Consider the following 56600-nt stretch of genomic DNA (forward strand, 5'->3'; position numbering starts at 1 on the left):
CTCCACCTCCACGCCGGGCCCCACGACCCGCACCTCGACGGCGCTGCCGCGGCGTCGCATCTCGGCTGCGGCCCGCACCACGGTGCCCAGGTCCTGGGCACGACCGATCGTCCCGGCGTACGCGACGCGCAGCGGGCGGTCCTCGAGAGGGTGGGTGCCGCCGTCGGGTCCTGTTCCCGGGCTGTCTGCCGGCTCCGGCGTGTACGAGGTACCGTTGCGCACCACGGCGATGTCGGGCACGCCGCGGCCCTGGAGGACCTCCGCGAAGGTCTCCGTGGTGGTCACCACCGAGTCGGCGCGCGACTGGAGGCGGCTCACGGCCCGGTGCACGAACGTCCGGACGAGGCCCAGGAGCCGTGCCCTGTTCGACCGGCCGGCACGGAGGAGGCCGGCGGGCTCGATGAGGTCCGGCCAGGCGTCACGCATCTCCACGACGAACTTGGCCCGCAGCGCCCGCGCCAGCACCCAGGCGGCGAACATCGAGGGGATGCCCGGCACCGTGCCGACGACGACGTCCGGCCGCAGGCTCGGGTGGCGGAAGGTACGCAGGCCCAGGTGGACCGCGCTCCAGGCCGCGACCGCCTGGTCGAGCGCTCGGGAGCGCAGCCGCGGGGAGTGCTCGCGGAACCGGGTCCGCACGACCAGCTCGCCGTGAGCACCTCGGCTGCGGCGGCCCGGCCGGTACTCCGCACGATCCTCGACGAGACGGCCCTCCGGATAGTGCGGGGGAGGGGCGAGCACCGCGACGTCCACGCCGGCCGCGACGAGCCGGGGGGTCAACGCGTCCCACCGGCGCTGCGGGGCGCCGCGTTCCGGGGAGTAGTGGTGGGTGACCAGCAGCAGCCGTCGTCGTGCCCCCGTCGTGCGCATGTGACTCGCTCCCCCGAGTGGTTCGTGCCCGCCGGCCTACGAGGTTCCGGCGGACGCGCTCCCATCGATGTTAGGGGCAACTGGACAGGAGTTCGCGGTGAGTCGTTTGCTTCGGGACGCGGATTCGTCCGCACGGTCCTAGGCTTTCGACCGTGACTCAACCCCCTCCGCCCGACGGGCCGGTGCCCGGGATGCCCGCCGGGCCCCCGCCCCGCCGTCGTCCCCGAGGCGGGCGACGCATGAGCAGCACCGCGCGGGCGCTCGTCGTCGTGGTGGTGCTCGTGGCGGTCCTGGCGGGTGCGGCCTTCGGAGGGATCTGGTGGTTCCAGCAGCGGCTGGACGCGAACGTCGAGAAGCTCGGTGACCCGTTCGCCGAGCTCACGGACCGCCCCGAGCCGGCCCCGTCCCCGACGGCGGGGGAGGAGCTGACCGACGTCAACTTCCTGGTGCTCGGGTCGGACTCGCGCGGGTCGGCCGACGGCGTCGCCAGTCTGACGGAGAGCGGCCAGCGGCCCGACGCCATCATGCTCGTCCACCTGCCGGCCGACCGGTCGTCCGCCGTGGTGGTGTCGATCCCGCGCGACTCGTGGGTGGAGGTCCCGGGGCACGGGCACGCCAAGATCAACGCTGCCTACGCGTTCGGCGGGCCCAGCCTGATGATCCAGACGGTCGAGGACCTGACCGACGTCCGCATCGACCACTTCGTGGTGACCGGCTTCGAGCAGTTCGTCGGGCTGACGGACGCTCTGGACGGCGTGCAGATCACCGTGCCGGAGGACATCGGCGACGGTGACGACGTGTTCTTCGAGGCCGGCAAGCACATGATGAGCGGCGAGGAGGCGTTGTCGTACACCCGGCAGCGCTACGGGCTGTCCAACGGCGACTTCGGGCGGGTGCAGCGCCAGCAGAACTGGATGCGCGCCATCCTGGGCAAGATCAACAACAACCGGCGCGACCCGGTGATGATGAGCCGATTCTTCGACGAGGTGAGCCGGTCCGTGGCCACCGACGACGCGCTGTCGATCACCCGGATGCGGGAGATCTTCGACGAGGCGCGGGAGATCTCCACGAACGACGTGGCGTTCATGACCGCGCCGTACGAGGGAACCGGCCGGTCTTCTGACGGTCAGTCGATCGTGGTGCTGGACGAGGACCCGTTCGACCGCCTCATGACCGCCGTCTCGGACGGTGAGGCGCAGGAGTTCCTCGAGGAGCACGGCGAGGATCTCGAGCTGCTCCCCGCCACCGTCAAGTAGCGGGCCCCCGCTGGGTGTTGTGGGCGCGATTTCTGGCCCGTTGTGTCCCTTTTAGTGGGGTTGAGAGCCCAGAAATCGCGCCCACAACACCCCGGGCGGGCTGTCTGACCGTGGCGGAACTCACAGGCCGTGTCGCTGGGTAATGACCTAGAGTAAGAACAGTGATGCACGATCCCGCCCAGCTCAGCAGCGACCTCCGTGTCGCCCTCACCCGCGCCGCCCGCCGCCTGCGTACCCAGCGCGGCGAGGCCGACCTGCCCGAAGGCCAGTTCGGCGTCCTCGCGGTCCTGAACCGGCACGGCGAGATGAGCCCCGGCGCCCTCGCCGAGCACGAGCGCGTCCGCCCGCCCGCCATGACCCGGGCCGTGACGGCGCTCGCCGCGCTCGGCCTCGTCGACAAGATCGACCACCCCACGGACAAGCGCCAGGTCGTCGTGCGCCTCACCGACGCCGGACGCCACGAGATCGCCGAGACCCGCCGTCGTCGGGACGCCTGGCTCACCTGCCGCCTGGAGGAGCTCGACGCCGACGAGCGCGCCACCCTCGCGGCCGCCACCGAGATCCTCGTGAAGGTGGCGGCTGGATGAGCACCACCTTCTCCTCCCTGCGCTACCCCAACTACCGCCTCTGGTTCGGTGCCGCCCTCGTCGCGAACGTCGGCACCTGGATGCAGCGCGTCGCCCAGGACTGGCTGGTCCTCACCGACCTCACCGACGACTCCGGCGTCGCGCTCGGCATCACCACCGCCCTGCAGTTCCTGCCCCTGCTGCTGATCGGGCCGTGGGCGGGTCTGCTCGCCGACCGGCTGCCCCGCCGTCAGCTGCTGATGGCCACCCAGGGCGCGATGGGCCTGCTCGCCCTCGGCCTGGGCGCCCTCGTCCTGTCCGGGAACGCCCAGCTCTGGCAGGTGTACGCGTTCGCGCTCGGCCTCGGCATCGTCACCGCCTTCGACAACCCCGTGCGGCAGACCTTCGTCGCCGAGCTGGTGCCGCCCGAGCGACTCGCCAACGCCGTCGGGCTCAACTCCGCCTCCTTCAACGCCGCGCGCCTCGTGGGGCCGGGCGTCGCCGGGCTGCTCATCGCCGCCGTCGGGTCCGGATGGGTGTTCGTCATCAACGGCCTCACCTTCGCCGCGACGATCGTCGCCATCGCCCTCATGAAGGCCGAGGCGTCCTGGGCGCGCGAGCGTGCCCCGCGCGGCAAGGGCCAGATCCGCGAGGGTCTGCGGTACGTGCGGGGGCGCACCGACATCGTCGTGATCATGGTGGTGATGGCCGTCGTGTCCACGTTCGGGCTCAACTTCCAGCTCACCTCGGCGATGATGGCGCGCGTCGAGTTCGAGCGGGGTGCCGGCGAGTTCGGGCTGCTCGGCTCCGTGCTCGCGATCGGGTCGCTGACGGGGGCGCTGCTGGCGGCCCGGCGCGACCGCCCGCGCGTGCGGCTCGTGATCGGCGCTGCCTTCGCGTTCGCGATCGCGACGGCGGTGATGGCCCTCATGCCCACGTTCCCGTCGTTCGTGGTGGCCTGCATCCCCGTCGGGCTGGCGTCGCTGACCATGATGACCGCCGCCAACTCCACCATCCAGACCTCGACGGATCCGGCGATGCGCGGCCGCGTCATGTCGCTCTACATGATGGTGTTCCTGGGCGCGACGCCGATCGGGTCGCCGATCGTCGGGTGGGTCGGGGAGGCCTTCGGCCCGCGCTGGTCGATCCTCATCGGGTCGATCGCCACGCTCGTCGTCGCGCTCGGGGCGACGATCTGGGCCGTGCGCAACTGGCGGCTCAAGGTGCGGTACCGGCTGCTCCGCCGGCCCCACCTCGAGGTCGTCTACCTCGACCAGGCGCCCGCCGTCGAGCGCGACCACGCCCGCGCCGCCTGAGCAGACGGCGCGGGCGTGGTCGCGTCGCGGGCGGTGCGCCCGACGGCCGCGGCGGTTCAGCCCTGCGGGAGGGCGATGCGCTCGGCGAGCCGCTGCCGCTCGCGCATCTCTTCCTCCGTCGGCCACATGAGCACCACGAAGATCAGCGCGACGGTGGTGAGGAAGACCCCGCCGATCAAGGGCGCCAGCAGCTCGGTCGCCGACGTGCCCAGCGGCGCCTCGCCCATCGGGCCGGACATCTCCATCGCGGCCATGCCCGTGTAGTGCATGCCCGCCACCGCGGCCGCCATCACCAGCGCGGCGGCCGTCGACAGCAGCCAGCCCCGGACGTTGACGCACAGCCACAGTGCCGCGGTACCGGCGACGACGGCGATGACCAGCGACGCCGCCACGAGGACGCCGTTGTAGCTGACCTCGCCGCTCATCTGCATCGCGGCCATACCCATGTAGTGCATGCTGGCGACGCCGAGTCCCACCACGAGCCCGCCGCCGAGCAGGTAGACGATCCGGTCGCCGAAGAACCCGACGATGAACAGGCCGATCGCCACGACGACCATCGCCAGCAGGGCGGACGCGATGGTCTGGGGGATGTCGTACTTGATCGGCATGCCGTGCACGGTGAACCCGAGCATCGCGATGAAGTGCATGACCCACACCCCGGTACCGCCGATCGCGACCGCGCCGATGGCGAGCCAGACGCTCTTGGCGGCCACTCCCGTCGCCGCGCGTGCCCGCGACGTCGCGGAGAGTCCCGTCAGGCAGCCGATGAACGAGGCGATGTAGCCCGCCAGTGGCGTCAGCATCCCGTATGTGAAGTGGTCCATCCCCGGCATCCTCTCTGACGCGTCACGCATGTCGTGTATGCGAGATATGTCGGGAAGGCTAGCAGGAGAGCGGGTGAAATTCTCGCTCAGTAGATCACGCGAGGCGGTCGACGAGATAATCTACGCAGTTGACCAGTGCCTCGACGTCGGACGGTTCCACCGCGGGGAACATCCCGACCCGGATCTGGTTGCGGCCCAGCTTGCGGTACGGGAAGACGTCGAGCACCCCGTTGTCCCGCAGGTGTCCGACGACGGCGCTCGCGTCGACCGCGGCGTCCAGGTCGATCGTCCCCACCACGGTGGACCGCTCCGCCGGATCTTCGACGAACGGGGTCGCCCAGTCGCGGGACCCCGCCCAGCCGTAGAGGATCTCGGCGGAGCGGGCGCAGCGCGCCGTCGACCACGCGAGCCCGCCCTGGCCGAGGATCCACTCGACCTGGTCGGCGAGCATCACGAGCGTGCCGACCGCCGGGGTGTTCAGCGTCTGGTCCTGCCGCGAGTTCGCCAGTGCCGTCGTCAGCGACAGGAACTCGGGCACCCAGCGGCCGCCGCCGGACGGCTCGACCTCGGCGGCCCGCTCGATCGCGGCCGGGCTGCACAGCGCGAGCCACAGGCCGCCGTCGGCCCCGAAGGCCTTCTGCGGGCCGAAGTAGTACACGTCCGTCTCACGGACATCCACGGGCAGGGCGCCCGCGCCCGACGTCGCGTCCGTCAGGAGGAGCTGGTCGCTCCCCGCCGGCCGGCGAACCGGCGCCATCGCACCCGTCGACGTCTCGTTGTGGGGAGAGGCATAGACGTCCACGGCGTCCGACGGCGCGAGGTACGCCACGCTCCCCGGTGCGGCCTCGACGACCTCCGGGTCGGTCAGGAACGGTGCACGGCGCGTCGAAGCCGCGAACTTGGCGCCGAACTCGCCGAACGTCGCGTGTTGGGCCCGCTCACGGACGAGAGACGCCGTCGCCACCTCCCAGAACGCCGTCGACCCCCCGTTGCCCAGCACGACCTCGTAGCCGTCGGGAAGGTCGAAGAGGTCCGCGAGGCCCGCGCGCACCCGGCGGACCAGGTCCTTCACGGCAGGCTGCCGGTGCGAGGTGCCGAGCACGGGCCGGGCCGGGTCCCCGGCCGCACCCAGAGCCATGACCTGAGCCGTGCGAACCTTCGACGGACCGGAGCCGAACCGGCCGTCCGACGGCAGCAGCGACGAGGGGATCTGCAGGGTCATGAGGGCTCCGTGGCTCGTGGTGTGTCCGTTCGCACGTGCGAGGACGTTCGAACGGTGACGTGTGCGAATAGACTAGGCCCGGGCCTCAAGACGGGAGTGGACGTGACCGACCTGATCGACACCACCGAGATGTACCTCAAGACGATCTACGAGCTCGGTGAGGAGGGCATCACGCCGCTCCGTGCACGGATCGCGGAGCGCCTCGGTCACTCGGGGCCCACGGTCTCGCAGACGATCGCGCGGATGGAGCGGGACGGCCTGGTGATCGTCACGGGCGACCGCCACCTCGAGCTCACGGACGACGGCAGGTCGAAGGCGACCCGCGTCATGCGCAAGCACCGGCTGGCGGAGCGGCTCCTCACCGACGTCATCAAGCTGGACTGGGAGCACGTCCACAACGAGGCGTGCCGCTGGGAGCACGTCATGAGCGACCTCGTCGAACGGCGCCTCGTCACACTCCTCGACCACCCGCACCACGACCCCTACGGCAACCCGATCCCGGGACTGTCCGAGCTGGGCGAGCAGTACGAGGACGTGCCGTTCCTCGACGGCGTGCAGTCGCTGCCGACCTTCCTGCGGGGCGGCTCCGACGAGGTGACGGTCGTGCTGCAGCGCATCGCCGAGCCCGTCCAGGTCGACGACGAGTTCCTCGCACGGCTGGCGAAGGTCGGGCTGCTGCCTGGCACGCGCGTCCAGGCGAGAGCGATCGGCGACTACTACGCCGTGCAGGCCTCGGGCGCCGACGAGGGCCTCGAGCTGCCCGAGGACCTCGCCAAGCACCTGTTCGTCGCGGCGCGCTGAACGCTTCGGGAGCCTCCTGCGGGGGCGCCCGGCGTGCCCGTGATCGGAACGTGACATCGCCAGCCGGGTCGGGTACGGTCGGACACGCTCGCGGGAGATTCCTCCGGCGAGTACCGGGACGGACGCCTAACCCTGCCGCCGTCCTGGTTTCCACGGATGACCGCTGGCAGGAGCGGGGGACCCACTTTCGGGCACCGGAGACGGTGTCCTTGGGGTGAAGTCGTCGAGAGCGCGAGTTCTCGGTGGCCGGGTGTTTTCTCCCACCCGAACCCGACAGCTGACCTCGTAGGCGACAAGGAGAGGTTGAACGTGACTGCTCGCACCACGCGTGGCAAGCACCGTGCCGCACGCCGTCCCGTGCTGGCTGCACCGTCCGCGGCTGCCGGCCGTCGGGCCGCCGTCGTCGCCACCGCCGGCGGCCTGCTCGTCTCGACCATCGGCGGCGCCACCGCGGCGCAGGCCGCTCCGGTCGACAACGACGCGGCGAACAAGCTCAGCACCGTCGACCTCGGCGCGCTGACCGACCAGGCTCGGACGGCCCTCGAGGCGGCCCCTGTGGTCACCGTGGACGCCGACGCCAAGGTCTCCGTCGAGAAGATCACGCCCAAGGTCGCCAAGGCGGCCGAGATCAAGGCGGCACCCGAGCCGGAGCCGGAGCCCGTCCGCGAGGTCGCGCCGTCCCGCTCGGGCGAGCGCACCGCCGTCGAGTCGAGCAGCAGCACCGAGTCGTCGTCGTCCTCCTCGACGGCAGACGCGCCGGCCTCGGCCAACGGGTCGAACATCATCTCGATCGCTTCGCGCTACGTGGGTGTCCCATACGTCTCCGGCGGCACGACGCCGTCCGGCTTCGACTGCTCCGGCTTCACCTCGTACGTCTATGCGCAGGCCGGTATCACGCTGTCCCGCTCCTCCTCGGAGCAGCGCTACGCAGGCACGGTCGTGTCGCGCGCGAACGCTCAGCCGGGTGACCTCATCTGGACCCCGGGCCACATCGGCATCTACGCCGGCGGCAACACCCAGATCGATGCCCCCCGTCCGGGCAAGACGATCCAGTTCCGCAACATCTGGCAGTCGAACCCCACGTTCATCCGCGTGGGCTGACACTCCCGCCACGCCGACCGAGACCCCATCGCGCATCTGCGCGGTGGGGTCTTGTCGCGTCCGGGGCTCCAGGGGGCGCAGGGCGCCCGTCGTCGCTCGTGCGGGGACGTGTCCGGGGAGCGTGAGCGCGGGCGTCTGCGGGGCGTCCAAGGGGTTCCGGAGGTGCGCTGCGGCCTGCGTCGCACATCACCGTGACCTAAACGTGACATGTCCGCTCGGATCCGCTACCGTTTCCACGTCCGGTAGAGCACTCTTCCGGATCCTGATCGGACGCCGAGTCCTGCCACCGGTCAGGGAACCAAGACCGCCGGCAGGAGCGGGGGACCCACTTCCGGGCATCGGAGACGGTGTCCTTGGGGTGAAGCCGCACAGTGCGCAAGTACCGTGCGGCCGGGTGATTTCTCCCACCCGAACCCGACAGCTGACCTCGTAGGCGACAGGAGAGGGAACACGTGAACGCACCATCCAGGACGCGCGGCAAGCACCGTGCCGCACGCCGTCCGATGCTGGCTGCGCCGTCCGCGGCTGCCGGCCGTCGGGCCGCCGTCGTGGCCACCGCTGGTGGCCTGCTCGTCTCGACCATCGGTGGCGCCACCGCAGCACAGGCCGCCCCGGTCGACAACGACGCGGCCAACAAGCTCAGCACCGTTGACCTCGGCGCGCTGACCGACCAGGCTCGCACGGCCCTCGAGGCGGCCCCCGTCGTCACCGTGGACGCCGAGGCCAAGGTCTCCGTCGAGAAGATCACGCCCAAGGTCGCCAAGGCGGCCGAGATCAAGGCGGCACCCGAGCCGGAGCCGGAGCCCGTCCGCGAGGTCGCGCCGTCCCGCTCGTCCGAGCGCACCGCCGTCGACACCAGCACGACGAGCGCCGACACCTCGGCTGCGAGCACTGAGTCCGCAGCGGCCCCCGCCGCGGACGGCTCGCGCGGCTCGCAGGTCGCCTCGATCGCCGCCCGGTACATCGGCACCAAGTACGTGGTCGGTGGCGCCTCGCCGTCCGGGTTCGACTGCTCGGGCCTGGTGACCTACGCCTACGCCCAGGTCGGCGTGACGTCGCTGCCGCGTTCGTCCAGCCAGATCCGTAGCTCGTCCGCCACCACCGTGGTGTCGCGCGCCGAGGCGCAGCCCGGTGACCTCATCTGGTCGCCCGGTCACATCTCGATCTACATCGGCAACGGCCAGCAGATCGAGGCCACGCGCCCGGGCGGATGGACGGTCCGCCAGAGCAGCCTGTGGCAGTCCAGCCCGGTGTTCCTGCGAGTCACCGGCTGAGGCTGCTGCCGAGCAGGACCCTCGACGCCCCGACGTTCCCCGTGGACGTCGGGGCGTCGTGCGTCCTCTTTGCTACACCTTGCGGGCGTCTTTCGTTACCCTTGAAGCAAGGTGGCTCCGGACGGTGAGGTCCGGACATGACGGGAGGCGCGACATGACACGTCCAGAGGTCGTCCTAGTGGGAGTCGACGGCTCGACCGCGAGCCTGCACGCCCTGGACTGGGCCGCGGCGTACGCCCAGCGGGTCGGATGGGGGCTGCACATCGTGTGCAGCTACTCGCTGCCCTCCTTCACGGCGGCGTCGCTCGACGGCGGATACGCGGCACTCGACGACACGGCGATCGCCGAAGGTGCCAAGGCAGTGCTCGCGGAGGCCGAGGCGCGGGTCGCACCGCTCGGCGTCCCGGTGCAGGGCACGGTCGCCACGGGGGACGCGGCGGGTGTGCTCGTCGAGATGTCGTCCGAGCACTCGCTCGCCGTGGTGGGCACCCGCGGCCGTGGCGGTTTCACGGAGCGTCTGCTCGGCACCGTGTCGTCGGCGCTGCCGGCGCACGCGCACTGCCCGACGGTCGTGGTCCCGCACCGTGAGGGTGCCGACGACCCGCGGCGCCGCGACGGTGACACCGTCCACGAGGTCAGCCGGATCGTCGTCGGCGTCGACGGTTCGCCGACGTCCGAGGTCGCACTGCGGTACGCCGTCGACCAGGCGAAGTCGTGGGATGCCGAGCTGGTCGCAGTCGCCGGCGTGCCGCTCGGGTCGGGCGCCGGGGTGCTCGCCTGGCTGCCGTCCCAGATCGATCACGAGCAGGTGCTCGCGGACGTGGAGGCGGGGCTGGACGTGATCGTCGACCAGATCCAGGCGGAGCATCCGGGCCTCACGATCAAGCGCCACGTGCTGGACGGGTCGGGGGCCGAGCTGCTCACCGAGTTCTCGTCGGCGGCCGACCTCGTCGTGGTCGGCTCACGAGGGCGTGGCGGCTTCCGCGGGCTGCTCCTCGGCTCGACCAGCCAGGCGGTGCTGCACCACTCCCAGTGCCCGGTGCTGGTCGTCACCCGTCGCTGCGACGAAGAGATGCAGGCCGACCCCGCCGCCTGACCCCCGTGATGTTGTGGGCGCGATTTCTGGCCTGATATGCCCCTTTTGGGGGCATCCACGGCCCAGAAATCGCGCCCACAATCGATGGTCGCCCGGGGCTGTGGATAGGCGACCTCGCCGAGGTGCCCGTTCTGGCACGGTCGGTGCATGTCGACGCCCGATCACAGAGCCGCCTCGCCCTTCTCCGTGCGATCAGCGATCGGCCGCGGTACCTCCGCCGAATCGCTGCGTATCGGCGACTCCTTGGTGGCTCCCTTTCACGGCGTCCGTGTCCCGGGCCCGCAGCACCAGGACTTCCTCACCCGCTGCCGCGCCCTCGCGACCGTGCTGGACGACTCCGTCGCCTTCAGCCACGGGACGGCACTGCGCCTGCTCGGCGTCGACGTGCCCTGGACGATCGCCCAGGACGACGCGCTGCACGTCATCTCGTCGAACCCCGCGGAACGTGCCCAGAGGCCCGGGGTCGTGGCACACCGGAGCAGGCAGGAGAGCCTCGACGTCGTGGACGTCGGCGGGTTGCGCGTGACGGCGCCGGCGCAGACCTTCGTCCATGTCGGTGTCGGTCTGCGACTCCCGGACGATGTCGTGGTGCTCGGTGACTCGTTCCTCCGGCGCAAGTGGATGCTCACCTCGGTGGCGGAGCTACAGCGCAAGGCCGAGGCGACCCGAAAGGTGAAGGGCATCGCGCAGGTGCGCGAACAGCTCTCGCGGGTCCGGCCGGGCACGGACTCGGTCATGGAGACGCGCACGCGTCTGCTTCTGACCGGTGCCGGCTTGCCGTGTCCCGTCGTGAACGAGGTGGTTCGTCTCGCCGACGGGACGTACGTGAAGCGGTGCGACCTGCTCTATCCGGCACAGAGGGTGGTCATCGAGTACGACGGTGACCAGCATCGGACCGACAAGGAGCAGTGGCGAGATGACGTCCGCCGTCGCCGGTGGCTCGAGGAGATCGGGCACACCGTGATCGTCGCGGTGGCCGACGATATCGTCCGGGACGGGACGAGACTGGTGGGACGCACCCGCCAGGCGCTGCGGTAGCCGTTGTGGGCGCGATTTCTGGGGCATAAATGCCCCCAAAGACGGCAATTCGGGCCAGAAATCGCGCCCACAACGAACCGAGAGGCGGGGGTCAGTGGCGGTTGCGGTAGAGGTACATCGTGATCGGGGCGAACACCGCGGTCATCACGACGGCGGAGATCAGCACCGTCGTCACGTCGCCCCAGCCCGCCGAGCCGGCCATGAGACCACGGACGGCCGTGACCAGGTGGGACACCGGGTTGAGGTCCACGAAGGTCTGCAGCCCCGAGGGCATCGTCGACGGATCCACGAAGATGTTCGACGCGAACGTCAGCGGCATGAGGACCATCATCGACACGCCCATCACCGCGTTCGGCGTGCGCAGCAGCAGACCGAGGATCGTGAAGATCCAGCTCAGCGCGAAGGCGAAGACCAGTAGCAGCGCCACGCCGGCGACCACGCCGAGCACGCCGCCGTCCGGCCGGAACCCGATGATCAGCCCCAGCCCGATGCACATCACCGAGGCGATCGTGTACCGGACGGTGTCACCCAGCAGCGCCCCGACGATCGGGGCGGGCCGCCAGATCGGCAGCGACCGGAACCGGTCGAACACGCCCTTCGTGATGTCCGTGTTGAGCGTGTAGCCGGTGTACACGGTCACGATGATGATCGTCTGCACCAGGATGCCCGGCAGCAGGAACTGGATGTAGGCGTCCGTGGACCCCGCGATCGCCCCACCGAACAGGTAGGTGAACATGAGGGTGAAGATGACGGGCGAGACCAGCACGTCGAAGAGCTGCTCCGGCACGTGCTTGATCTTCAGCAGCGCCCGCCAACCGAAGGTCAGCGACGTCGCCACCGCCGAGGGCCGCGCAGGCCGGTCGTCCAGCGCCACGGCCTCGCGCAGGGTCGTCGTGCTGATGTCGACGGCGCTCATCGGGCCACCTCCTGCTCGACGGCTGCGCCGTCGCTCGTCTCGTCCGCCGGCAACGGTTCGCCGGTCAGTGTCAGGAACACCTCGTCCAGGCTGGGCTGCCCGAGGGAGAACTCCGGGACGGCGATCCCGGCCTCGCCGAGCGCGGGCAGGAGCTGCGCCACGAGGTGTGCGCCGTCGTCGGGCACCCGCGCGCTGAGGGCGTACGGGTCGGTGGGCAGCGTCGGTTCGGTCCCGAGCATCCGCTGGACGACGGCGGCCGCCTCGGCGCGCTGCGTGGCGTCGGCCAGGCGGATCTCGACCGCGCCCTGGCCGACCGACCGCTTGAGCTCGGTGGACGTGCCCTCGGCGATGAGCCTGCCGTGGTCGATGACGCCGATCCGGTCGGCGAGCTGGTCCGCCTCCTCGAGGTACTGCGTCGTGAGCAGCACCGTGGCGCCGTCGTCGACGAGCACTCGCACGATGTCCCACACCTGGTTGCGGGAGCGCGGGTCGAGTCCGGTGGTCGGTTCGTCGAGGAACAGCACGCGTGGGGAGAGCACGAGCGACGCCGCGAGGTCGATGCGCCGACGCATGCCGCCCGAGTACGTCTTGACCTGTCGCGACCCGGCGTCGGTGAGGCTGAACGCCTCGAGCAGGTTCGCCACGCGCTGCGTGGCTGCCCGCCCGCGGAACCCGAACAGGCGGGCGAGCATGAGCAGGTTCTCGGTGCCCGTCAGGTCCTCGTCGACGGACGCGTACTGGCCGGTGAGCCCGACGGCGCTGCGCACGGCGTCGGCATCGTGCACGACGTCGTGGCCCAGCACGCGGGCGGACCCGCCGTCGGGACGCAGCAGGGTGGCCAGCATCCGCACGACGGTCGTCTTGCCGGCGCCGTTGGGGCCGAGCAGGCCGAAGACGCTCCCCGTCGGGATCGTCAGGTCGACGCCGTCGACGGCCTTGGTGGTCTTCTTCCCGGAGGTGAAGTGTTTGACGAGCCCTGTCGCCTCGACGGCGAGACGCGGGTCGGTGTTCTCAGTCATCTCAAGGTCTCCTTGGTGGGCTCATCCTCACGGTAGAACCTACGACCGGGCACCGACAGGGAATTCATCGCTCGGCGGACGACGGTCCGGTGGCCGGCCCGGAGGGCTCCAGTACAGTGCCGCGCATGTCCCTCACGCGCGTCGACCGCCTCGACCCTGCCTACCTCCACCACTGGGTCGCGACCCAGGCCGGCATCGCCCGGACGCCCGGGGTGCAGTACGCCGTGCTCGCCGGCGGCGACGTGGTGCTCGACGGTGCGTGGGGCGTCACCGACCTGACCTCCGGCACGCCGCTGCGCGGCGACCACGTCTTCCGCGTCGCGTCGCACTCCAAGACGTTCACCGCCACCGTCGTCGCGCGCCTCGTCGAGCGCGGTGCGATGCGCCTCGACGACCCGTTGGACGCGTACGTCCCCGAGCTCGGCGGATCACGGGTGGGCGAGGTGACGGTCCGGGAGGCGCTCGGGCACACCGGCGGCGTGCGCAGGGACGGCCAGGACGCGGACTTCTGGCAGCTCGCGGCGCCTTTCCCGGACCGCGCCCACCTGCTGGACGCCGTCCTGACCAGCGGTGACGTCATCGGACGGGGTGAGGCGTTCAAGTACTCCAACCTGGCCTACGGGCTGCTCGGGCTCGCGGTCGAGGCGGTGACCGGCACCCCTTACCCCGAGCACGTGCGTACCGACCTCCTCGAGCCGCTCGGCCTGGCCGACACCTCGCCGGAGCTCGGTGAGGGCGAGGACCGGCGTGCCGTCGTCGGCCACTCGGCCCCTGTGCTCGCCGAGCCCGGCCTGCCCGCACGGTTCGCCGACGGGCGGTTGCCCGTGGCCGCCGCGACCACCGGTGCGCTCGCTGCCGCTACCGGATTCTGCTCCACGGCGCGCGACCTGGTCCGTTGGGCGGCGGCGCACTGCGACGGGTCCGACCTGCTGACCCCGGCGATGCGGCGACTTCTGCACCGTGCCGAGTCGGTGGTGGACCTGCCCGGGGTGCCGCGCCGTGAGTACGGGCTCGGCTTCGAGGCGCGCGAGATCGCCGGCCGACGGGTGGTGGGGCACTCGGGAGGGTTCCCCGGGCAGATCACGCGCACCTGGTTCGACCCGGAGCGTGGGATCGCCGTCGCCGTCCTGACGAACGCGATCGACGGCCCGGCCGACCAGATCGCGGCCGGCCTGTTCTCCCTGGTCAGCAAGGCCGTGGCCGACGACGGCGGAGCGGCTCGGGGCGGGGACGCTGCGGTCGCGCACGGCGACCTCGACCGGTGGACCGGCTGCTACGCGAACCTGTGGGGAATGGTCGACGTGGCGCGCCTCGGGGACCGGTTGTGGCTGATCGACCCGCGCAAGGCCGACCCGTTCGTCGGCGCGGAGGAGCTGACGGTGGAGGGGCCGGTGCTGCGGCCGGCGGTCCACGACGGGTTCGGCCCGGTGGGTGAGGCGATCGAGGTGTTGCGGGACGATGCGGGCGAGGCGGTCGCCGTCGTCGTCGGCGGCATGACGTCGTGGCGTGCCGCGGACTACGAGCGTGAGCGCCGCGCGCAGGCGGTGCCGCTCACGCGCTGACCGTCGGGGTTGTGGGCGCCCACAACGCTCCGCGGGCTAGCGGGCTAGCGGGCTAGCGGTCGAGGGGCTCGAGGCGGGGAGCCGGCAGGGGGCGCGGCTCCTCCAGGATCTGGACGCCCGCCGTGTCGGGCGCGAGCAGGCGCATGACGGCGTCGTCGAGGTTTGCCCGGATCGCGGCCTCCAGGCCGTCGGCGTCGCGCGCCTCGAGGTGCTCCACGAGCGGGGCGTGCGAGCGGGCGGCGTCCGTACGCACCGTGTACTCCTCGCTCACCGTGAAGCTGGCGATGCGCACCTCGACGATGAGCGTGCTCATCCATTGCTGCAGCCAAGCATTGCCGCTCGCGGCCACCAGCTCCCAGTGCACCGCGAGGTCGGCCGCCCCGACGCGCAAGGCGTCGTGAGCGGCCTCGGCGCGCACGAGCGCGTCGTGCGCCGACCGCACGGCGGCGACCTGCCGATCGCTCGCGCGTTCGACGGCGAGGCGTGCGGCCGTCGTCTCGACCATCGTCCTCGCGGAGTAGAGCGGGCGGATGCCGTCACGACCGATGGTGCGCACGGACATCCCGCGACCGGGAGTGGCCACGACGATCCCCTCCGCGACGAGCCGCTGGGCCGCCTCCCGGAAGGCACCCCGGCTCACGCCGAGCTGGCGTGCCATCTCGATCTCCCGCAGTCCCGACCCCACGCGCAGCCCTCCCGAGTAGATCGCGTTGCGCAGCTCGACCGCGATCAGGTCGACCGTCGAGGGACGGGTCACGGGTGAGAGGGCGGGGGCGGTACCGAACGCAGGGTGAGACGCCGAGGGCATCTGGGCTCCTTCCAAGGTCACGACCCGACAACGATCACAGGTCCTGGACGTCGCCGGGGCATGTCGTGGCACAGATCCGGCCGCAGGTAGCGGCGGTTTCTTGCCGATTGTGCGAGTGTAGGACACTCGGACAGCCCGATGTGCAGATTGTCGGGACGTCCGTATCGCCGCTACCGTGGCGATCCGTCCACACATCTCAGTCCCGAGCGACTGCCGCAGGCGCCGGGGCCACGGAAGGGAGACTCCCGTGCAGTCCATCAGGACCACGAATCGCCGCCGCGCTCTGTTGGCGGCTGGTTCCGTTCTTGCTCTCACGGCACTCACCGCCTGCTCCAGCACCGACGGCGGAGGCTCCGGAGGCAACGGCGACGAGGGCGGCGACTCGACTCTCGCCCAGCTCCAGGAGGCCGGCTCGATCACGGTCGGCTTCGCCGGCGAGGAGCCGTACAGCTTCGAGGACGACTCCGGCGAGCTCACCGGCGCCGCGGTCGCACTCAACGAGGCCGTCTACTCCGAGCTCGGCATCGACACCGTCGAGGGCACGCTCACCGAGTGGGGCTCGCTCATCCCGAACCTCACGGCCGGTCGTGTCGACTCGATCAGCGCCGGCATGTCGATCCTGCCCGAGCGGTGCGAGCAGGCCGCCTTCAGCGAGCCCGAGATCATGTACACCACCGCGTTCCTCGTCCCCGAGGGCAACCCGGACGGACTGAGCGACTGGCAGTCCGTCGAGGGCACCGACCTCGAGATCGCCGTGATGTCCGGGGCCATCGAGGCCGGGTACGCCGAGGAGACCGACGTCAGCACGCTCGAGGTGGGCAGCCCGCAGGACGGTCTGGACGCCGTCGACTCCGGTCGTGCCGACGCCTTCGCGCTGACCGGCATCTCGCTGCGCGCCCTCGCCGAGAACACTGACGCCGCCGTGGAGGCGACCGAGGCGTTCACCGCCGTCATCGATGGTGTCGCGCAGGTCGGTGCGGGTTCCACGGTGTTCCGCCAGGAGGACACCGAGCTGCTCGCGGCCTACAACGAGCAGGCCGCCACGATCATCGGCGACCCGGACCGGTACGCCGAGGTGCTCGGCGAGTTCGGGTTCACCGAGGCCGAGCGTCCCCCGGAGGGTCTGACGGCCGAGATGCTCTGCGAGGGTGACCTCGAGGCCATCAACGACGAGCTGGGGCTGGGCTCCTGACCTGTGTCCGATGACATCCAGACACTGATCGACCGGCTGCCTCGTCTCGGCGAGGCAGTCGTCGTCACCCTGGAGCTGACGATCGGTGGCGCCATCCTCGCCGCGATCGTGGCTCTGCTCCTCGGCTTCGGCTCGCGCACCCGGTCCCTCTGGGTGCGCGGGCCGTCCCGCGTGGTGGTCGAGTTCTTCCGCGGCACGTCGCTGGTCGTCCAGCTCTTCTGGATCTACTACGTGCTGCCGGCGTTCGGCTACGAGATGCAGGCGCTGGCTGTGGGAATCGTCGCGCTGGGGCTCAACTACGGCGCCTACGGCTCCGAGGTGGTGCGTGGATCGATCGCCTCCGTCCCGAAGGGGCAGTGGGAGGCGACGACGGCGCTCAACATGAGCTGGTTCCACAAGGTGCGGCGAGTGATCTTCCCGCAGGCGTGGGCGCTGATGATCCCCATGTTGACGAACCTCCTGATCCAGCTGCTCAAGGGCTCTGCGCTCGCGGCCTACATCACGCTGCACGACGTCAACTACTGGACGGACCAGCTCCGGCGGGCGACCAACGACGTGTTCTTCAGCTACACGGCGGGTCTGCTCGTCTACTTCGCGATCGCCTACCTGCTGACGTGGGGTATGAACTGGCTCGAGGAGCGCGCCAAGCGACGACTGGGACGAGGCACGAAGAAGCCGTCGTTGCGTGAGGCGCTCCGGGTCAAGCCGGACGTTGGCTCCGAATCGATCACAGCGAGGGGGTCAGCGGTATGAACGACTCGATCTGGCGCTGGGACCGCGCCTGGGAAGTTCTGCCGCATCTCCTTGAGGGTCTGCAGATCACGGTGCTCGCCACCGTGGTCGGCATGGCCATCGCTGCCGTCCTCGGCTTCTTCATCGCTCTGGCCATGCGGACGCCCAGCCGATGGCTCAAGGCCCCGCTGCGGCTGCTGGTGGACTTCGTCCGGATGACGCCGATCCCGGTGCAGCTGACCTTCATCTGGCTGGCGTTCCCGACGATCCCGACGCTGGCGGTCGGGTTCAGCGTGCTCGGCGTGCACTACGCGACCTACATGTCCGAGGTGTACCGCGCGGGTATCGAGGCGGTGCCGAAGGGGCAGTGGGAGGCGGCGACGGCGCTGAACATGGCTCCGGGCCGCACCTGGCGCGCGGTGATCCTGCCGCAGGCCATCCGCAACACCCTGCCAGGGCTCGGGAACTACGCGATCTCGATGTTCAAGGAGACACCGTTCCTCTTCGTGATCGGCATCGTGGAGATGTTCACCGAGGCGCAGAGCTTCGGTGCCAACACCTTCTCGTACATCGAGCCGATCACGATGGTCGGGGTGCTCTTCCTCTTGATCAGCTACCCGACCTCGCTCCTGGTGCGCAGGATGGAGATCCGCCTTGCCTGACTCGACTCGATCCACAGGAAGCCAGACCATGACCACATCCACGGGTGAGACGCCCGCCATCGAGTTCCGCGACGTCACCAAGCGCTTCGGTGACAACGTCGTGCTGGACGGACTGAACTTTTCCGTCCCGCAGGGACAGCGGATCACGCTGATCGGGCCGTCGGGATCAGGCAAGACGACGATCCTGCGTCTGCTCATGACGCTCGAGGAGCTCAGCGGCGGGCTCATCCTCATCGACGGTGACCCCTACACCCACGAGTACAAGGGTGAGAAGTGGGTCAAGGTCCCGGAGAAGCGTCGCCGTGTGGTGCGCAACCGGGTCGGGATGGTGTTCCAGCAGTTCAACCTGTTCCCGAACATGTCGGTGCTCGAGAACATCATCGAGTCACCGGTCCACGTCCTCGGCAAGTCCAAGGACGAGGCCGTCGCCGACGCCGAGCGCCTGCTCGACAAGGTCGGCATGAGCGAGAAGCGGGACTTCAACACCAACGAGCTCTCCGGTGGTCAGCAGCAGCGCGTGGCGATCGCCCGTGCGCTGGCGATGGATCCGGAGATCCTGCTGCTCGACGAGGTCACCTCTGCCCTGGACCCGGAGATCGTCGCCGACGTCCTCGGCGTCCTGAAGGAGATCGCGGACACCACGGACATCACGATGCTCCTCGTCACGCACGAGATGCAGTTCGCGCGCGAGGTCTCCGACCGCGTGCTGATGTTCGACAAGGGTCAGATCGTCGAGGAGACGGACCCCGAGACGATGTTCACGAACCCGTCGCACCCGCGCACCCAGGAGTTCCTGAAGGCCGTGCTCGGCTGAGGGCCTGCACCGCGCCGACGAAGGCCCGTACCGCCCCTGCAAGAGGGCGGTACGGGCCTTCGTCGTCCCGAGTCCTCACGTTGTGGGCGCGAAATCTGGGCCCGAGAACGGCCTATAACGGACGAAACAGGCCAGATATCGCGCCCACAACGTGCGGGGCGCCCACAACGTGTGGGGCGCGCGGCGTCAGGCGGCGGCGGCCTGCTCGGCGGCGGCGAGCAGCATGCACGTCGCGACGCCGTCCATCGCCACCCGGACCTCGTCCAGCGGGGGCATCGACGGCGCGAGCCGGATGTTCCGGTTCTCCGGGTCCCGTCCGTAGGGGAACGTCGCGCCTGCGGGAGTCAGCTTGATCCCCGCCGCACCGGCCAGCTCCACGACCCGCGACGCCGTCCCCGGCACCACGTCGACGGAGACGAAGTAGCCGCCGTCCGGGTCCGTCCAGGTCGCGACGTCCGTGTCCGCGAGGCGCTCGGTGAGGATCGAGACGACGGCGGAGAACTTCGGCGCCAGGATCTCGCGGTGCTTGGCCATGTGGGCGCGAACCCCGGCGGCGTCACCGAAGAACTGCGCGTGGCGGAGCTGGTTGACCTTGTCCGGCCCGATGGACCGGATCGACAGGTGCTCGGTGAACCATGCGACGTTGGCCGGCGACGACGCCAGGAACGACACGCCCGCGCCCGCGAACGTCACCTTGGACGTCGAGGCGAACATGAGCACGCGGTCGGGGTTTCCTGCCTCTGCGGCCAGCTCGATCGCGTTCGCCGTCTTGGTCTCGTGCTCGGTCAGGTGGTGCACCGCGTAGGCGTTGTCCCAGAAGATGCGGAAGTCACCGGCCGCGGCGGGCATCGAGACGAGGCGCTGCGCGACCGCCTCGGAGATCACCGAGCCGTCCGGGTTCGCATACGTGGGCACCGCCCACAAGCCCTTGACCGAGGGGTCGTCGGCCACGAGCTCGGCGACGGCCTCGGCGTCGGGACCGTCCGGCGTCATGGGGACGGTCACCATGCGGATCCCCAGCTCCTCGCAGATCGCGAAGTGCCGGTCGTAGCCGGGCACCGGGCAGATGAACGTGATCGGCCCCTCGGCGGCGGACCACGGCCCGTCGCCCCCGGGCGCACCGAACAGCATCGCCTGGACCACGCAGTCGTACATGAGGCGCAGGGACGCGTTGTCCTGGGCGAGGAGCTGCTCGGTCGGCACACCGAGCAGCTCGGCGAAGATCTCGCGCAGCTCGGGCAGGCCCGCGAGCCCGCCGTAGTTGCGCACGTCCGTGCCGGACGCGGAGGTGTGGTTCCCCTCGCCGGGCAGCGACAGCAGCGCCTCGGAGAGATCGAGCTGTTCGGCCGAGGGCTTGCCGCGGGTCAGGTCGAGACTCAGCCCTCGCGCCTGCAGCGCGGCGTACTGCTCGCGCAGCTCCGGCAGGCGGGCGGCGAGCGCGGGGTCGACGGCGGTTGCTTGGTCGGGTGAGGTACTCACGGCTCCGAGACTACGCGCCCGGGTGGGCGCCGTCGTCGTCGGAGATGTCCGAACCTCGCCGCCGGAATCGGCGGAAACGCACAGCCGAGGGCTTGCCGCGCTCACCCTCCTCGAGTGCCGGCGGGGCGTTCTCGACGACGCGGGGGAAGCGCTCCGGCGGTACGCCGAACGCCGACCGGGACTGGGAGACGACCCCGTGCCCGAGCGCCCGCCCGCCCGCGTACCCGACGACGGCGCCGACGCCGAACGGGATCATCCGTCCCAGCGCCAACGTGCCCTGCTTGGCGAGCTGCCGCTTGAGGAACCGGTGCGTGAGCACCCGGTTGACACGCTTGATCGCCGTCTGCGGCATGGACGTGAGCAGGACCTTGCCCCAGGCGAGCTGCGACCCCTCCGCGGCGCGCTGCACGTCGCGGGCGCCGGCGTCACCGAGCACCGTCGCCAGGAGCAGCGCGCGCCGCCGGGAGACGTCGTCGATCGGGATGCCGTGCACGTCAGCGACGGCGAGGGAGAACGCCGCCGACGTCGCGAAGAACGTCGCGATGTCGCTGGTGGTCAGGACGGCGGCAGCCGTCGTACCGACCGCGGGAGCAGCGGCCGCGGCACCCACCGCGCCACCCGTCGTGGCGACCACCGTGAGGTACTCGCGCTCCAGGATCTGGACGACGCGCGCGGGATCGGCCTCCGGGTTGCGGCGGCGCACCACATCGACGTGCTTGTGGATCGCCGCCGACGGGATGGTCACCGCCTTGTCGAGGAGCGAGTCCAGCAGGGGAGTGGGGCGGTACCGGGTCCAGGACTCGACCTCGCGCCCGCCCTCCGGGGTGACGTCCGACGTGCTCACGCCTGCGACTCTACCCGCGGCCCCGCGAGCAGACCTCGCGGCTGAACCGCCACAGCGTGACGGCCAGCATCGCTCGCAGGAAGAGCCCGACCGCGCGCTCGTTCGCCCGCCGCGGCCACGGCCCGACGAGGCGCACCTCCTCCCACCACACGACGCGTGAGCGGCCCGCGTCCACCGGGACGACGTCGAGTCCGGCGGTGCCGCTCAGGGCAGGCCCGTCCTTGCGCACCACGTTGCGCCCGACGGTCCCCTCCGCCGTCGACGGCGCGACATGCTGCAGGGTGGTCATCCGGTCGACGAACCCGGCTCGGCCGCGCCGTGCGCCCGGTCCGCTCACCATGGTGAACCCGACGCCCGGCGCCGGTGCCGCCGTCGGCCCGTCGTAGCGCGTCAGCGGGACCCAGCGCGGGTGGTGGCGCGGGTCCGACACCCGGGCGAACGCGGCCTCGGCGTCGACCGGCAGCAGCCGGGACACCTCGACGCGGTACGCCGGACGGGTGGTCACGGGACCGTCAGGCCGGCGGGGCGAACTGTGCCGGGGGGACCTCGGCGCCGGCCTTGAGCGTGCGGCCCACGGTGCAGGCGCGGTCGATGGACCGCTGAGCGAGCAGGAGGGTCTTCTCGCGGGTCTTGTCGTCCAGCTCGGAGAGGTCGATCTCGAACTTCTCCGTCAGCACGGGGTACCGGTCGTCGCTCATGTCCTTGGGGTCCTCGACGCGGACGGTGACGCGGTAGTCGTCACCGAGCACGCGCGAGAACTTGGTGTCGCTGGCCATGCCGGCGCACGCCGCGAGCGCGATCTTCAGCAGCTCGCCCGGGGTGAAGACGGCGCCCTCGGAGGCCGGCCCGATCTCTACGCTGGCACCGCGCGCGGTGTGCCCGCGGTAGGTGCGGGTACCGGTGCGCTCGACCCACAGCGGGTCGGTCGGGGAGGGGGTCACGGCGGCGGGTGCGTCGGCGGCGGTCGTCTCGTCGGTCATGGGTCGATCCTCGCACCGCAGACACATCTGGCGCGACGGCGTCCGTCACACCGCGCGAGAGGCGTCGGACGGTGCTTGGATCGAAGGATGAGCACCCGGGACAAGTCCGACTTCGGGTCGGGCAAGATCCTGCCGGACGAGCTGCCCGACGGCGGGACGACCGGCAGCGAGAGCGACGACGGCTCCGTGCACCCCGAGCGCCCGGGGGCCGTCGGGCCGGACGTCCGTGCCGCGGAGCGGTCCGCCGCGGTGGAGCACGGCGCCCACCTCCGTCGTGACGGGACGGACGCCGTGCCCGACGAGCCGGTCGACGCACCGCACGCCGCGCGGCACGCGCGGCCGTCGGAGTAGCGTCCGGCCCGCGACGAGGTCAGCGCTGCAGCAGCTCCCGGGCGTGCGCGACGGCGGCGGCCCGGTGCGCCCGGGACGGCCACGCCTGCGCGGAGTCCGACGTCGGCACGAGCTGCAGCCGGGCCGAGGCGTCCCGGACCGTCAGGGCGTCCAGCACCCGCCGGCCGGAGCCCACCGTGCCGGTCGCGACCGGGGCGGGCAGCGTCACCCACCATCGCGGGGCGTCGTCGCCACGGACCCACAGCTCGACCCGGTCGGTGAGGATCGCGTAGACCACATGCTCCCGGTCGGGGCAGTCGGGCGGCAGGCCGCGCGTCCCCGCCCGGAGGCTGCGGGCCTCGGCCGTCAGTGCCGCCGTCGGGCGCCCGACGAACAGCGGGGAGCCGGGCCGGTACCGCGCCACCCGTGCGACCTGGCTGCGCACGCGCGCCGAGACGACGGCGAACCACACGGCCACCGCGACCGCGGCCACGACCAGCACCAGCGCGAGACCGGAGATCACGCCCGGCTCGCCGATCCGGCGCCCGACCCGTGCGGAGTACAGCAGCACGACGAGCACGCTGACGACGGCGGCGAGCCCGCCGGTGGTCGCGAGTCGTCGGGGGCTCATGGCTTCACGGTACCGGCGGGCCGGTCAGCCTCCAGCACCCCGGCGCCGAGCGTCCGTAGACTCGTCCGCATGACCGCCCCTGACTTCACGGACGCCACCGCCGTGCCGACGTCCGCGGGTGAGCCCGCGCCGTCGGGCACCGTGCCGACCCCCTACGAGGACCTGCTGCGCGACGTCCTGGAGCACGGCACGCGCAAGGACGATCGCACCGGGACGGGCACGCGCAGCGTGTTCGGGCGGCAGATCCGCTACGACCTGGAGGCCGGCTTCCCGCTCATCACCACCAAGCGCGTGCACCTGAAGTCGATCGCGTACGAGCTGCTGTGGTTCCTGCGCGGCGACTCGAACGTCCGGTGGCTGCAGGAGCACGGTGTGTCCATCTGGGACGAGTGGGCCGACGCCGGGGGCGAGCTCGGCCCCGTCTACGGCGTGCAGTGGCGCTCGTGGCCGACGCCGGACGGCCGGCACGTGGACCAGATCGCGCGCGTCGTCGATCAGCTCCGCACCAACCCGGACTCGCGGCGGCACATCGTCTCGGCGTGGAACGTCGCCGAGATCGAGAACATGGCGCTGCCGCCGTGCCACGTCATGTTCCAGTTCTACGTGGCGGACGGCCGGTTGAGCTGCCAGCTCTACCAGCGCTCGGCCGACCTGTTCCTCGGCGTGCCCTTCAACATCGCCTCGTACGCGCTGCTGACGCACATGGTGGCGGCACAGACCGGGCTCGCGGTCGGCGACTTCGTATGGACCGGCGGCGACTGCCACATCTACGACAACCACGTGGAGCAGGTGACCACGCAGCTCGCGCGCGACCCCTACCCGTACCCGCGGCTGCGGCTCGCGCCCCGTGCGTCGATCCTCGACTACACCTACGAGGACATCGAGGTGGTCGGCTACCAGCACCATCCCGGCATCAAGGCACCTGTTGCTGTCTGAGGGTCCGGGGGCCGAGGGATCGCGGTCCGAGGGATCGCGCGGCGGGCGTGGTGTGGTCGGGCTGATCTGGGCGCAGGCCCGTGACGCCGCGGGCCGACCGGTCATCGGTGCGGGCGGAGCCATCCCGTGGCACGTCCCGGAGGACTTCGCGCACTTCAAGCGCACGACGGCGGGGCACCCGGTCGTCATGGGCAGGCTCACCTGGGAGTCGCTGCCGGCCAGGGTCCGGCCGCTGCCCGGACGCACCAACGTGGTGGTGACCCGGCAACCCGGATGGTCCGACGACGGTGCGGTGGTCGCGTCGTCGCTGCCCGCCGCGCTGGACATCGCGCGCGAGGCGGTCGGTGGCGACGAGGTGTGGGTCATGGGTGGCGGGCAGGTCTACGCGGAGGCGGTCGCGCTCGCGGACGTCTGCATGGTCACGGAGGTCGACCTCGACGTGGCGGGGGACGCGTTCGCACCGGTGCTCGACCCGGCCGAGTGGTCGCCGGCCGCAGGTGCGTCGACACGCTGGATGACGTCGTCGGGCACCGCCGGGCTGCGCTACCGGATCCGCACCTGGCGGCGGCGGGTCGCGAGCCGCGCCCGCACGTCGGCAGCGACCAGCAGGGCAGCCGGCACGAGCGCGAGGCTGAAGCCGCTCGCAGGGCCGATCAGGACGAGGCAGAGGACGACCCAGCCGAGGAGCGACCAGCCGACATAGGCAGGGAGCCGGTCACCCCTGTTCGCCGCACGGACGACCAGGAGACCGAGCACCAGCACGACCACGGCGAACCCACCGGGCTGCGCCCAGAAGGCCGCCACCGACTCGGCGCTCGCCGTGCGGTCGCGCAGGTCGCCGGCGAGCCAGCCGCTCCAGTGGGACGTGGTGGTGACGACGGCGTGCAGCACCGCGATGACGATCATGAGGATGCCGGCGGTGCGGGTCAGGCCCGCACCAGTGCTCTTCGTCTGTTCCATACCGTCAGCGTGGCGCCCCGGGCCGAGGGAGTGATCCCCCGGCCCGGGCAACCGGGTCCCCCGCGCGGGGGACCCGGTTCACCGGGGACGATCACCAGGAGGCGTTCTCCGCCATCTCGAGGGCGATCTCCTGCCACCAGGCACCGGCGGCCGGGCCGCCGTTGCAGCTGCCGTCCGACTCGCCGGGCAGCTTGACCCAGAGCAGGGCGTCGAGCGCCGTGCCGTCGTCGACGGTGCGCGGCTGCTCACCCAGCGCACGGCCGCGTGGGTTGCACCACTCGCCGTTGGAGCCGTTGCCGTTGCGCGACGTGTCGATGACGTAGGAGGCACCACCGGTGAGCGCCGAGATCTGCTCGCCGTAGGCCTGCTCGGCGGCCGTCGGGTTGTAGTTCGACGTGTTGAGTGCGAACCCGACCGCGTGGTCGAACCCGATCTGGTTGAGGCGGTCTGCGGCGTCTCCGGGGCTCAGCCAGCCGGAGTGCCCGGCGTCGATGTAGACGCGGCCGCCCGCGGCCGTGAGCTGCTCGGCGGCGTACTGCAGGAGACCGACGCGGTCGCCCTGGCCGTCGCAGTCACCGAGCTGGGCCAGAGCGTCCGGCTCCAGGACGATGAAGGGGTTGCCCTGGATCCCGGCGGCGACCTCGTCGATCCACTGGGCGTACTCGCTCTCCTCGACGCCACCGCCCGAGTGGTTGCCGCAGTCGCGGCCGGGAATGGCGTAGACCGCGAGCATCGCCGTCGTCCCGTCAGCCGCCGCGCGGCCGGTGTAGTCGGCGACGGCGGCGCGCTCCGTCTCGGCGTCGTTCCAGTTGCCGACCCAGTACGCCTGCGGCGTCAGGGCGATCTTGGCGAGCAGGTCCTTGTCGCTGCCGCTCGCCGCCTCCCATGCCGCGTACGCCTGCGTGTCCGGGTCGACGTAGAGGTCACCGGACGGCGCGGGCGTGGGGTCCGGGTCGGGCTCGGGGTCCGTCGGGTCGGGCTCGGGGTCCGTCGGGTCGGGCTCGGGCTCCGGGTCGGGCTCGCCGACGTCGCCGGTGCAGGACACCCCGTTGAGGGTGAAGTCGCTCGGGACGGGGTTGTCGCCGGACCAGGTGCCGATGAACCCGAAGCTCGCGGAGGCGTCGGCGGCGAGGGCCGAGTTCCAGTCGACGCCCGAGGCCTCGACGGTGCTGCCGGACTGGGACACCTCGGCGTTCCACGCCTGGTTCACCGACTGCCCGGAGGCGGCCGTCCAGCCGAGCTGCCACGCGGAGATCGGGTCGCCGAGGTTGGTCACCGTGACGTCGGCCTGGAAGCCGCCCGACCACTCGTTGGTGACGCGGTAGTCCACCGAGCAGCCCTCGGCTGCCGCGGCGCTGGTCGCGGTGGCTACACCGACGGCGCCGGTGGCCATCAGGCCGGCTGAGGCGAGAAGAGCTGTCCAGCGGGTTCGTCGTCGTACCTGCTGCATTCCGGACTCCGATCTGGAGGAAGTAGACGGTTCAGGACGGCGGCCACGTTAGTCGTGGGCCGGGGAGCGGTCACCGGGCTAAACGATTAGGTCGAATCGTTCCGACGATGGCCGCCGGGCAGCGCGACGGCCCGGGAGGATCGCTCCTCCCGGGCCGTCCGGCGCTGGTGCCGGCACCGTGGACGGACGCCGGCGTACGGTCGTCACACCAGGTCGCGGACCGCCGCGTACTGCTCGCGCACCACCGGGCGCGGGTCCGCGTCGAGCGTGGCGGTGACCGACGTCGACCACGACGGGGCCGACGCGGACGGGTCAGACGCGGCCGCGAGCACCCATGCCGCCTGCCGCGCGGCGCCGTCGGCCACGTACTCGCCCGCCGCGGGGATCGAGATCGGCACGCCGAAGACCTGCGGCGCGATCTCCTGGACCGCCGGCGACTGGGCGGCACCACCGATGAGCATGACGCGCTCGACGGGTACGCCCTGGGCCCGCAGGGCGTCGAGCCCGTCGGCCAGCCCGCACAGCATCCCCTCGACGTACGCACGGGCCAGGTGCTCGCGCGTCGAGCTCTTGAGGCGGACGCCGTGCAGCGTGCCGGTCGCATCGGGACGGTTGGGCGTGCGCTCGCCCTCGAGATAGGGCACCAGCACCAGGCCGTCGGCCCCGGGCGGTGCGGACAGGGCGAGACGCGCGAGACCGTCGAAGTCGGTGTCCAGCACGGTGCGGGCGGCGTCGAGCACCCGCGCGGCGTTCAGCGTCACCGCGAGCATGAGGGCGTTGCCGGTGGCGTCGGCGAACCCGTTGATCGCGCCCGAGCCGTCGGCGGTGCGGCGCGGTGCGACGGCGGAGACGACGCCGGAGGTGCCGATCGAGATCGCGATGTCGCCCGGACCCATGCCCAGGCCGAGCGAGGCGCCCGCGTTGTCGCCCGCGCCGGGACCCAGCAGGGCACCGCCGTCGACCGCGGAGCCCGCCACGGTTGGGTGGGCGACGCCGCCGGACTCGGAGGGTGCGAGGACGCGCGGCAGCACGACGTCGTCGCGGCCGAACCCGAGGGCGAGCAGGTCGCGCCGGTACGCGCCCGGCCCGTCGGGAGTGCCGTCGTCGGCCGCGGCCTCGGCGTCGTAGTAGCCGGTCCCGGAGGCGTCGGACCGGTCGGTGAAGAGGCGGTCGAGCTGCGGGCCGAGGGGCGCCGACGGGTCGCCGGCCGGTCCGTAGCCGGCGATGCGCCAGCTCAGCCAGTCGTGAGGGAGCGCGACGGCGGCGACGCGGGCGGCGTTGTCGGGCTCGGCGTCGCGCAGCCAGCGCAGCTTCGTGATGGTGAGCGAGGCGACGAGGACCGATCCGGTGGCATCCGCCCAGCGCTGGGCACCGGCATCACGATCGCCCTCGCCGAGCTCACGGATGAGGTCCTCGGCAGCCGGGGCGGACCGGGTGTCGTTCCACAGCAGGGCGTCGCGGACCACGTTCCCCTCGGCGTCGAGGGCGACCATGCCGTGCTGCTGGCCGCCGACGGCGATCGCGGCCACGTCGTCGAGCCCACCGGCCGCGCGGGCCGCCTCGGTGAAGGCCGTCCACCAGTGGTCGGGGTGGACCTCCGTGCCGTCCGGGTGCTGGGCCGAGCCGGAACGCACCAGGGCGCCGGTCTCGGCGTCGCGCACGACGATCTTGCAGGACTGCGTGGAGGTGTCCACGCCTGCCACGAGGGGCATCTTCGCTCCTTGGTTGGTTCAGTCGACGGGTGTTGTGGGCGCGATTTCTGGGCCCGGAAGCCCGGCGAACCGGGCATACCGGGCCAGAAATCGCGCCCACAACGACGAAGGTCAGCTGCGACTCAGCCGATGAGGTGCTCCAGCGCGAGCTGGTGCAGCTTCACCAGACCGTAGTCGCGCGCGGCCACGGCGTCGACGTCGATGCCGTCCACCGACTCGTCCGCGAGGAACGCGTCGAAGGACTCGCCCTCACCCAGCGTCGACTGACCCAGCTCGAAGATGCCGGCGTGCTCGAACGCCTGCTGCACGGCAGGGTCCTCGCGGTACGCCTTCGCCTTCGCGGCGAGCATGTCGTAGGTGGCCATGTTGGCCTTGGCCGACTCCCACACGCCGTCGAGGTGCTCGGTGCGGCTCGGCTTGTAGTCGAAGTGCCGCGGGCCCTCGTAGCGCGGGCCGCCGTTCGGGAACCCGTTCTCCAGCAGGTCGACCGTGAAGAACGCCGACAGCAGGTCGCCGTGACCGAACACGAGGTCCTGGTCGTAGCGCGGGCCGTGCTGGCCGTTGAGGTCGATGTGGAACAGCTTGCCGCAGTACAGCGCCAGCGCGAGACCGTGCGTGTAGTTGAGGCCCGCCATCTGCTCGTGCCCGGTCTCCGGGTTGAGCCCCACGATGTCGCCGTTGTCGAGCGTGTTGATCAGCGCGATCGCGTGCCCGATGGTCGGCAGGAAGATGTCGCCGCGGGGCTCGTTCGGCTTCGGCTCGAGACCGATCTTGAGGTCGTAGCCCTTGGACTTGATGTAGGCGGCGACGGTGTCGATGCCCTCGGCGTAACGGGCGTGCGCGGCGGCGAGGTCCTTCGAGTTGTCGTACTCGGTGCCCTCGCGGCCGCCCCACATGACGAACGTGGAGGCGCCCATCTCGGCGGCGTTGTCGACGCTGCGCAGGACCTTCTTCAGGCCGAACCGGCGCACGTCGCGGTTGTTCGAGGTGAACGCGCCGTCCTTGAAGATCGGGTGCGAGAACGTGTTGGTCGTGACCATCTCGCAGACCAGGCCCGACTCCTGGGAGGCCTTCTTCACGGCGTCGAGGCCCGCCTGACGGTCGGCCTCGGAGGCGCCGAACGGGAACACGTCGTTGTCGTGGTACGTGAAGCCCCAGGCGCCGAGGTCGGCCAGCTTGCGGATCGACTCGGCCGGGTCCAGCTCGGGGCGGGTCGCGGTGCCGAAGGGGTCGTTCGCGGGCCAGCCCACGGTCCACAGGCCGAACGAGTACTTGATGTCGCTCACGGGTTCTCCTCGTCGAGTCGGGTGCCGGGCGACGCCGCGGCAGTTTTGTTGTACGGATGAACTATTGCCGGTACCTGGGCTACAGTCAAGGCGTGACCGCCGAGCCGACGACGACGCAGCGCACCACCGGTGCACCCCCGGGTGGCGGCAGCAGCGCCTCGCGGCAGCACACGCTGCGCGAACGCAACCTCCGTCTCGTGGCGAGGGCCATCTACGACGCCGCCGCCGGACCTCCGGACGCCGTACCACCGTCCCGCGCCGACGTCGCCGCCGCCACCGGGCTGACCCGTGCCACCGTCTCGACGCTCGTCGACCACCTGGTGGCCGCCCGCCTCGTCGCCGAGCTGCCGCCCGCCGCCGCCCAGCGCGCCGGCCGTCCCGCCGTGCCGCTCGTGCCCGCCGCTCGCACCGTCGTCGGCCTCGGGCTCGAGGTGAACGTCGACCATCTGGGCGTGCGCGCCCTCGACCTCTCCGGACAGACCGTCGCCGACGCCGTCGAGCAGGGCACGTTCCACGACTCCGAACCGGCGACCCTGCTCGGCCGGCTCGGCGCGCTCGCCGCCGGCGTCGTCGACGCCGTCGAGGGCGAGGGCATGCGCGTCGCCGGGGCCCGGCTCGCGCTGCCCGGCCTCGTCGACGCCCGCACCGGCGAGCTCGAGGTCGCACCCAACCTCGGGTGGTCGTCGCTCGACCCCGTGCCGCTGCTGGGGCTCGGCGACCTGCCCGTGCGGGTCGCCAACGAGGCCAAGCTCGCCGCGCTCGCCGAGCTCGCCGGCGAGGTCCCCGACTCCTTCCTCTACGTCTCCGGCGACGTCGGCATCGGCGCCGGCATCGTCGTCGACCGCGGCCTGTTCCTCGCCGAACGCGGCTGGAACGGCGAGGTAGGCCACGTCGTCGTCGACCCCGCCGGCCCGCGCTGCACCTGCGGCGCGCACGGCTGCCTCGAGCAGTACGCGGGCAAGGAGGCCGTGCTGCGCGCCGCCGGGCTGCCGGTCGACGCCCCGCTCCGCGCGCTCGTCGCCACCCTCGAGGCGGACGACGACGGCGCACGCGACGCGCTGCACCGTGCCGGCCGGGCGCTGGGCTCGGCGCTCGCCGACTTCGTGAACCTCACCGGCGTGTCCACCGTGGTGCTCGGCGGTGTGTACGTCGAGCTGGAGCCGTGGCTGCACGACGACGTCACCGCGGTGCTGCGGGAGCGGGTGCTGGCCGCGCCCTTCGCGGAGCCCGACGTCCGGGCCGCCCGGGCCGGTCAGCACGCCGCGCTGTCCGGGGGAGCGCGCGAGGTGCTGCGGGAGGTCGTGGCCGACCCGGCCGCGTGGGGCTGATTCCGCGGTGCGCGGGCTCGGGCGCTAGGCTGTGGGCGTCGTCGGGGCCCGGTCCTGACGACGTCGCCGTCCTCGTGGCGGCAAGCGCCTGTAGCTCAATGGATAGAGCATTCGCCTCCTAAGCGGACGGTTGCTGGTTCGAGTCCAGTCAGGCGCACTTTGGTCAAGGGTCGGCAATCGGCAGGGAGGCGGGTGGCTACTCGCAGCCGATGCCGTCGCCGTCCCGGTCGAGGTGCGGACCGTATCCCGGGTCTCCGACCACGACCGGTGCCGCTCCAGCAGCACGTGCGGCGTCGCAGTTCTCGAAGTAGTCGCTGCCCGAGTCCGGCGAGGTGTCGGGCAGGCTCTGCGTAGCACCCGCTCCGGCTTCGCCCCGAGCGCCCTGCTCACCCCGTGGACCTTGCTTTCCTCGCGGCCCACGATCGCCGCGGGGGCCCTGCTCCCCTCGTGCCCCGTCCTCGCCCGTTGACCCCTGTGGTCCGGGCTCTCCCGGAGGCCCTTGAGGGCCGGGCGGACCGATGCTCGCGCTCGTCGTCTCGAGTGTCGCGATGCGGTTCCCCTGCTCGGACAGCATGGCGCACTGCACCAGAAGCATGAGGACCACCAGACCGACGCCGACCCATCGCAGAACCCGAAGGGCTCGGGGTCTCGTCCGTACGGCTGCTGGTGTGGACCCGCCGGTTGATGCTGGCATCGCTGCCTCCTGGTCCGACTGAGCCGCCGTCGACTGCGCGACCTATCTGGAGAGAGGGCGCGCGGACCGTCGAGATACGTCACCGCCCTACGCTGGGCGCATGCCGCTCTCCGCCGTCGAGCCCCGGCTCGACTCCTCGGACCCGAAGGCCCACTTCGTCGCCTACCTCGACTACTACCGCGACGCCGTCGAGCGGAAGCTCCACGGCATGACCGACGCCGCGCTGCGCACCAGCAGGCTGCCGTCGGGCTGGACGCCGTTGGAGCTGCTGATCCACCTGGTCCACATGGAGCGCCGCTGGTTCGTGTGGGGCTTCCTCGCCGAGCCGGTCGCCGATCCGTGGGGCGACCACGCCGACGGCGACCCGCACGGGCGGTGGGTGGTGCCCGACGGCGTCACCCGTGACGAGCTGGTCGCCGCGCTGCACGCCGGAGGCGGGCGTACCCGAGCGGTGCTCGCGGAGCACGACCTCGCCGAACGGGGCGCCGTCGGCGGCCGGTTCTCCGACGACCCGCCCACGCTGGCATGGATCTGCTTCCACGTGCTGCAGGAGTACGCGCGCCACGCGGGGCACCTCGATGTCGCTCGAGAGCTGTCGGACGGCGCGACGGGCGAGTAGCCCGCCGAGGTCAGCCGGCTTCGGCGTGGGCGATGTGGTCGAGCTGGCGCCACACCAGCGCGAGCGTCACCCCGGCACCGACGAACGCGAACCAGAACGGCGCCGTGATGCCCCACAGGTCGGTGAGCACCCCGCCGAGGGCGTTGCCGACCACGATCCCGCCGAACAGCCCGATGAGGTACACCGACCCGACCCGCCCCTGGTACTCGGTCGGCACCGCACGCTGGCGCACGGTGTTCGACACCGTCCCCCACACGAAGGTGTAGGCGCCGAACACGAAAACGGTCGCCATCGCGACCCAGGCGGACGTCGTCAGCGCGAGCACGAGGTGGAACGCGACCTCCATCGCCAGGACCGTCTTCATGAGGGTCGCGAGCGAGAACCGTCGCTCCAGCCGGCCGTAGAGCAGCGTCCCGAGCACCCCGCCGACGCCGGTGGCGGTGGTCAGCAGGCCGTACCCGACCGGTCCTATCTGCAGCCGGTCGAGCGAGTACAGCACCAGGACGCCCCACGGGGCGGCCCACGTCGCGTTGAACGTGAAGATGACGAGCGCGAGCGTCCGCACCGGGGGGTGGGTCCACAGCCAGCGCAGCCCGTCGAGGATCTCTCGGCACGCCGGGGCGGGGCTCTCGGCACGCGGCACCGCCGGCAGGGTGATGCGGCTGATGAGCACGATGGCGAGCAGCACGCACACGACCTGCACGAGGAACGGCCATGCCATACCGAGGGCGAACAGGAACGCCCCGATCGGCGGCCCGGCGAGCTGGTTGCCGGTGAGGAACCCGGCTTGGAGCCGCGCGTTGCCGGTCCCGAGGTCCCGCTTGTCCACCAGCATGGGCAGCAGCGTCTGGGAGGTGGTGTCGGCGAACACCTCGGCGACACCCATGAGAAGCATCGCGGTGAGCACCACGACGATGTTCGCGGCACCGGTCGCGATCGTGAGGCACAGCACGGCGACGATGACGGCGCGCAGCGCGTTGGCGACGATGACGATCCGGCGCCTGTCGACCCGGTCGGCCAGGGCGCCCGCCCACAACCCGAAGAGCAGCCACGGCAGCCGCTGCAGCATCGCGGCCAGCGCGACGAGCGTCGCGGAGTCCGTCTGCGACGCCACGAGGAGCGGGCCGGCGGCCAGCGCGATGCCGTCGCCGATGTTGCTGGTCCAGCTCGACGCGAGCATCCACCGGAACGGGGTCCCCATCCGGGCCGGGACGATGGCCTCGAGCGCTCTCCTCACCGCAGGAGCGTAGGCGGACGCCACCCGTCGCTGCCACCTCTTTGCCCAGTGCATCACCCGACGTCACCGCAGGTGGGAGCGATCCCGCGAATGTGTCGGCTGAACGGCTCCGGAGTATTGACTGGTCAGACGCGCGGGGGGCAGACTGCCTGGTGGCAGCGCGCATCGCCCGCCCCCTGCGCGGTGCGCGCTGTCCTCGACCGGCTTCCGGTCGGACGCCTCCTCGGACCCCCCGCCGAGGGGGCGTCGACAGTTTCACTCCCTGGGGTTTCCCGGACGATCCCGGTCGCCCCGGCGTGCCCGGCGCCGTCGGCCCCGCGAGCCGGTCTACCGTGCTGGCGTGAGAGTCCTCCGCCGATCCACAGCCGCGGCCGCGGCCGAGCCCTCGGTCGAGCCGCAGGACGACAGTGCCCGCCGGCGGCCCGGGCGCGCGAACGCCCGCGGACGCACCGACGCGCGTGCCCCTGACGGTGGAGCCGACGACGGCGTCGCTCCCGCCGACGACGGCACGCCCGGTCCGCGCCCGGGTCCTTCCGCCCCGAACGGCCCCACGACGACGACCCCGCTCGTCGAGGCGGTCCGCCGGTGGCGTGCCGGGCTGGCCGAGATGGTCGGCGGGTCCACGCTCACCGACGTCGGGATGCTGGGCGAGGCGGTGGTCGACCTGTCCGCCGCGCACCCGTCGGGCGTCGCACAGCTCTTCGCCGGCCGGTCCACCCGGTTGTCCAACCTGGTGCGCGAGCCGGGCACCTTCCCCACGGCGCGGCGCCACGCGCGTGCCGTCGTCGTGCGCTCCGCGGAGCACGCCGCGCAGTACGGGCTGGCGCCGACCTCGCTGGCTATCGGTGTGGCGTCCTGGACCGAGCCGGTCGAGGAGGGCGAGTCCGCGGACGATCGCCATCGCGACCTCACCGCGCTCGCCGAGGTGGCCAGCGGTGCGAGCGCGACCTCGCCGGTACCGGCGGGGACGGACTCCGCCGGGTCGCCCGACGACGTCGCCACCGTCGCGTCCCCGGCGGATGCCGCCCGCGCCGCGCGGGGCGACGTGGCGGTCGCCGACGGCGCGACCGCCGACACGACGCCCGCGGTGACGACGTCGATCCCCGTGGTGAGCGTCGCGCGCCGGCAGAGCCGCCCGGTTCGTCGCCCGACCCCGCCCGACGAGGTCACGCCGGGCACACGGACGGTCCACGTGCCCATCCTGCTGCGCCCGGTGACGCTGGCGCCCCGGGGTGACGGCGAGACCGACTACGACCTGACGCTGGGGCCGACGGCGGAGATCAACCCGGTCCTGGCGCGCACCCTGCGTGCCCGCGGCGTCCAGGACGATCTCGGCGCGCTCGCGCAGGCGTCCTTCACGGCGGCCGGGTTCGACCCCGACGACGTCCTCGACCGGGTCGCCGCGCTCGGGGCCCAGCACCTCGCCGACTTCCGCTGGGAGCAGCGCGTCCTGGTCGGCACCTTCGTCCATCCGGGTCAGGCGCTGGTCGACGACCTCGACGAGGTCTCCCCGGCGCTGGGCCGGCACGAGCTGGTCGCGGCGCTCGCGGGAGCGGACCAGGCGATCGCGCGCGTCTCCACCGCCGAGCTGCCCGCGCCCCGCCGTGGTGACGCGGACCCGGCACGCGAGCGCGGCGTGGGCGACCTGGACCCCTACCAGCGTCACGTCGTGGACGCGCTGGGCACGGGGCAGCACTTCTTCGTGGACGCGCCGCTCGGGTCCGACGTCGCGGGGACGGTCGCCGCGGTGGTCACGGAGGCGGCCGCCGCCGGACGCTCGGTGCTGTACGTGACGGGTCACCGCCGCGCCGCCGACCGGCTGGCGCAGCGCCTGGAAGAGCTGGGGCTCGAGGGCCTCTCGTTGGACGTCACGCCGCGCCAGACCTGGCGCGAGGACATGGCGGAGCGCCTCCTCGCCGCGATGGCGACGGAGCCGGAGGCCGTCGACGCCTCGGCAGCGGCGCAGGTGCGCGACGCCCTGATCGGTGCGCGGTCGCAGCTCACGGGCTACATCGACGCCCTGCACGCCCGCCGCGAGCCGTGGGCGGTGTCCGCGTACGACGCGCTGCAGGAGCTGGCGCGCCTCACCTCGGAGCGGCCCGCGCCGTCGACGTCGGTGCGGCTGGACGCCCGCACGGCGGTTGCCCTGGACGGTGACGCCCGACGGCGGGTCGCGGGCGAGCTGGAGCGTGCGGCCGCGCTGGGCGCGTTCACGCTGCGGCCGTCCTCGACGGCGTGGTTCGGCGCCCACCTGACGACGATGGACGAGGCGCGCGACGCCCTGGCGCGCGTGCGGCGGCTCAAGGAGGCGACGCTGCCGCAGCTCCGCCGTCAGATCGCGTACACCGGCGAGGTGACGGGCCTGGAGGCGCCGACCACGATCAACGCGTGGGGTACGCAGCTCGCGATGCTCGCGGGCATGCGCAGCACGCTCGACGTGTTCCACCCGATGGTGTTCGAGCGCACCGCGACGGACCTGGTGCAGGCGACGGCGACGCGTCGGTGGCGCAGCGAGCACGGCGTGGAGATGGGCTGGTTCACGCGCCGGCGGCTGCGCAAGCGCGCGCGGGACATGGTCCGTCCGGGTGTCCGGGTGCCGAACCTGCACTCGGCGCTCATCGAGGTGGCCGAGCAGCGCGACGTCTGGGCCGAGCACTCGCCGCGCGGCGGGTGGCCGACGCTTCCCGAGGGGCTGGCCACCATCGAGGACACGTACGAGGCGGTGCGCATCGACCTCGTCGCCCTCGAGCCGGTGCTGGGACCGACGGTGCACGGTGCGCAGCTGCTCGACCTGGACCTCGACGCACTCGCGGAGCGGCTGCACCAGCTCGCCCTGGACCCCCAGGCGCTGGAGACGCTGCCCGAGCGCACGAACCTGCTCCGCCGAGCCCGCGAGGCAGGTCTCGGCGAGCTGATCGACGACCTGACCTCGCGCCGCGTCGACGCCGACCAGGTGGCCGCCGAGCTGGACCTCGCGTGGTGGACCAGCGTGTTCGAGCAGATCCTCGGTGGCGACCCGACCCTCGCGGGCCAGGACGGCGCCGGGCTCGACGCGCTGGCGCGCCGCTTCCGAGACCTGGACGCCCGGCACCTCGCCGCTCTCTCGCAGCCGGCCAGGGTGGCCGCCCGCGCGCACCTGGGTGCGGCGATGCGGGAGGACCGTGAGGGGTCCGAGGCGATGTTCGCCGAGCTCATCGAGGGCCGGATGGCGTCGCTGCGCGAGCTCGTCGAGAGGTACGGCGACGTGGCCCGGCGGTTGCGGCCCGTGGTCCTGGCGACCCCCACGCTGGTGCCTCACCTGCTGCCCACCCACCGCACGGTCGACCTCGTGGTGCTCGACGCGGTCCAGCACGTGCCGATCGAGGTCGTCGTCACCTGCCTGGCTCGTGGCCGGCAGGTGGTCGTCGTCGGTGACCCGCGCACGGCGTCGGGCACCAGCGTGCGCGAGCTGTCCCAGCTGCTGCCCACGGTGACGCTGCAGCCGCGGGAGAACCGCCGCGACCCCGAGCTGACCCGCCTGCTGGCGGCCCACGGATACGAGGGTCTGCTGCGGCCGGCTCCGCTGCCGCGGCCGGAGGCGCTCGTCCAGCTCGACGTCGTCGACGGCACGGGGATGCCCGACCCGACGTCCGGGTCCGTCGAGAGCACACGAGCCGAGGTGGACCGCGTCGTCGAGGTGTCCATCGAGCATGCGCTGACCCGCCCCGAGGAGACGCTCGGGATCGTCACGGTCACCGCCGCGCACGCGGACCGGATCCGCGACGCGCTGCTCGCGGAGGTGCGCGCGAACCCCGCGCTCGCCCCCTTCTTCTCCGGGCGGCGCGCCGAGCCCGTCGTGGTCGCCGACATCACGGGGGTGGCCGGGCTCTCGCGCGACACGATCCTGCTCTCGCTCGGCTTCGGCCGGACGCCGCACGGCCGCGTGCTGCACCGGTTCGGCGTCCTCGGGGACGACGGCGGGGCGGCGATGCTGCTGGGAGCGCTCGGCGCGACGCGGCGTCGCCTGCACGTGGTGTCCTGCTTCCCGGCCGAGGCTCTCGACCCCGACCGTCTGCGTGGCGCCGGGCCGCGGCTGCTGCGGGACGTCCTCGAGCTCGCCGAGCGACGCTCGGGCGTGGCGGACCAGGTGGAGCTCGGCAACGGGATCGACGCGGGCCGCGTCCCGGACAGGCTCCTCATGGACCTGGGTGAGCGGCTGTGGCGGCTGGGGTACCTCGTCGAGACGGACTACGGCACCGGCGACGGTGACCGGATCCCGCTCGTGGTGGGCCATCCCGACCTGCCGGGCGAGCTGCTCGTGGCGGTGCTGACCGACGACGCGCAGTACGTGGCCGAGCCGTCCGTGCGGGTGCGGGACCGGCAGCTGGCCCAGCGGCTCGAAGGGCTCGGCTGGACCGTCGCGCAGGTGTGGTCCGCGGCGGCGTTCCTGGACCCGGAGGGCGAGGCGGACCGCGTGCGCCGCCTGGTGCAGCAGGTCCGCGACGAGCGGGTCGGCACCCCCGGTGGCGTGCCGGTCCCGCCCGAGGTCGTGGTGCCCGTGATGGCCGACGACGAGCCTGACGAGGTCGTCAAGGATCCCCGGGAGACAATGGGGGAGTGACGTCCTCCGACGAGTCCGCGAACACCACCGGCACACCCGACCCCGGGGACGCCGTGAGCCCCGCGGAGCCTGACCGGCCGGGTGCACCTGCTGCCCGCCGACGCGGTCCGCGGCGCGCCGTGCGCCGCGGCAGCGAGCGCGAGACCGTCTGGGGCGTCACGGCTGACGACGAGGGCGGCCACGACTCGAACGACGACCGGCTGCGCCGGGACGTGCCGCCGCACTGGTGACCTGAGTCAGGGCCGGCGGGCCTGCGCGGCGAGCAGGTCGCGGATCTCGGTCAGCAGCGCGAGGTCGGCATCCGGCTCCTCCGCGACCTCGTCCTCGACGCGACGGCGGCGCTCGGCGTACATGTTCATGGGCATGACGACGACGAAGTACAGGGCCGCCGCCACGATGAGGAAGTTGAGCACGGCCTGCAGGAAGAGGCCGATGCTGAAGAAGGCCCCGTTGAGCTCGAAGGTGCCGACCCCGGAGATGTCGGGCTCGCCGAAGATCGCGGCGATGAGCGGGTTGAGGATCCCGTCCATCAGACCGGTGATCACCAGGGCGAACGCGCTGCCGATGACGATGCCGACGGCGAGGTCGACCACGTTGCCACGCATGATGAACGTCTTGAAGCCAGCCAGCATGTCCCGTCCTCCTTGAGCGGGGGAGCGCTTCTCGCCCCCACCGTGTCTCAGGGTACGAGCACGGCGGCGACGGTGCCCCACCGGGCGCCGGCCGACACGGCGGCGGCCTCCTCCGGGTCCACCGCCACCAGGGTGACGGCGGCGTCCTGCGTGGCGGGCGCGGCGTTGCCGAGGAGACCGCCCGCGCCGTCGGCATCGTCGTCGTCCGCGAGCCCCGGCAGGACGAGCGCGCGGCGCGCGAGGCGTTCGTCGGCGTCGTCGGTCGAGAGGAGGTCGACGCGGTCGCCGGGGCGCAGCCACGCGGCCTCGGTGAGCCGGACGCCGACGACGACCGTGCCGTCGGGCGCCCGTTCGGCCATCCCACCCCCGGCGACCAGGTCGGCGTGCACCGGGGTCCCGGCGGGCACGGCGACGGCGGGTGAGCGGCCGACGGCGTCGGCCGGGTCGGTCAGCATGCCGTCCGGGGCGAGCTCGGCCGCCACCGTGAGCGTCGTGAGGTCGCCGGCGCGCAGCGTCGTGCCGGCCGGCAGCGCACGAGCGGCGACGACCACCTCGCGGGTGGCGGGGACCTCGGGTCGCATCGCGTCGACGGTGATGCCGGCGGCCACGCCGCAGCACAGGGCGGCGACGACGAACCGGCTGCGCCAGGCGACCGTCCGCGCGTGGCGGGCCAGGCGGGACGTGGTGGAGGGCTCCATGCCGGGCACGCTAGGGCGCGCGGCGCGGCCGGTGCGGTCGCCGTCGTGCGCCGGTGGACCGCCTCCACCTGGGGGTGGCCTCGGGTGCCCGCGTCAGGCGGAGGCGGCCTTGGACGCGCCCGAGGAGCCCGACCCCGAAGAACCCGACGAGCCGGAGCCCGACGAGCCGGAGCCCGACGAGCCCGACGTCGAGGAGCCCTTGTCGGAGCCGCCGGACTTCTTGTCGGACGAGCCGGAGGTGCCGGACGACGAGCCGCCCGAGCTCTTCGACCCGTTGCGCGAGTCGGTCCGGTAGAAGCCGGAACCCTTGAAGGTCACGCCCACCGAGCCGTACTGCTTGCGCAGCCGCCCGGAGCACTCCGGGCAGACCGTCAGCGAGTCGTCGGTGAACGCCTGGTGGATGTCGAAGGCGTGGCCGCAGTCGGCGCACCGGTAGGCGTAGGTGGGCACGGGTTCTCCTCGTCGGGCTGGCACTCAGATGATGCGAGTGCCAATCATACGCGGACGGTAGTCTCGCCTGCGTGTCAGCGAGCGACCTCCCCTCAGCGAACGAACCCGACGAGACCCGACCGCCCGAGGACGCAGGCGAGGAAGAGCCCGTCCCCGGGCCCCGCTCCCGCCTGCGGCGAGGAGTGGTGGGGATCGCGGTGGTCGTGGCGCTCGCCCTCGTCGCGACCGTGACCTTCACCGTCGTCACGGTCCGCAAGCCGCTGCCGGAGACCTCCGGGACGCAGAACGTGCCCGGGCTCGCCGGCGAGGTCACGGTGCACCGCGACGAGCAGGGCGTGCCGCAGGTGTACGCATCGACCGCGGAGGACCTCTTCGCCGCGCAGGGGTACCTGCACGCCCAGGACCGGTTCTTCGAGATGGACTACCGCCGGCACGTGACGTCGGGGCGGCTCGCCGAGCTCGTCGGCGACGTCCCCACCGCGATCGACGCGGACAAGGTCATCCGCACCTTCGGCTGGCGCGAGGTGGCCGAGGAGGAGTGGAACCTCATCTCCCCGGAGTCGCGCGGCTACCTGCAGGCGTACGCGCAGGGCGTCAACGCCTACCTCGCCGACCGCAGCACGGACGAGATCGCCCTCGAGTACACCGTGCTCGGTGCCACGGTCGACGTCGCGACACCCGCGCCCTGGGACCCGGTCGACTCCCTCGCCTGGCTCAAGGCGATGGCCTGGGACCTGCGCGGCAACTACGACGACGAGCTCGACCGGGCGCTCGCGTACGGCGCGCTGGAGGACGTCGAGCTCGTGGACGAGCTCTTCCCGAGCTTCGTCGAGGGCGGTAACACCCCGATCCTGGCGGAGAGCGACCTCGTCGAGGACGACGGGCGCAAGGGCTCGCGCACCGCGCCGGCCGACGTCGCCTGGCGCGGCGACGCGCTCGGCGGCGCCGTCTCGTCGGCCGCCGCGGCGCTCGACGCCGTACCCGTCCTCGTCGGTACCGGCGACGGCGCCGGGTCGAACTCCTGGGTGGTCTCCGGTGACCTCACCGCCTCCGGCTCGCCGATCCTCGCCAACGACCCGCACCTCGCGCTGGACGTGCCGAGCCTGTGGTCCCAGGTGGGCCTGCACTGCGAGCAGGTCTCGGCGGACTGCCCGTTCGACGTGTCCGGGTTCTCGTTCGCGGGATTTCCGGGCGTGATCATCGGGCACAACGCCGAGCTCGCCTGGGGACTGACCAACATGGGCGCCGACGTGACGGACTTCTTCGTCGAACGCGTGCGCGACGACACGTGGCTGCGCGACGCGGACGCCGAGGAATGGGTCCCCATGGAGTCGCGCACCGAGACGATCCGTGTCGCGGGAGCAGACCCGGTCGAGCTGGAGGTGCGCTCGACCGACCACGGTCCGGTGGTGTCCTCGGTGCTCGACGTGGGCGCCGTCGTCGGCTCCCCGACCGAGGTGGGCACCGACTTCGGCGAGTACGCGGTCTCGCTGGCCTGGACCGCCCTCGAGCCGGGCCGGACGGCGGACGCCATCTTCGCGATGGCCGCCGCGGCCGACGCCGAGGACGTCCAGGAGGCGGCCGCGATGTTCGACGTGCCCGCCCAGAACATCGTGTTCGCCACGACCGACGGGCACATCGGCTACCAGGCGCCGGGCCGCATCCCGGAGCGGAAGCGGGTCTCCGGACCGGTGCCGGCCGACGGCACCTGGCCGCGACCCGGTTGGGACCCCCGGTACGACTGGCGCGGCTGGGTCGACGCGGAGGAGATGCCGCGGTCGCTGGATCCCGAGGAGGGGTTCATCGTCGCGGCCAACCAGGCGGTGCTGCCCCACGGCGTCGGACCGGACCTGTCGAAGGACTGGGACCACGGCTTCCGCTCCGAGCGCATCCGCGAGCTGATCACGCAGCAGGTCGCGGCCGGGCGGCCTTTCTCGGTCGAGGACATGAACAACCTGCAGAACGACGACTGGTCGCCGTTCGCCGCAGCGCTGGTGCCCGCCCTGCTCGACGTCGAGATCGACGACCCGTACGACGCGGACGGCCAGCAGCTGCTCGCCGGCTGGGACTACACGACGGAGACGGACTCGGCGGCCGCCGCCTACTTCAACGCGGTGTGGCGCAACCTGCTGCGCACCACCTTCTGGGACGACGTCCCGGAGGGCATGCGGCCGACCGGCGGGTCGCGGTGGCTCGTCGTGGTGCGCGACATGCTCGAGCGGCCGGAGCACCCGTTCTGGGACGACCGCTCGACCGTCAACGTGGTCGAGACCCGCGACGAGGCCCTCACCCAGGCGCTGGTGACCGCGCGGGGCGACCTCACCGTCGAGCTGTCCAAGGACGCGACGGACTGGCGGTGGGGCGCGCTGCACACGCTGGCGCTGGAGCACCCGGTGATCGGCGGGGAGTCGGTGCCCGCCCTGGTGCGCGACTACGTCAACCCGCGACCGGTCGAGATGGCCGGCGGCAGCTCGATCGTCAACGCCACCTCGTGGGACGCCTCGACGGGCAGCTTCCGGGTGACCACCGGCCCGTCCATGCGGATGGTCGTGGACCTGGGCGACCTGGACGCCTCGACGTGGGTGACGGTGACCGGCACGTCAGGCCACCCGGCGTCGTCCCACTACACCGACCAGCTCTCGGCGTGGGCCGACGGCGAGACGTTCCCGTGGCCGTTCAGCCGCGCAGCCGTCGAGGAGGCGGCGAAGGACACCGCGACCCTCGTGCCCTGAGGTCCTGCCGCTCCCGGTGACTACGCCGCCGGGAGCGGCAGCCAGCCGTCCGGGGTCGCGACGGCGTGCACGGCCACGTCGTGCTCCAGGACCGGCAGCGGTCGCTCGGCAGCGTCGTAGAGCTCCTCCGGGAAGACCAGCGCGATGGACCGCACACCAGGACGCACCTGCTTCAGCACGCGGTCGTACCAGCCGCCGCCCTGCCCGAGCCGGGTGCCGCTCGTGTCGACGGCCAGCGCGGGGGCGATGACGACGTCGGCCTGCGTGATGGCCTCCGCGCCGAGACTGGGCCCGCCCGGCTCCGGCGGCCGGCCCGGGGCCCGTTCGCGGAGGTCGTCCGGACCGGTGTAGTCCGCCCAGTCGCGGGCGAGGCCCGCGCCGAGCACCGGGAGCAGCACCCGTGCGCCGCGCGCGGCGAGGCGCTCCAGCAGCGGCAGGGTGGAGGGCTCCGTGGGACGGGGGGAGTAGGCGACGACGACGGACGCCTCCTGCACGGCGGGGACGTCGGCGACGACCTCGGCGAGCGCCTTCGCCGCCTGGTCACGCAGCCGTTGAGAGCGTTCCGAGCGGTGGTGGCGGATCGCGCGCCGCAGCTCGTCCTTGGCATCTTCGGGTTCCATCCCCGCGACGACCGGGTACGGCTGATGCGCTGTCGAGGCCTTGAGGTCGCCGTGCATGTCCTTATTGTGGCAGGGTCCGGTGCCACGGGGACCCGGCGCGCCGGGTAGGTGGACGAGGGAACCGGGATGAACGATGCGAAGAGGTGGGCGGTGACCAGGCCCTGGCCGGTCACGCTCCGTGAGGACACGCCGTCGGGCGCCGTGGTGCTGCGGCCCCTGCGACGCCGCGACGGCGGCGAGTGGATGCGGCTGCGTCAGCTCAACGCGTCGTGGCTCCGGGCCTGGGAGGCCACCTCGCCGGGGGAACGGCCCGAGGCGACGTCGTTCGGCGACTACGTGCGCGCACTGAGCGCGCAGGCCCGGGCGGGCACCACCCTGCCGTTCGTGGTCGAGCTGGACGGTGCGCTGGTCGGCCAGCTCACCGTGTCCTCCATCCAGTACGGTTCCCTGTGCTCGGCGAGCATCGGCTACTGGGTGGCGCGCGAGTATGCGGGCCGCGGCATCATCCCGACCTCGGTGGCGATGGCGACCGACTACTGCTTCCTGGTGCTGGGTCTGCACCGCGTCGAGATCAACATCCGCCCGGAGAACGCGGCGAGCCTGCGCGTCGTGGAGAAGCTCGGGTTCCGGGACGAGGGAGTGCGGGAGCGTTACCTGCACATCCAGGGCGACTGGCGCGACCACCGGACCTTCGCGATCACCTCCGAGGAGGCGCCGGGTGGTCTGCTGGCGCGGTGGCAGCAGGCGCGCGACGGCGCCTGAACGGGTCAGGTCGCGGACACGCCGCCCGTCGGTGCGGCACGGCCCGCCCCGCCTCGCCTAACGTCGGCGTGTGGAGACGTCGCCGGCAGGACTCGCAGCCCTCGCGCTGTTCGTGCTGTGGCTGGGCTTCTGGGTCCCGCAGCGGTTGCGTCACCGTCAGCAGCTCGCCGACGCGCAGATCGACGACCGGTTCTCCGGCGGGCTGCGCGTCCTGGCCGTGGCGGACGGAGACGTCGCGGGCCGGTCTCGGCCGGAACGACGACGGAAGGAGCGTGCGATGCGAATGGACCGTGACGAGCTCGCGCCGGTGACCGGCAGCGTGCCGCTCGTGGGCGCACGGACCGCCGGGCCGCCGTCGGGCGCCACGCCGCGGGTGCGGACCCAGCGGCTGGCCGTGCTGGAGCGGCGGGCGGCACGCGCGCGCCGACGCCTGGTGGTGACGCTGGGGTTCGTGCTCGCCACCGCCGGCACGTGGACCGCGGTCGGGCTCGGTCACCTGCCGTGGTGGGGCGCGGTGGTGCCCTCGGCGGCGCTCGCCCTCGTCCTCCTGCTCGGCCGGGTCGCCGTGCTCGCGGCGCGGCGCTCGGACGCGCGGTGGCGTGCCGAGCGGCGGGCGGAGCAGCAGCGCGCGACGCAGCAGCGGACCCTCGCGCACGGTGGTCCGTACGCCCCGCGCAACCGCGCACGGGTCACGGGCCGCGCGGTGCACCCCTCGGACACCAGCACGCGGATGATCCCGCGCGTGCAGCCCGCGGCGCGGCCCCAGACCGCGCCGGACCGCTCCGCGGAGGACACCGGCACCCCGGCCGGACGCCGGGCGACGTCGCGGGAGCCGACGGCCTCCGCGAGCGTGCGGCACTCCGGCGACGGCGCGAGCGAGGCCGACGACTCGGAGCGTGTGCCGGCGGCGCCCCGCACGGCACGCCCCGAACCGGTCGGCGGCGAGCCCTGGGAGCCGGTGCCCGTCCCGCTGCCCACGTACGTGACCAAGCCCGCCGCGCCGCGTCGCGAGCAGGCCACGACCGTGCCGACGCACGAGACGCGCGTCGAGCCAACCGAACCGGTGCGCGAGAGCGCCCCGGTCGCTGCCTCGGCGGCGTCGGCGGCATCCGCCCCGACAGCCCCGGCCGGTGCGGCGCGTGACGCGCACGACGCCTCGCTGACCACGGAGGAGCCGCGCCCGCGGACCGAGACGCTCGGGCTGCCGCTGGAGCAGATCCTGGCGCGGCGTCGGGCCGCGGGCTGAGGTGCCCGCGGCCCTGCCGTCGGTGCGATGCACGTCACGGCGACGACCAGCGGTTCGATTTGGTCAGGAGCCGTGGCGGGGTGCTAATCTGGCTACCGCTCCACGGGGCTATGGCGCAGTTGGTAGCGCGTCTCGTTCGCAATGAGAAGGTCGGGGGTTCGAATCCCCCTAGCTCCACGTCGATGATGTCTCAGGACGTCGGCACGGCCCGGTCCCACGAATCGTGGGTCCGGGCCTTTGTCGTGGGTGGGCGCTGCCCGTCGCGGCGGACGGCCGACGTGACCTGACGGCGGCGCAGCAGGCGCATGGCGTTGACGATGACGACCAGGACCGAGATCTCGTGGACGAGCATCCCGACGGCCATGGTCACCCCGCCGGCGAAGACGCCGGCCAGCAGCAGCGCGACGGTGGCCAGAGCGATGGTGATGTTCTGGCGCATCGTGGTCACGGTGCGACGGGCCAGCGTGACGGCCTCGGGCAGCTTGAGCAGGTCGTCGCCCATGAGGGCGATGTCGGCGGTCTCCACCGCCACGGCCGAGCCGGCCGCACCCATCGCCACCCCGATGTCCGCCACGGCGAGGGCCGGGGCGTCGTTGACGCCGTCGCCGACCATCGCCACCACGTGGCCACGGGCCTGCAGGTCGCGGACCGCGTCCAGCTTGTCCTCGGGCAGCAGGCCGGCACGGACCTCGTCGACGCCGGTGGCCGCGCCGACGGCCTCGGCGACCGACGGTGCGTCACCGGTGAGCATGACGACGGACCGCACGCCGGCATCGTGCAGGTGGCGGACCATCGACGCGGCGTCGGTCCGGACCTGGTCGGCCACGCCGATCACTCCGGCCACGGCGTCGTCCACCGCGACGATCATGGCCGTCGTTCCGGCGGCGGCCAGCTCGTCGGCGACCTGGGCGGCGCCGACGGTGTCGGCGACGCCGTGCTGCTCCAGCAGTGCGAGGTTCCCGACGAGGACGCGGTGCCCGCCGGTCGTGGCCGCGATGCCCTTGCCGGGCACCGGCTCGGTGGACTCGGGCAGCCCGGGCGCTCTGACGCCCTCAGCAGCGGCAGCCTCCAGGACGGGTCGGGCGAGCGGGTGCTCGGAGCCGGCCTCGGCGGCAGCGGCCCACGCCAGCACCTGGCTGCGGTCCAGGGCCGGGTCCAGCACGACGACGTCGGTCAGCTGCGGGCGGCCCTCGGTCAGGGTGCCGGTCTTGTCCACCGCGACGGCCGTGATCCTGGCCGAGCTCTCCAGGTACTCCCCGCCCTTGATGAGGATGCCGTCCTTGGCCGCCCGGCCGATGCCGGCGACGACGGAGACGGGGATGGAGATGACCAGCGCGCCGGGGCAGCCGATGACCAGCAGCGTCAGCGCCAGGACGACGTCACCGGTGACGAGGCCGGCCAGCAGGGCCAGAGCCATGATGCCGGGGGTGTACCAGGTGGCGAAGCGGTCCGTGAGCTGTGCGGTCCGGGCCTTGGCGTCCTGAGCCTCCTCCACGCGGTGGACGATGCGGGCCAGCGTGGTGTCCGCGCCGATCCCGGTGGCGCGGACCTGGAGGAACCCGCCGCGCGAGACGGTGCCGGCGAAGACGCGGTCCCCGGCGGTCTTCTCCACGGGGATGGACTCGCCGGTGATGGAGGCCTCGTCGAGGGCGCCGGTCCCGTCGACGACCTCGCCGTCGACCGGGACCTTGGCGCCGTTCTTGACCAGGACCGTCTCACCGACGGCGACAGCACCGGCGGGCACCTCGACCTGGTGGCCGTCACGCAGGACGACGGCGACGTCGGGGGCGACGGCGACCAGCTCGGCCAGCGCCGAACGGGTCTTGTTCATCGTGCGTGCCTCGAGGGCGTGCCCGACGGCGAAGAGGAAGGTGACCGCGGCGGCTTCCCAGTGCTCCCCGATGATGACCGCGCCGATCGCGGCCACGGAGACGAGCAGGTCGATGCTGATGCTTCGCACCATCAGCGCCCGCACGGCCTTGATGACGATGGGGGTGCCCGCGACGACGGCGGCGGCCACCATGAAGAGGTCGCCGACCGCGTCCGAGCCCAGTACGCGGGCGACGAGGAACGACGCCAGGATCAGTACCCCGGAGACCGTGGGCACCGCCCACGGGCCGTGCCGCCACTGCTGCAGTCTGTTCATCGTGCACTTCCCTTCACCGCCGGCCCCGGTTCCCCGGGGCTCGGCGAGGTCTCTTGCGTACGGGGCGGGTCAGAAGGCTGCCGGGCGGGCGACGTACCCTGCCCTGGCGACGGCGGCGACGAGGTCGTCCACGGACGCACTGACCGGGTCGTGGTCCACCTCGATGCGGGCCGAGGCGAACTGGACCCGGACCGAGCGGACGCCGTCCAGTCGGCCGACCTGCTTCTCGATCTTGCCCACGCAGGAGGGGCAGGAGAATCCCTCGGCGCGCAGGACGGTGCGGGTGGTGGCGGGAGCGGTGCTGCTCATCGTCGGTGTTCCTTCCGTGCGATGTGTCTTCCCCTTCTGCGAGGGGCTGTGACTGTGACGTTACGAGCGGCCGCCGCGGCGGACCATGACGGGCATCAATCAACCGCACAATGGGTTCATGACTGAGCATCTGCCGGCCGCTGAGCCGACCTTCGCCGCGTCCGTCGACAGCGGCGCCTGCACGCTGTTCTCGCACGCCGACGTCGTCGCGGCGGCACGCGACCACGAGACGTTCTCCAACGCGGTGTCCCGCCACCTGCAGGTGCCCAACGGGCTCGACGGCGCCACGCACTCGGCGTTCCGCGCCGTCGTCGACCGCTACTTCACCCCGGAGCGGATGGCGGAGTTGGAGCCCGTGGTGCACCAGGTGGCGGCAGACCTGACGGCCGAGCTCGAGGTTCCCGGTCCGATCGACGCCGTGGAGACGGGCGCCCGGTTCGCCGTGCGGGCACAGAGCGCCTGGCTGGGCTGGCCCGCGGACCTGGAGGAGGACCTCCTGCGGTGGATGGCGGACAACCGGGCCGCGACCCGTTCGCGGGACGCTTCGCGCACCGCGGAGGTGGCCGCGCGGTTCGACGCCATCATCCGGTCCCTGACCGACACCCGCCGGGAGGCCGGTGACCGTGCCCCCGACGACGTGACCACCGACCTGGTGCGGGACCGTGTCGACGGCCGAGAGCTCACCGATGACGAGATCGTCTCGATCCTGCGGAACTGGACGGGCGGCGACCTGGGATCCATGGCGTTGTGCGTGGGCGTGGTGCTCGCCTACCTCGCCGACCACCCCGACGTGCAGGACCGGGTGCGCTCGGGCGTCTCCGACCGAGAGCTCGACGCGATCCTCGACGAGATCCTGCGGATCGACGACCCGTTCGTCGCGAACCGTCGCATCACCACGGAGCCGGTCACGGTGGCGGGACGGGTGCTCGCCGCGGGCGAACGTGTCGTGCTGCACTGGACCTCCGCGAACCGCGACCCGCAGGTGTTCGGCGACCCGGACGCGTTCGACCCGGAGGGCAACGCGCCGGACAACGTCGTCTGGGGCGTCGGGAAGCACGTGTGCCCAGGACGCCCGCTCGCGACCCTCGAGCTGCGGATCCTGACCCGCGCGGTGCTGCACGCGACCACGGCGGTCGAGCCCGACCCGGACCGGGCCCGGGAACGCTCGCTGCCACCCCTGGGCGGGTTCGCCGCCGTCCCGTTGCGCCTGCGGTGAGCGACGCCCGTGGGCGCCGTCACGGGCCTGCGTCGGGTCAGTCGCTCAGGGCGGCGAGGCGGTCCGGGTCCAGGACGGCGGTCCAGCGGCGCCCGGAGTCGATGACGCCGTCCTTGCGCAGCCGGCTCATCACGCGCGAGACGGACTCGGGGGTGGAGCCGGTCATCCCGGCCAGGTCGGCGCGGGAGAGCGGCAGCTGGATGAGCGTGCCGCCCCCGGCGCGGCCCTGACCGAACTTCTCGGCCAGCCGCAGCAGGGTGGCGGCCACCCGCTGGGTGACGGTGGCGGTGGACTGCGCGGTGACGTCGGAGCGGGCCCGGGACAGCAGCGCGGCCGTGTCGTCCAGGACGCGCAGGGCCACCCGGGGATGCTCGGTCAGGACGCGGCGGAACGCGTCGGTGCCGATGCGCAGCGCGCAGGTGGTCTCCATCGCCCGGACGGTCTCGCTGTGGGTGGGCTGGCCCAGGGTGTGCAGGGCGCCGAAGAGGTCCCCGGGGCCGAGGATGTCGACGACGACGTCCTGACCGGTCGATGCCGTGCGCACGGCCTTGGCGCGTCCGGTGGCCATGACGTAGAGATGCTCGGCGGGCTCCCCCGCGGTGTAGAGCGGGTCGTCCTCGGCCCAGGCCAGGGACACCATGTGCCTGTCGATCCCGAGGAGCTCGTCGGGCGAGAGACCCTCGAAGAGCGGGACCTGGCCGAGGACCTTCCGGCGCACGGACGCAGAGCAGTGGTGGGGCTGGGCACAGGTGGTCCGCAGCGGCACCCGGCGCCGCGTCGTCGAGCGGTCGGGCGTCGGGCTTCCGGTCACGACGTCACCTCCCCGGGGCGCAGATCGAGCCGGCGCAGCAGCTGGGCGTTGAGGGCGACCACGACCGTCGAGAGCGACATGAGGGCCGCCCCGACGGACATCGGCAGCACGAACCCGATCGGAGCGAGCACGCCGGCGGCCAACGGTACGGAGACGAGGTTGTACCCGGCAGCCCACCACAGGTTCTGCTTCATCTTGCGATAGCTCGCACGGGACAGCTCGATCACCGAGAGCACCGACCTGGGGTCGTCGCTGGCCAGGACGACCCCGGCGGACGCGATCGCGACGTCGGTCCCCGCGCCGATCGCGATCCCGACGTCGGCCTGCGCGAGCGCCGGGGCGTCGTTGACCCCGTCACCGACCATCGCGACCCTGCGTCCCTCCTCCTGCAGCCGGCGCACCTTCGCGGACTTGTCCTCCGGCCGGACACCGGCGAAGTACCGGTCGATGCCGAGCTCGTCCGCGACCGTCGCGGCCACGGCCTCGGCGTCGCCGGTGATCATGACGACCTGCACGCCCTGGGCGTGCAGCGCGTCGACGGCCTGGCGGGACTCGGGACGGACCTCGTCGGCGAGCGCGAGGGCACCGGCCACGCGGCCGTCCACCAGCACGTGGAGGATGGTCGCGCCGTCCGCGCGCCACCGGTCGGCGGCTGCCAGCTCGCTCGCGTCGTGCTGCACGAGCAGGTGGGGGCCACCCACCGCGACCGTCCGCCCCTGGACGGTGGCGCTGACGCCCACGGCCGGGGAGGACGTGAAGTCGGCGGCGCCGGAGACCTGCAGACCGCGGGCCCGTGCCGCCTGCACGATCGCGCGCGCCAGCGGGTGCTCGGAGTCGGACTCGGCAGCGGCCGCCAGCGCCAGGAGGGTGTCGCCGTCGTCGGCGGGGTGGACCTTGGTGACGGTCGGCTGCCCCTTGGTGAGCGTGCCGGTCTTGTCGAACAGCACGGAGGTGACGGTGCGCATGCTCTCCAGGGCGAGCCGGTCCTTGACCAGCACGCCACCCCGCGCCGCACGCTCGGTCGCGATGGAGACCACCAGCGGGATGGCGAGGCCGAGCGCGTGGGGGCAGGCGATGACGAGCACCGTGATCGCGCGGACGACGGCGGCGTCCGGCATCCCGGCGACCGACCAGACCGTCGCGGTGATCACGGCGGCGCCCAGCGCGAACCAGAACAGCCACCCGGCGGCCCGGTCCGCCAGTCGCTGCGCCCGGGAGCTGGAGCTCTGCGCGTCGCTGACCAGGCGCTGGATGCCGGCCAGGGCGGTGTCCTGGCCCACGGCGGTGACCTGGACGCGTACCCCGGAGTCGGTCGCGACGGTGCCGGCGACCACCGGGTCCCCGTCACCGCGACGCACCGGGCGGGACTCCCCGGTGATCATGGACTCGTCCATGCTGGCCGAGCCCTGCACGACGTGGCCGTCAGCAGGGACCCGACCGCCCGGCCGTACGACCACGACGTCGCCGACGCGCAGGTCGGACGGCGGCACGGTGACCACGTCCTCGCCCTCGACACGCTCTGCCTCGTCGGGCAGCAGCGCAGCCAGCGAGTCCAGTGCCGACGTCGTCTGGGCGAGGGACCGCATCTCGATCCAGTGGCCGAGCAGCATGACCACGATCAGCAGCGCCAGCTCCCACCAGAAGTCGAGCCGATGGTCCAGCAGCCCCAGGCTCGCGCCCCAGGACGCGAGGAACGCGACGGTGATCGCCAGCCCGATGAGCAGCATCATCCCGGGCTTGCGGGCCCGGAGCTCCGAGACCGCGCCGGTCAGGAAGGGTCGCCCGCCCCACGCGTACATCACCGTGCCGAGCACCGGGGACACCCAGGCCGTTCCCGGGCCGTCCGGCAGCGTGTAGCCGAGGATCGTCGCGAACATCCCGGAGAGCCCGACCACCGGCACCGCCAGCACGAGCATGATCCAGAGCAGACGTCGGTACTGGCCGACGTGGTCGCCGTGGCCTCCGTGGTCGCCGTGCGCAGTGTGGCCGTCGGCGTGCATGGCGTGCTCGTCCGACCCGCCGTGCCGGTCGTGCTGATGGTCGTGGCTCATGGTGGCCACCTTTCGCCCGGTGAGGCGGGCGAGCAAGTGGGGCGGCTCGGTGCGGTGCGCCGGTGCGCCGCGTCGACGACGCACCGGCGACGACAAGGACGCCCCGCCGGACCGCATGGGGGGCAGATCCGGCGGGGCGCCTCGTCGCAAAGTATCGGGGCCGGCTCAGGTGTCCCGCGGGGCAACCTCAGGAATTCGTCAAGGTCGCCGGCGGGCAGATGTTCGACACCCCGCCGGGTGGAGACGGGGGATATCACCCGGCGGGGCGTCTGCTGCCAAGTTATCCACGGAGTCTCAGCGTCACCTCGAGGGTGCCTCAGGGAGTGCTCAAGATCTGGGGCAGGAACGGTGGGTGCGGTGATCCGGCGGGTGAACGCCGTGAACGCCGGCTGAACAGCGTCGGTCGATATCGCTGCGGTGCCGCACGGCGGGCGGCGGGTGCGCCATGGTGGCCCCGTGCATGACGAGATCACCGAGGTGGCCCGGCACCGGCAGGTGCGGGGCGGCACCCGACTCGCAGGAGTGGCGTCCGACCTGGCCCGCCCCGTGGACGTGGTCAGCTCCACCATGCCCGTGGGCCAGCTGGAGGTGATGTTCCGCAACCCTGACGTGAGCTCCGTCGTCGTCACTGACGATGCCGCGGGTCGAGCCGGGATCATCATGCGGGCCGGTCTCACGGCCGCGCTGACGGGGCGGCTCGGCTACGGGCGCGCCGTGCTCGAGCGCAAACCGACGTCCGCCGTCACCGACTGGTCGCCCATGGTGGTGCACCCGCAGGACCCGGTGTCCTCCGTGGCCACCCGGGCGATGGAGCGGACGGACGCGCACCGCTACGACGACGTGCTGGTGGCCTCCGACCGGTGGCTCAGCGCCGGGACGGCCGACCTGATGCGCGCTCTCGTCGCGGCGCTGGCCGAGCGGTCGACGCACGACCCGCAGACCCGGCTGCCCACCCGGGCAGCCACCTGGCACTCCTTGGCGCGCCGGTGCGAGCTGGTGCACGGCACCGGGACCCGGGTGGTGCTGGTGCTGCTGGACGTCCACGGCATGACGCGCCTGAACGCCCGGCACGGCTACACGACGGGCGACACGGTGCTCGTCGAGCTCGCCGACCGGCTCGTCGGCGGCCTGCCGCGCGGCTGCGAGGCCGGTCGGGTGGACGGCGACCGCTTCGCCGTCCTCGCGACGCTGCCACCGATGGACGACATCCAGGCCGCCGCCTCGGCGGACCACCTGCGCCGCCACGTGCTGGCCAACCTGACCGAGCCGTCCGGCGCCGTCGACGTCCTGGTGTGGCCGGAGCTGCGTTCGTCCGTCGTCTGGTCGGTGGCCGGTGCCGCGGTCGCGGACGAGCTCGTCCGCGAGGCGGAGGCGCGGCTCAGCCGGGCCTCAGGGCAGGCGGCGCCGCCGCTGCGACAGGCCGTCTGACCGAACCGGCTGGTCCGGGGCATCGACCTCACGTCCGGAATGCGCGAGGATAGGCCCGTGCGTGTACGGAACGCCCGATTCGTCCTTCCTCTCGTCTGCGTGGCCGCGCTCGTCGTCGGCTGCGGCGCCGACGACCCACCTCCCGACCCTGCTGAGGTCCCGGCGGGGCAGGCCGTCGTCTCCGCACCGACGGCCCACACCCTGCTGCTCGGTGCCGCGGACCCGGCCGAGCTCGCGCTGACCACCAGCCAGCAGATCTTCGAGCGCTCCCCGGTTGCGGTCGTCGCCGAGGCTCACGACGTCGACGTCGGCGCAGCGGACGACGGCGCAGCGGACGACGGCGCCGCGGACGACGGCGCCGCGGTGCGGGCGGCGCAGGCCTCGGCCGCGGAGGCGCTCGGTGCTCCCGCCCTGCTCGTCGGGGGTGCGGTCTCCGCCCAGGGTGTCGCGGACGAGCTGGGCCGCCTGGGTGCGCAGGTCGCCGTGGTGGTGAGCGCCGAGCCGCCCGGCGCGGGTGCGCCCCTCGGCGCGGGAGGCGCCGGAGAGTCCGGCGGGCCCGACGACGCGACCGACGACACCTGGTCCGACGAGGGCACCGCGGTGGGCGCCGAGCTCAGCGAGGCCGAGCAGGCGGCCGCGACGGCGGACGTCGACGTCGTGCACCTGCGGGTCAGCGGGCTGCCGGATGCCGGCGAGGACGAGCCCGGTGCGTTGAGCGCGGCCGAGGTGGCGAGCCTGCAGGACGACGTCGGCGCGGCGCTCGCGGACGGTGCGTCACCCGAGCCGCAGGACCCTGCCGAGGTGCGGCTGCGTGAGGTGCTCGCGCTCACGGACCCGCAGCCCGGCCAGGAGGCGGCGATCGCGACCCTGCGTGCGGCCGGGGCCGTGGACCATGCGGTGCCGGGTGGCGACATCGCCGCCTCGCCCGAGTCGATCACGGAGATCGACCTGGCACAGGCGCTCGCCGTGGTCGGCGTGGGGCCGACGTTCGGCGGCGCCGCGGAGTTTGCCTGGCGGGTCGAGGCGGCCGAGCGGGGTGACCTGCTGCCGACGGGGACGCAGCAGCTGCTCCCGGCGCGCTACGTGACCACGGTGGCAGAGCCGTCGGAGGACCCGGCGGCGGTGACCGCACGGGCGGCGGCCGCGGCCGAGGCGTACGCGGGTCTGGGCGACGGTCCGGTGGTGCCGACCGTCGTCGTGCAGGCCGGTGCGGCGGCGGGGCGGCCCGCCGAGGAGCGCGTCGCCGAGCTCGAGCCGGTGGTCGACGCGGCCCGGGACGCGGGGCAGTACGTGCTGCTCGACGTCGCGGCGGGGGACTCGGCGCTGCTGGAGGAGGTGGAGCCGCTCGAGGAGCTGCTCTCGAGCCCGGGGGTCGGCGTGGCGCTGCACCCGGAGGATCGCGTCTCCGACGGCGTGCTGCCGTCCCAGCAGGTGTCGGTGGAGGAGGTGCAGGCCGTGATCACCTATATTGAAGGGGTGGTTACTAACCGCGGTCTGCCGCCGACGACGGTGCTCGTGCACCAGACGCGACCGGAGTCCGTCGTCGACCGTGAACGCCTCGCCGACGTGGCCGCCGGCACGGAGGCGGTGGAGATCGTCCTCGCCGCGGACCGGACCGGTGGGCCGACCACCGGCGAGTGGGTGTGGAACCGCGTGTCCGACAACGTCCCCGACGGGGTGCACACCGGCTGGGCGGGACCGACCTACCTCCCCGCCCAGGGCGCCGACCTCGTCCCCACGGACCCGGCGCCGCTGTTCGTCGCCGGGCCCTGAGCAGGAGAACCCCCGCATGCTTCCCCTCATCCCGTGGCCCACCGAGGTCACGCAGCCCGACGCCCCTGCCCTCGAGCTGCCCGCGGTGCGCGTCGACGCGCCCGACGCGCAGTTCGCCGAGCTCGTCGCCGAGCAGCTCTCGGCGGCCGGGGTGCCCCTCGCCGCCGCGGCGGACGCCGTGCCGTTCACGCTGCGCCTCGACACCGCCGCCGGACCCCAGGGCTCGGACAGCCCTGAGCGGTACACGCTCGCCGTGGGCGAGGGCGCGATCACCGCGACCGCTGCCGAGCCGGTCGGCCTGCTGCACGCCGCGCGCAGCCTGCGCCAGCTCGTGGTGCGCCCCGACGATGCGGCGGGACGGAGGGGGAGCGTCCCCGCCGTCGTCGTCCACGACGCCCCGCGCTACCGCTGGCGCGGGCTGTCCTTCGACGTCGTGCGCCACTGGTTCGGACCGGACGACATCCGTGCCGTCGTCGACCTCGTGGCCGCGTTCAAGCTGCGCGTGCTGCACCTGCACCTCACCGACGACCAGGGCTGGCGCATCGAGATCCCGTCGCGGCCCGAGCTGGAGAAGGCGTCCGACAACCAGGTCGGCGGCGGCTCCGCCGGCTACCTGACCGTCGAGGACTTCCGTGCGCTGCAGGACTACGCCGGGGCGCGCCACGTGACGATCGTCCCCGAGTTCGACATGCCCGGGCACGTCAACGCGGCCACGCACGTCTACGGCGGCCTGACCGACGACGGCGTCGCCACCGACGCGTACGGCGGCATCGAGGTCGGCTTCTCGCGGCTGTGGTTCGACAACCCCGCCACCGAACCCTTCGTGCGCGACGTCGTCGGCGACCTCGCACGCATGACCGACGGCGAGTGGGTGCACGTGGGCGGCGACGAGGTGCTGACCATGGAGCGCGAGGAGTTCGCGCGCTTCGTGGAGCTCGCGCAGCGCGTCGTGCGCGAGCACGGCAAGACGCCGGTCTTCTGGCAGGAGGGCGCACGAGGCCCGGTGGAGCCCGGGACGCTGCTGCAGTACTGGGAGCCGAAGGGCGAGGACCTCGACCGGTTCGTGGCGGCGGCCCAGGGTGGTGCACGGTTCATCATGTCTCCCGGCAACCACACCTATCTCGACATGAAGTACACCGCCGAGCACCCGTTGGGTCTGCAGTGGGCGGGCTTCGTCGAGCTGCGCGACTCCTACGAGTGGGAGCCCACCGCCGTGATCGAGGGCCTCCCTGCCGACGCCGTGGAAGGCGTCTCCGCCGCGGTGTGGACCGAGACGCTCACCACCCGTGACGAGCTGTTCTCGATGCTGCTCCCGCGGCTCGGCGCCGTGGCCGAGGTCGCCTGGACCTCCGCCGAGGCGAGAGACTTCGACGGGTTCACGGCCCGCACCGCGGCCCAGGCGCCGGCGTGGCGCTCCGCCGGGTGGGCGTTCCACCCGACGCCGCAGGTCGCCTGGTAGCTCCGTCCGACGGGTGGCTCCGCGCCGACGCCGGGGGCCGTCAGATCCAGTTCTGGAAGCGGATGACCTCGCGCCAGTAGTCGTACGGCACCTGCATCGCCGACCAGAACGG

At 72.6% G+C, this 56600-nt stretch carries 52 protein-coding genes, 2 tRNA genes, 1 pseudogene and 2 riboswitches (2 of these 57 running past the window's edge); of the genes and pseudogenes, 29 read left to right on the top strand and 26 right to left on the bottom strand.

What is annotated here, in order from left to right; translation table 11 throughout:
• On the bottom strand, positions 1-870 hold the 5' portion of the coding sequence (locus ACWAT2_RS12695; protein WP_402374314.1) for a glycosyltransferase family 4 protein. 561 nt of this gene lie to the left of the window's left edge; the window shows 870 of its 1431 coding nt (coding positions 1-870); its start codon is at positions 868-870; its stop codon lies beyond the left edge, outside the window.
• A 239-nt stretch (positions 871-1109) separates the two neighbouring features.
• On the opposite strand from ACWAT2_RS12695, the gene ACWAT2_RS12700 reads away from it, so the two are divergent.
• From ACWAT2_RS12700 to ACWAT2_RS12710, 3 genes are all read left to right on the top strand, one after another.
• On the top strand, positions 1110-2126 hold the full coding sequence (locus ACWAT2_RS12700) for an LCP family protein (protein ID WP_402374316.1): 1017 nt from the start codon (positions 1110-1112) through the stop codon (positions 2124-2126).
• Between the two features lie 164 nt (positions 2127-2290).
• Entirely contained in the window at positions 2291-2713 is a 423-nt protein-coding gene (locus ACWAT2_RS12705) for a MarR family winged helix-turn-helix transcriptional regulator (protein ID WP_402374537.1), read from the top strand.
• Positions 2710-4008 carry an MFS transporter gene (locus ACWAT2_RS12710; protein ID WP_402374318.1) on the top strand — a complete coding sequence of 433 codons (1299 nt, stop codon included), beginning with the start codon at positions 2710-2712 and terminating at the stop codon, positions 4006-4008. Before ACWAT2_RS12705 ends, ACWAT2_RS12710 begins: the two co-directional genes overlap by 4 nt.
• 56 nt (positions 4009-4064) lie before the next feature.
• On the opposite strand, the gene ACWAT2_RS12715 is transcribed toward ACWAT2_RS12710, so the two are convergent.
• On the bottom strand, positions 4065-4832 hold the full coding sequence (locus ACWAT2_RS12715; RefSeq protein ID WP_402374320.1) for an MHYT domain-containing protein: 768 nt from the start codon (positions 4830-4832) through the stop codon (positions 4065-4067).
• A 94-nt stretch (positions 4833-4926) separates the two neighbouring features.
• A complete protein-coding gene (serC, locus tag ACWAT2_RS12720) occupies positions 4927-6054 on the bottom strand; it encodes a phosphoserine transaminase (RefSeq protein WP_402374322.1) in 1128 nt (375 codons plus the stop codon).
• A 102-nt stretch (positions 6055-6156) separates the two neighbouring features.
• On the opposite strand from serC, the gene ACWAT2_RS12725 reads away from it, so the two are divergent.
• The 5 genes from ACWAT2_RS12725 (at position 6157) to ACWAT2_RS12745 (ending at position 11364) form a co-directional block, all read left to right on the top strand.
• Positions 6157-6855 (top strand): iron-dependent transcriptional repressor DtxR, encoded by a 699-nt coding sequence (locus tag ACWAT2_RS12725; protein ID WP_402374324.1) that lies wholly within the window; start codon positions 6157-6159, stop codon positions 6853-6855.
• A 151-nt stretch (positions 6856-7006) separates the two neighbouring features.
• Positions 7007-7162: riboswitch (cyclic di-AMP (ydaO/yuaA leader) on the top strand.
• A gap of 2 nt (positions 7163-7164) precedes the next feature.
• Positions 7165-7956, top strand: coding sequence for a C40 family peptidase (locus ACWAT2_RS12730; protein ID WP_402374325.1), 792 nt, complete (start codon positions 7165-7167; stop codon positions 7954-7956).
• A gap of 261 nt (positions 7957-8217) precedes the next feature.
• Positions 8218-8408, top strand: a riboswitch (cyclic di-AMP (ydaO/yuaA leader).
• Entirely contained in the window at positions 8409-9230 is an 822-nt protein-coding gene (locus tag ACWAT2_RS12735) for a C40 family peptidase (RefSeq protein ID WP_402374327.1), read from the top strand.
• A 154-nt stretch (positions 9231-9384) separates the two neighbouring features.
• Positions 9385-10326 carry a universal stress protein gene (locus ACWAT2_RS12740; protein ID WP_402374329.1) on the top strand — a complete coding sequence of 314 codons (942 nt, stop codon included), beginning with the start codon at positions 9385-9387 and terminating at the stop codon, positions 10324-10326.
• 246 nt (positions 10327-10572) lie between these two features.
• Positions 10573-11364: a DUF559 domain-containing protein gene (locus ACWAT2_RS12745; RefSeq protein WP_402374331.1), complete on the top strand. Its 792-nt coding sequence runs from the start codon at positions 10573-10575 to the stop codon at positions 11362-11364.
• A 91-nt stretch (positions 11365-11455) separates the two neighbouring features.
• Here the strand turns inward: ACWAT2_RS12745 and ACWAT2_RS12750 are convergent, their stop codons facing one another.
• Together ACWAT2_RS12750 and ACWAT2_RS12755 are read right to left on the bottom strand one after the other, a co-directional pair.
• Positions 11456-12280 carry an ABC transporter permease gene (locus ACWAT2_RS12750; protein ID WP_402374333.1) on the bottom strand — a complete coding sequence of 275 codons (825 nt, stop codon included), beginning with the start codon at positions 12278-12280 and terminating at the stop codon, positions 11456-11458.
• A complete protein-coding gene (locus ACWAT2_RS12755) occupies positions 12277-13299 on the bottom strand; it encodes an ATP-binding cassette domain-containing protein (RefSeq protein ID WP_402374335.1) in 1023 nt (340 codons plus the stop codon). Before ACWAT2_RS12755 ends, ACWAT2_RS12750 begins: the two co-directional genes overlap by 4 nt.
• Positions 13300-13424: 125 nt before the next feature.
• On the opposite strand from ACWAT2_RS12755, the gene ACWAT2_RS12760 reads away from it, so the two are divergent.
• Positions 13425-14861: a serine hydrolase domain-containing protein gene (locus ACWAT2_RS12760; RefSeq protein WP_402374337.1), complete on the top strand. Its 1437-nt coding sequence runs from the start codon at positions 13425-13427 to the stop codon at positions 14859-14861.
• A 52-nt stretch (positions 14862-14913) separates the two neighbouring features.
• Here the strand turns inward: ACWAT2_RS12760 and ACWAT2_RS12765 are convergent, their stop codons facing one another.
• Positions 14914-15669: a GntR family transcriptional regulator gene (locus ACWAT2_RS12765; RefSeq protein ID WP_402374339.1), complete on the bottom strand. Its 756-nt coding sequence runs from the start codon at positions 15667-15669 to the stop codon at positions 14914-14916.
• A gap of 247 nt (positions 15670-15916) precedes the next feature.
• Between ACWAT2_RS12765 and ACWAT2_RS12770 the strand changes: the two genes are divergently transcribed.
• Genes ACWAT2_RS12770 through ACWAT2_RS12785 form a run of 4 tightly spaced genes read left to right on the top strand, consistent with a single transcriptional unit; the run spans position 15917 to position 19069 of the window.
• Positions 15917-16861, top strand: coding sequence for a transporter substrate-binding domain-containing protein (locus ACWAT2_RS12770; protein ID WP_402374341.1), 945 nt, complete (start codon positions 15917-15919; stop codon positions 16859-16861).
• Between the two features lie 3 nt (positions 16862-16864).
• Positions 16865-17614: an ectoine/hydroxyectoine ABC transporter permease subunit EhuC gene (gene ehuC, locus ACWAT2_RS12775; protein WP_402374343.1), complete on the top strand. Its 750-nt coding sequence runs from the start codon at positions 16865-16867 to the stop codon at positions 17612-17614.
• Positions 17611-18255, top strand: coding sequence for an ectoine/hydroxyectoine ABC transporter permease subunit EhuD (gene ehuD, locus ACWAT2_RS12780; RefSeq protein WP_402374345.1), 645 nt, complete (start codon positions 17611-17613; stop codon positions 18253-18255). Before ehuC ends, ehuD begins: the two co-directional genes overlap by 4 nt.
• A 28-nt stretch (positions 18256-18283) precedes the next feature.
• On the top strand, positions 18284-19069 hold the full coding sequence (locus ACWAT2_RS12785; RefSeq protein ID WP_402374347.1) for an amino acid ABC transporter ATP-binding protein: 786 nt from the start codon (positions 18284-18286) through the stop codon (positions 19067-19069).
• 186 nt (positions 19070-19255) lie between these two features.
• Here ACWAT2_RS12785 and ACWAT2_RS12790 read toward each other — a convergent pair whose 3' ends face one another.
• From ACWAT2_RS12790 to ACWAT2_RS12805, 4 genes are read right to left on the bottom strand one after another with little or no spacing between them, the layout of a single operon-like run.
• Positions 19256-20548, bottom strand: coding sequence for an aspartate aminotransferase type Ic (locus ACWAT2_RS12790; protein WP_402374349.1), 1293 nt, complete (start codon positions 20546-20548; stop codon positions 19256-19258).
• Positions 20549-20558: 10 nt separating this feature from the next.
• Positions 20559-21392, bottom strand: a complete 834-nt coding sequence (locus ACWAT2_RS12795) for a hypothetical protein (protein ID WP_402374350.1) — start codon at positions 21390-21392, stop codon at positions 20559-20561.
• A gap of 10 nt (positions 21393-21402) precedes the next feature.
• Complete coding sequence (locus tag ACWAT2_RS12800; RefSeq protein ID WP_402374352.1) at positions 21403-21897, bottom strand: SRPBCC family protein; 495 nt, start codon at positions 21895-21897, stop codon at positions 21403-21405.
• A 7-nt stretch (positions 21898-21904) separates the two neighbouring features.
• Positions 21905-22372 (bottom strand): OsmC family protein, encoded by a 468-nt coding sequence (locus tag ACWAT2_RS12805; protein WP_402374354.1) that lies wholly within the window; start codon positions 22370-22372, stop codon positions 21905-21907.
• Positions 22373-22459: 87 nt separating this feature from the next.
• Between ACWAT2_RS12805 and ACWAT2_RS12810 the strand changes: the two genes are divergently transcribed.
• A complete protein-coding gene (locus tag ACWAT2_RS12810) occupies positions 22460-22723 on the top strand; it encodes a hypothetical protein (RefSeq protein WP_402374356.1) in 264 nt (87 codons plus the stop codon).
• Between the two features lie 19 nt (positions 22724-22742).
• On the opposite strand, the gene ACWAT2_RS12815 is transcribed toward ACWAT2_RS12810, so the two are convergent.
• Positions 22743-23333, bottom strand: coding sequence for a hypothetical protein (locus tag ACWAT2_RS12815; protein WP_402374358.1), 591 nt, complete (start codon positions 23331-23333; stop codon positions 22743-22745).
• 69 nt (positions 23334-23402) lie between these two features.
• Between ACWAT2_RS12815 and ACWAT2_RS12820 the strand changes: the two genes are divergently transcribed.
• The gene (locus ACWAT2_RS12820) at positions 23403-24269 is read left to right on the top strand and encodes a thymidylate synthase (protein WP_402374360.1); all 867 of its coding nucleotides are present in this window, start codon (positions 23403-23405) and stop codon (positions 24267-24269) included.
• Positions 24259-24972, top strand: a complete 714-nt coding sequence (locus tag ACWAT2_RS12825) for a dihydrofolate reductase (RefSeq protein ID WP_402374362.1) — start codon at positions 24259-24261, stop codon at positions 24970-24972. The genes ACWAT2_RS12820 and ACWAT2_RS12825 overlap by 11 nt, the downstream gene beginning before the upstream one ends.
• On the opposite strand, the pseudogene ACWAT2_RS12830 reads toward ACWAT2_RS12825, so the two are convergent.
• The 4 genes and pseudogenes from ACWAT2_RS12830 to xylA all read right to left on the bottom strand — a co-directional run.
• Positions 24918-25229 (bottom strand): annotated as a pseudogene (locus ACWAT2_RS12830) (hypothetical protein); the annotation flags it as partial. The gene ACWAT2_RS12825 and the pseudogene ACWAT2_RS12830 sit on opposite strands and share 55 nt — an antisense overlap.
• Positions 25230-25320: 91 nt before the next feature.
• Positions 25321-26622 (bottom strand): glycoside hydrolase family 6 protein, encoded by a 1302-nt coding sequence (locus ACWAT2_RS12835; RefSeq protein ID WP_402374364.1) that lies wholly within the window; start codon positions 26620-26622, stop codon positions 25321-25323.
• Between the two features lie 260 nt (positions 26623-26882).
• A complete protein-coding gene (locus ACWAT2_RS12840) occupies positions 26883-28391 on the bottom strand; it encodes a xylulokinase (RefSeq protein WP_402374366.1) in 1509 nt (502 codons plus the stop codon).
• Positions 28392-28513: 122 nt separating this feature from the next.
• Positions 28514-29677, bottom strand: coding sequence for a xylose isomerase (xylA, locus tag ACWAT2_RS12845; protein ID WP_402374368.1), 1164 nt, complete (start codon positions 29675-29677; stop codon positions 28514-28516).
• A 92-nt stretch (positions 29678-29769) separates the two neighbouring features.
• Between xylA and ACWAT2_RS12850 the strand changes: the two genes are divergently transcribed.
• A complete protein-coding gene (locus tag ACWAT2_RS12850) occupies positions 29770-31005 on the top strand; it encodes an ROK family transcriptional regulator (RefSeq protein ID WP_402374370.1) in 1236 nt (411 codons plus the stop codon).
• A gap of 84 nt (positions 31006-31089) precedes the next feature.
• Positions 31090-31162: transfer RNA gene (locus ACWAT2_RS12855), tRNA-Arg, on the top strand.
• 39 nt (positions 31163-31201) lie between these two features.
• Here ACWAT2_RS12855 and ACWAT2_RS12860 read toward each other — a convergent pair.
• Positions 31202-31699: an excalibur calcium-binding domain-containing protein gene (locus tag ACWAT2_RS12860; protein ID WP_402374372.1), complete on the bottom strand. Its 498-nt coding sequence runs from the start codon at positions 31697-31699 to the stop codon at positions 31202-31204.
• Positions 31700-31799: 100 nt separating this feature from the next.
• On the opposite strand from ACWAT2_RS12860, the gene ACWAT2_RS12865 reads away from it, so the two are divergent.
• Entirely contained in the window at positions 31800-32318 is a 519-nt protein-coding gene (locus ACWAT2_RS12865; protein WP_402374374.1) for a DinB family protein, read from the top strand.
• Between the two features lie 10 nt (positions 32319-32328).
• Here ACWAT2_RS12865 and ACWAT2_RS12870 read toward each other — a convergent pair whose 3' ends face one another.
• Positions 32329-33519: an MFS transporter gene (locus tag ACWAT2_RS12870; RefSeq protein WP_402374539.1), complete on the bottom strand. Its 1191-nt coding sequence runs from the start codon at positions 33517-33519 to the stop codon at positions 32329-32331.
• A gap of 376 nt (positions 33520-33895) precedes the next feature.
• Between ACWAT2_RS12870 and ACWAT2_RS12875 the strand changes: the two genes are divergently transcribed.
• Together ACWAT2_RS12875 and ACWAT2_RS12880 are read left to right on the top strand one after the other, a co-directional pair.
• On the top strand, positions 33896-38155 hold the full coding sequence (locus tag ACWAT2_RS12875) for a hypothetical protein (protein WP_402374376.1): 4260 nt from the start codon (positions 33896-33898) through the stop codon (positions 38153-38155).
• Positions 38152-38385 (top strand): hypothetical protein, encoded by a 234-nt coding sequence (locus ACWAT2_RS12880; protein ID WP_402374378.1) that lies wholly within the window; start codon positions 38152-38154, stop codon positions 38383-38385. Before ACWAT2_RS12875 ends, ACWAT2_RS12880 begins: the two co-directional genes overlap by 4 nt.
• A 6-nt stretch (positions 38386-38391) precedes the next feature.
• Here ACWAT2_RS12880 and mscL read toward each other — a convergent pair whose 3' ends face one another.
• The 3 genes from mscL to ACWAT2_RS12895 form a co-directional block, all read right to left on the bottom strand.
• Complete coding sequence (gene mscL / locus ACWAT2_RS12885) at positions 38392-38787, bottom strand: large conductance mechanosensitive channel protein MscL (protein WP_402374380.1); 396 nt, start codon at positions 38785-38787, stop codon at positions 38392-38394.
• A 47-nt stretch (positions 38788-38834) separates the two neighbouring features.
• Positions 38835-39485 carry an SAF domain-containing protein gene (locus ACWAT2_RS12890; RefSeq protein ID WP_402374382.1) on the bottom strand — a complete coding sequence of 217 codons (651 nt, stop codon included), beginning with the start codon at positions 39483-39485 and terminating at the stop codon, positions 38835-38837.
• Positions 39486-39578: 93 nt separating this feature from the next.
• Positions 39579-39935 carry an FmdB family zinc ribbon protein gene (locus ACWAT2_RS12895; protein WP_402374384.1) on the bottom strand — a complete coding sequence of 119 codons (357 nt, stop codon included), beginning with the start codon at positions 39933-39935 and terminating at the stop codon, positions 39579-39581.
• A 182-nt stretch (positions 39936-40117) separates the two neighbouring features.
• Here ACWAT2_RS12895 and ACWAT2_RS12900 point away from each other — a divergent pair, with 182 nt between their 5' ends.
• Positions 40118-42667 carry a penicillin acylase family protein gene (locus ACWAT2_RS12900; protein WP_402374541.1) on the top strand — a complete coding sequence of 850 codons (2550 nt, stop codon included), beginning with the start codon at positions 40118-40120 and terminating at the stop codon, positions 42665-42667.
• A gap of 20 nt (positions 42668-42687) precedes the next feature.
• Here ACWAT2_RS12900 and ACWAT2_RS12905 read toward each other — a convergent pair whose 3' ends face one another.
• A complete protein-coding gene (locus ACWAT2_RS12905) occupies positions 42688-43344 on the bottom strand; it encodes a 5-formyltetrahydrofolate cyclo-ligase (protein WP_402374386.1) in 657 nt (218 codons plus the stop codon).
• Positions 43345-43413: 69 nt separating this feature from the next.
• Here ACWAT2_RS12905 and ACWAT2_RS12910 point away from each other — a divergent pair, with 69 nt between their 5' ends.
• From ACWAT2_RS12910 to ACWAT2_RS12920, 3 genes are all read left to right on the top strand, one after another.
• On the top strand, positions 43414-44049 hold the full coding sequence (locus ACWAT2_RS12910; protein WP_402374388.1) for a GNAT family N-acetyltransferase: 636 nt from the start codon (positions 43414-43416) through the stop codon (positions 44047-44049).
• Between the two features lie 70 nt (positions 44050-44119).
• Entirely contained in the window at positions 44120-45295 is a 1176-nt protein-coding gene (locus tag ACWAT2_RS12915) for a hypothetical protein (RefSeq protein WP_402374390.1), read from the top strand.
• Between the two features lie 104 nt (positions 45296-45399).
• Positions 45400-45472, top strand: a tRNA-Ala gene (locus tag ACWAT2_RS12920).
• A gap of 13 nt (positions 45473-45485) precedes the next feature.
• Here the strand turns inward: ACWAT2_RS12920 and ACWAT2_RS12925 are convergent.
• The gene (locus ACWAT2_RS12925; RefSeq protein ID WP_402374392.1) at positions 45486-47441 is read right to left on the bottom strand and encodes a heavy metal translocating P-type ATPase; all 1956 of its coding nucleotides are present in this window, start codon (positions 47439-47441) and stop codon (positions 45486-45488) included.
• Positions 47442-47510: 69 nt separating this feature from the next.
• Entirely contained in the window at positions 47511-47750 is a 240-nt protein-coding gene (locus ACWAT2_RS12930) for a heavy-metal-associated domain-containing protein (RefSeq protein WP_402374394.1), read from the bottom strand.
• A gap of 118 nt (positions 47751-47868) precedes the next feature.
• Here ACWAT2_RS12930 and ACWAT2_RS12935 point away from each other — a divergent pair, with 118 nt between their 5' ends.
• Positions 47869-48966 carry a cytochrome P450 gene (locus ACWAT2_RS12935; RefSeq protein ID WP_402374396.1) on the top strand — a complete coding sequence of 366 codons (1098 nt, stop codon included), beginning with the start codon at positions 47869-47871 and terminating at the stop codon, positions 48964-48966.
• A gap of 37 nt (positions 48967-49003) precedes the next feature.
• Here the strand turns inward: ACWAT2_RS12935 and ACWAT2_RS12940 are convergent, their stop codons facing one another.
• Complete coding sequence (locus ACWAT2_RS12940) at positions 49004-49777, bottom strand: Crp/Fnr family transcriptional regulator (RefSeq protein WP_402374398.1); 774 nt, start codon at positions 49775-49777, stop codon at positions 49004-49006.
• Positions 49774-51828 (bottom strand): heavy metal translocating P-type ATPase, encoded by a 2055-nt coding sequence (locus ACWAT2_RS12945; protein ID WP_402374400.1) that lies wholly within the window; start codon positions 51826-51828, stop codon positions 49774-49776. Before ACWAT2_RS12945 ends, ACWAT2_RS12940 begins: the two co-directional genes overlap by 4 nt.
• Before the next feature lie 456 nt (positions 51829-52284).
• Here ACWAT2_RS12945 and ACWAT2_RS12950 point away from each other — a divergent pair, with 456 nt between their 5' ends.
• The 3 genes from ACWAT2_RS12950 (at position 52285) to ACWAT2_RS12960 (ending at position 56488) form a co-directional block, all read left to right on the top strand.
• On the top strand, positions 52285-53256 hold the full coding sequence (locus ACWAT2_RS12950; RefSeq protein WP_402374402.1) for a diguanylate cyclase domain-containing protein: 972 nt from the start codon (positions 52285-52287) through the stop codon (positions 53254-53256).
• A gap of 99 nt (positions 53257-53355) precedes the next feature.
• The gene (locus tag ACWAT2_RS12955) at positions 53356-55029 is read left to right on the top strand and encodes a hypothetical protein (RefSeq protein ID WP_402374404.1); all 1674 of its coding nucleotides are present in this window, start codon (positions 53356-53358) and stop codon (positions 55027-55029) included.
• A gap of 16 nt (positions 55030-55045) precedes the next feature.
• On the top strand, positions 55046-56488 hold the full coding sequence (locus tag ACWAT2_RS12960; protein WP_402374406.1) for a family 20 glycosylhydrolase: 1443 nt from the start codon (positions 55046-55048) through the stop codon (positions 56486-56488).
• Positions 56489-56528: 40 nt separating this feature from the next.
• On the opposite strand, the gene ACWAT2_RS12965 is transcribed toward ACWAT2_RS12960, so the two are convergent.
• Positions 56529-56600 carry the 3' portion of a dolichyl-phosphate-mannose--protein mannosyltransferase gene (locus ACWAT2_RS12965; protein WP_402374408.1) on the bottom strand. 1824 nt of this gene lie beyond the right edge of the window, so the window shows 72 of its 1896 coding nt (coding positions 1825-1896); the start codon falls outside the window, past its right edge — the gene reads right to left on this strand; its stop codon occupies positions 56529-56531.

It is taken from the genome of Isoptericola sp. GX10416 (assembly GCF_056590155.1).

Coding starts and splice junctions, on each gene's coding strand:
- ACWAT2_RS12710 (WP_402374318.1), top strand. CDS start 2,710: ATGAGCACCACCTTCTCCTCCCTGCGCTACCCCAACTACCGCCTCTGG.
- ehuD (WP_402374345.1), top strand. CDS start 17,611: ATGAACGACTCGATCTGGCGCTGGGACCGCGCCTGGGAAGTTCTGCCG.
- ACWAT2_RS12820 (WP_402374360.1), top strand. CDS start 23,403: ATGACCGCCCCTGACTTCACGGACGCCACCGCCGTGCCGACGTCCGCG.
- ACWAT2_RS12815 (WP_402374358.1), bottom strand. CDS start 23,333: ATGAGCCCCCGACGACTCGCGACCACCGGCGGGCTCGCCGCCGTCGTC.
- ACWAT2_RS12700 (WP_402374316.1), top strand. CDS start 1,110: ATGAGCAGCACCGCGCGGGCGCTCGTCGTCGTGGTGGTGCTCGTGGCG.
- ACWAT2_RS12890 (WP_402374382.1), bottom strand. CDS start 39,485: ATGGAGCCCTCCACCACGTCCCGCCTGGCCCGCCACGCGCGGACGGTC.
- ACWAT2_RS12925 (WP_402374392.1), bottom strand. CDS start 47,441: ATGAACAGACTGCAGCAGTGGCGGCACGGCCCGTGGGCGGTGCCCACG.
- ACWAT2_RS12785 (WP_402374347.1), top strand. CDS start 18,284: ATGACCACATCCACGGGTGAGACGCCCGCCATCGAGTTCCGCGACGTC.
- ACWAT2_RS12705 (WP_402374537.1), top strand. CDS start 2,291: ATGCACGATCCCGCCCAGCTCAGCAGCGACCTCCGTGTCGCCCTCACC.
- ACWAT2_RS12740 (WP_402374329.1), top strand. CDS start 9,385: ATGACACGTCCAGAGGTCGTCCTAGTGGGAGTCGACGGCTCGACCGCG.
- ACWAT2_RS12960 (WP_402374406.1), top strand. CDS start 55,046: ATGCTTCCCCTCATCCCGTGGCCCACCGAGGTCACGCAGCCCGACGCC.
- ACWAT2_RS12760 (WP_402374337.1), top strand. CDS start 13,425: ATGTCCCTCACGCGCGTCGACCGCCTCGACCCTGCCTACCTCCACCAC.
- ACWAT2_RS12905 (WP_402374386.1), bottom strand. CDS start 43,344: ATGCACGGCGACCTCAAGGCCTCGACAGCGCATCAGCCGTACCCGGTC.
- ACWAT2_RS12910 (WP_402374388.1), top strand. CDS start 43,414: ATGAACGATGCGAAGAGGTGGGCGGTGACCAGGCCCTGGCCGGTCACG.
- ACWAT2_RS12755 (WP_402374335.1), bottom strand. CDS start 13,299: ATGACTGAGAACACCGACCCGCGTCTCGCCGTCGAGGCGACAGGGCTC.
- ACWAT2_RS12870 (WP_402374539.1), bottom strand. CDS start 33,519: ATGGGGACCCCGTTCCGGTGGATGCTCGCGTCGAGCTGGACCAGCAAC.
- ACWAT2_RS12860 (WP_402374372.1), bottom strand. CDS start 31,699: ATGCCAGCATCAACCGGCGGGTCCACACCAGCAGCCGTACGGACGAGA.
- ACWAT2_RS12750 (WP_402374333.1), bottom strand. CDS start 12,280: ATGAGCGCCGTCGACATCAGCACGACGACCCTGCGCGAGGCCGTGGCG.
- ACWAT2_RS12810 (WP_402374356.1), top strand. CDS start 22,460: ATGAGCACCCGGGACAAGTCCGACTTCGGGTCGGGCAAGATCCTGCCG.
- ACWAT2_RS12765 (WP_402374339.1), bottom strand. CDS start 15,669: ATGCCCTCGGCGTCTCACCCTGCGTTCGGTACCGCCCCCGCCCTCTCA.
- ACWAT2_RS12805 (WP_402374354.1), bottom strand. CDS start 22,372: ATGACCGACGAGACGACCGCCGCCGACGCACCCGCCGCCGTGACCCCC.
- ACWAT2_RS12715 (WP_402374320.1), bottom strand. CDS start 4,832: ATGGACCACTTCACATACGGGATGCTGACGCCACTGGCGGGCTACATC.
- ACWAT2_RS12835 (WP_402374364.1), bottom strand. CDS start 26,622: ATGGCCACCGGCGCCGTCGGTGTAGCCACCGCGACCAGCGCCGCGGCA.
- serC (WP_402374322.1), bottom strand. CDS start 6,054: ATGACCCTGCAGATCCCCTCGTCGCTGCTGCCGTCGGACGGCCGGTTC.
- ACWAT2_RS12865 (WP_402374374.1), top strand. CDS start 31,800: ATGCCGCTCTCCGCCGTCGAGCCCCGGCTCGACTCCTCGGACCCGAAG.
- ACWAT2_RS12840 (WP_402374366.1), bottom strand. CDS start 28,391: ATGCCCCTCGTGGCAGGCGTGGACACCTCCACGCAGTCCTGCAAGATC.
- mscL (WP_402374380.1), bottom strand. CDS start 38,787: ATGCTGGCTGGCTTCAAGACGTTCATCATGCGTGGCAACGTGGTCGAC.
- ACWAT2_RS12945 (WP_402374400.1), bottom strand. CDS start 51,828: ATGAGCCACGACCATCAGCACGACCGGCACGGCGGGTCGGACGAGCAC.
- ACWAT2_RS12930 (WP_402374394.1), bottom strand. CDS start 47,750: ATGAGCAGCACCGCTCCCGCCACCACCCGCACCGTCCTGCGCGCCGAG.
- ACWAT2_RS12935 (WP_402374396.1), top strand. CDS start 47,869: ATGACTGAGCATCTGCCGGCCGCTGAGCCGACCTTCGCCGCGTCCGTC.